Origin of the sequence: Bradyrhizobium sp. CSA112 (genome assembly GCF_029051645.1) — a bacterium.
GTDB lineage: Bacteria > Pseudomonadota > Alphaproteobacteria > Rhizobiales > Xanthobacteraceae > Bradyrhizobium.
The window spans coordinates 737955-795271 of the sequence record NZ_JAACFS010000001.1 but is presented as its reverse complement, the minus strand read 5'-3'; the positions used below and the strand labels follow the sequence as shown (position 1 = coordinate 795271).

At 63.1% G+C, this 57317-nt stretch carries 50 protein-coding genes and 1 pseudogene (2 of these 51 cut by a window edge); 18 read left to right on the top strand and 33 right to left on the bottom strand.

Translation table 11 applies throughout. The annotated features are described in order from the left end of the window. On the bottom strand, positions 1-1264 hold the 5' portion of the coding sequence (gene guaB, locus GWE18_RS03900; RefSeq protein ID WP_275184453.1) for an IMP dehydrogenase. Its footprint begins 227 nt before the window's first position; 1264 of the gene's 1491 nt are visible here — the first part of the coding sequence; it begins with the start codon at positions 1262-1264; the stop codon falls past the left edge of the window. 225 nt (positions 1265-1489) lie between these two features. Continuing rightward, positions 1490-1738: a hypothetical protein gene (locus GWE18_RS03895; RefSeq protein ID WP_057855275.1), complete on the bottom strand. Its 249-nt coding sequence runs from the start codon at positions 1736-1738 to the stop codon at positions 1490-1492. Positions 1739-1876: 138 nt separating this feature from the next. Here GWE18_RS03895 and GWE18_RS03890 point away from each other — a divergent pair, with 138 nt between their 5' ends. Both GWE18_RS03890 and GWE18_RS03885 read left to right on the top strand, forming a co-directional pair. Next, a complete protein-coding gene (locus GWE18_RS03890; protein WP_275184452.1) occupies positions 1877-3352 on the top strand; it encodes a DHA2 family efflux MFS transporter permease subunit in 1476 nt (491 codons plus the stop codon). 329 nt (positions 3353-3681) lie between these two features. Then, positions 3682-4170, top strand: a complete 489-nt coding sequence (locus tag GWE18_RS03885) for a phasin family protein (protein ID WP_275184451.1) — start codon at positions 3682-3684, stop codon at positions 4168-4170. A 376-nt stretch (positions 4171-4546) separates the two neighbouring features. Here GWE18_RS03885 and GWE18_RS03875 read toward each other — a convergent pair whose 3' ends face one another. Both GWE18_RS03875 and GWE18_RS03870 read right to left on the bottom strand, forming a co-directional pair. After that, positions 4547-5386 (bottom strand): Crp/Fnr family transcriptional regulator, encoded by an 840-nt coding sequence (locus GWE18_RS03875; RefSeq protein WP_275184669.1) that lies wholly within the window; start codon positions 5384-5386, stop codon positions 4547-4549. Between the two features lie 191 nt (positions 5387-5577). Further along, positions 5578-6267, bottom strand: coding sequence for an RlmE family RNA methyltransferase (locus GWE18_RS03870; protein ID WP_275184450.1), 690 nt, complete (start codon positions 6265-6267; stop codon positions 5578-5580). A gap of 404 nt (positions 6268-6671) precedes the next feature. Between GWE18_RS03870 and GWE18_RS03865 the strand changes: the two genes are divergently transcribed. After that, positions 6672-7268, top strand: a complete 597-nt coding sequence (locus tag GWE18_RS03865; RefSeq protein ID WP_275184449.1) for a phasin family protein — start codon at positions 6672-6674, stop codon at positions 7266-7268. 143 nt (positions 7269-7411) lie between these two features. Here the strand turns inward: GWE18_RS03865 and GWE18_RS03860 are convergent, their stop codons facing one another. Next, on the bottom strand, positions 7412-8455 hold the full coding sequence (locus GWE18_RS03860) for a Ppx/GppA phosphatase family protein (protein WP_275184448.1): 1044 nt from the start codon (positions 8453-8455) through the stop codon (positions 7412-7414). Positions 8456-8654: 199 nt separating this feature from the next. On the opposite strand from GWE18_RS03860, the gene GWE18_RS03855 reads away from it, so the two are divergent. Next, on the top strand, positions 8655-11030 hold the full coding sequence (locus GWE18_RS03855; RefSeq protein WP_275184447.1) for a xanthine dehydrogenase family protein molybdopterin-binding subunit: 2376 nt from the start codon (positions 8655-8657) through the stop codon (positions 11028-11030). Positions 11031-11217: 187 nt separating this feature from the next. Here GWE18_RS03855 and GWE18_RS03850 read toward each other — a convergent pair whose 3' ends face one another. After that, positions 11218-11598 carry a rhodanese-like domain-containing protein gene (locus tag GWE18_RS03850; RefSeq protein ID WP_057855268.1) on the bottom strand — a complete coding sequence of 127 codons (381 nt, stop codon included), beginning with the start codon at positions 11596-11598 and terminating at the stop codon, positions 11218-11220. Positions 11599-11791: 193 nt separating this feature from the next. On the opposite strand from GWE18_RS03850, the gene GWE18_RS03845 reads away from it, so the two are divergent. Beyond that, positions 11792-12853 carry an AraC family transcriptional regulator gene (locus tag GWE18_RS03845; RefSeq protein WP_275184446.1) on the top strand — a complete coding sequence of 354 codons (1062 nt, stop codon included), beginning with the start codon at positions 11792-11794 and terminating at the stop codon, positions 12851-12853. 9 nt (positions 12854-12862) lie between these two features. On the opposite strand, the gene GWE18_RS03840 is transcribed toward GWE18_RS03845, so the two are convergent. Continuing rightward, complete coding sequence (locus tag GWE18_RS03840; protein WP_275184445.1) at positions 12863-13663, bottom strand: hypothetical protein; 801 nt, start codon at positions 13661-13663, stop codon at positions 12863-12865. Between the two features lie 154 nt (positions 13664-13817). Here GWE18_RS03840 and GWE18_RS03835 point away from each other — a divergent pair, with 154 nt between their 5' ends. The 3 genes from GWE18_RS03835 (at position 13818) to GWE18_RS03825 (ending at position 17325) form a co-directional block, all read left to right on the top strand. Next, the gene (locus tag GWE18_RS03835; protein WP_275184444.1) at positions 13818-14315 is read left to right on the top strand and encodes a YaiI/YqxD family protein; all 498 of its coding nucleotides are present in this window, start codon (positions 13818-13820) and stop codon (positions 14313-14315) included. A gap of 4 nt (positions 14316-14319) precedes the next feature. Then, positions 14320-16134, top strand: coding sequence for an ATP-binding cassette domain-containing protein (locus tag GWE18_RS03830; RefSeq protein WP_275184443.1), 1815 nt, complete (start codon positions 14320-14322; stop codon positions 16132-16134). Between the two features lie 108 nt (positions 16135-16242). After that, positions 16243-17325, top strand: a complete 1083-nt coding sequence (locus tag GWE18_RS03825; protein ID WP_275184442.1) for a D-TA family PLP-dependent enzyme — start codon at positions 16243-16245, stop codon at positions 17323-17325. Positions 17326-17428: 103 nt separating this feature from the next. Here GWE18_RS03825 and GWE18_RS03820 read toward each other — a convergent pair whose 3' ends face one another. From GWE18_RS03820 to GWE18_RS03785, 8 genes are all read right to left on the bottom strand, one after another. Beyond that, positions 17429-18664, bottom strand: a complete 1236-nt coding sequence (locus GWE18_RS03820; protein ID WP_275184441.1) for a TIGR03862 family flavoprotein — start codon at positions 18662-18664, stop codon at positions 17429-17431. A 135-nt stretch (positions 18665-18799) separates the two neighbouring features. Then, the gene (locus GWE18_RS03815; RefSeq protein WP_275184440.1) at positions 18800-19717 is read right to left on the bottom strand and encodes an SDR family NAD(P)-dependent oxidoreductase; all 918 of its coding nucleotides are present in this window, start codon (positions 19715-19717) and stop codon (positions 18800-18802) included. 239 nt (positions 19718-19956) lie between these two features. Continuing rightward, positions 19957-20436 carry a MaoC family dehydratase gene (locus tag GWE18_RS03810; RefSeq protein ID WP_275184439.1) on the bottom strand — a complete coding sequence of 160 codons (480 nt, stop codon included), beginning with the start codon at positions 20434-20436 and terminating at the stop codon, positions 19957-19959. A 3-nt stretch (positions 20437-20439) separates the two neighbouring features. After that, positions 20440-22170 carry an AMP-binding protein gene (locus tag GWE18_RS03805; RefSeq protein WP_275184438.1) on the bottom strand — a complete coding sequence of 577 codons (1731 nt, stop codon included), beginning with the start codon at positions 22168-22170 and terminating at the stop codon, positions 20440-20442. A 10-nt stretch (positions 22171-22180) separates the two neighbouring features. Continuing rightward, the gene (gene mmsB / locus GWE18_RS03800; protein ID WP_275184437.1) at positions 22181-23068 is read right to left on the bottom strand and encodes a 3-hydroxyisobutyrate dehydrogenase; all 888 of its coding nucleotides are present in this window, start codon (positions 23066-23068) and stop codon (positions 22181-22183) included. A gap of 34 nt (positions 23069-23102) precedes the next feature. Then, positions 23103-24176 (bottom strand): enoyl-CoA hydratase/isomerase family protein, encoded by a 1074-nt coding sequence (locus GWE18_RS03795; protein ID WP_275184436.1) that lies wholly within the window; start codon positions 24174-24176, stop codon positions 23103-23105. Next, on the bottom strand, positions 24173-25318 hold the full coding sequence (locus GWE18_RS03790) for an isobutyryl-CoA dehydrogenase (RefSeq protein WP_275184435.1): 1146 nt from the start codon (positions 25316-25318) through the stop codon (positions 24173-24175). The genes GWE18_RS03795 and GWE18_RS03790 overlap by 4 nt, the downstream gene beginning before the upstream one ends. Before the next feature lie 120 nt (positions 25319-25438). After that, positions 25439-26935 carry a CoA-acylating methylmalonate-semialdehyde dehydrogenase gene (locus GWE18_RS03785; protein ID WP_275184434.1) on the bottom strand — a complete coding sequence of 499 codons (1497 nt, stop codon included), beginning with the start codon at positions 26933-26935 and terminating at the stop codon, positions 25439-25441. A 196-nt stretch (positions 26936-27131) separates the two neighbouring features. Between GWE18_RS03785 and GWE18_RS03780 the strand changes: the two genes are divergently transcribed. Beyond that, positions 27132-28046 (top strand): LysR family transcriptional regulator, encoded by a 915-nt coding sequence (locus tag GWE18_RS03780; RefSeq protein WP_275184433.1) that lies wholly within the window; start codon positions 27132-27134, stop codon positions 28044-28046. A gap of 160 nt (positions 28047-28206) precedes the next feature. Here the strand turns inward: GWE18_RS03780 and GWE18_RS03775 are convergent, their stop codons facing one another. Both GWE18_RS03775 and GWE18_RS03770 read right to left on the bottom strand, forming a co-directional pair. Next, a complete protein-coding gene (locus tag GWE18_RS03775; RefSeq protein ID WP_275184432.1) occupies positions 28207-28827 on the bottom strand; it encodes a TetR/AcrR family transcriptional regulator in 621 nt (206 codons plus the stop codon). Positions 28828-28888: 61 nt separating this feature from the next. Then, positions 28889-28978: pseudogene (locus tag GWE18_RS03770) on the bottom strand (PaaI family thioesterase); the annotation flags it as partial. Between the two features lie 86 nt (positions 28979-29064). On the opposite strand from GWE18_RS03770, the gene GWE18_RS03765 reads away from it, so the two are divergent. The 4 genes from GWE18_RS03765 to GWE18_RS03750 all read left to right on the top strand — a co-directional run bounded on the left by GWE18_RS03765 (position 29065) and on the right by GWE18_RS03750 (position 33239). After that, a complete protein-coding gene (locus tag GWE18_RS03765; RefSeq protein WP_275184431.1) occupies positions 29065-29835 on the top strand; it encodes an enoyl-CoA hydratase in 771 nt (256 codons plus the stop codon). A 12-nt stretch (positions 29836-29847) separates the two neighbouring features. Next, positions 29848-31527 (top strand): FAD-dependent monooxygenase, encoded by a 1680-nt coding sequence (locus tag GWE18_RS03760; protein WP_275184430.1) that lies wholly within the window; start codon positions 29848-29850, stop codon positions 31525-31527. Next, positions 31524-31709 (top strand): hypothetical protein, encoded by a 186-nt coding sequence (locus tag GWE18_RS03755; protein ID WP_275184429.1) that lies wholly within the window; start codon positions 31524-31526, stop codon positions 31707-31709. The genes GWE18_RS03760 and GWE18_RS03755 overlap by 4 nt, the downstream gene beginning before the upstream one ends. A gap of 249 nt (positions 31710-31958) precedes the next feature. Beyond that, positions 31959-33239: an MFS transporter gene (locus GWE18_RS03750; protein ID WP_275184428.1), complete on the top strand. Its 1281-nt coding sequence runs from the start codon at positions 31959-31961 to the stop codon at positions 33237-33239. A 116-nt stretch (positions 33240-33355) separates the two neighbouring features. Here GWE18_RS03750 and GWE18_RS03745 read toward each other — a convergent pair whose 3' ends face one another. Next, on the bottom strand, positions 33356-34915 hold the full coding sequence (locus tag GWE18_RS03745; RefSeq protein WP_275184427.1) for a carboxyl transferase domain-containing protein: 1560 nt from the start codon (positions 34913-34915) through the stop codon (positions 33356-33358). Further along, positions 34845-35822, bottom strand: coding sequence for an IclR family transcriptional regulator (locus GWE18_RS03740; protein ID WP_275184426.1), 978 nt, complete (start codon positions 35820-35822; stop codon positions 34845-34847). The genes GWE18_RS03745 and GWE18_RS03740 overlap by 71 nt, the downstream gene beginning before the upstream one ends. A 134-nt stretch (positions 35823-35956) precedes the next feature. Here GWE18_RS03740 and GWE18_RS03735 point away from each other — a divergent pair, with 134 nt between their 5' ends. The 4 genes from GWE18_RS03735 to glsA all read left to right on the top strand — a co-directional run bounded on the left by GWE18_RS03735 (position 35957) and on the right by glsA (position 41501). Further along, positions 35957-36178 carry an acetyl-CoA carboxylase biotin carboxyl carrier protein subunit gene (locus tag GWE18_RS03735; protein WP_057855250.1) on the top strand — a complete coding sequence of 74 codons (222 nt, stop codon included), beginning with the start codon at positions 35957-35959 and terminating at the stop codon, positions 36176-36178. Between the two features lie 152 nt (positions 36179-36330). Beyond that, on the top strand, positions 36331-37494 hold the full coding sequence (locus tag GWE18_RS03730) for a TAXI family TRAP transporter solute-binding subunit (RefSeq protein WP_275184425.1): 1164 nt from the start codon (positions 36331-36333) through the stop codon (positions 37492-37494). 52 nt (positions 37495-37546) lie between these two features. Further along, complete coding sequence (locus GWE18_RS03725; RefSeq protein WP_275184424.1) at positions 37547-39619, top strand: TRAP transporter permease; 2073 nt, start codon at positions 37547-37549, stop codon at positions 39617-39619. A gap of 22 nt (positions 39620-39641) precedes the next feature. Continuing rightward, on the top strand, positions 39642-41501 hold the full coding sequence (glsA, locus tag GWE18_RS03720; protein WP_275184423.1) for a glutaminase A: 1860 nt from the start codon (positions 39642-39644) through the stop codon (positions 41499-41501). A 163-nt stretch (positions 41502-41664) separates the two neighbouring features. Here the strand turns inward: glsA and GWE18_RS03715 are convergent, their stop codons facing one another. Then, entirely contained in the window at positions 41665-43998 is a 2334-nt protein-coding gene (locus tag GWE18_RS03715; RefSeq protein WP_275184422.1) for a Tex family protein, read from the bottom strand. Between the two features lie 228 nt (positions 43999-44226). Here GWE18_RS03715 and GWE18_RS03710 point away from each other — a divergent pair, with 228 nt between their 5' ends. Further along, positions 44227-45483 carry an Hsp70 family protein gene (locus GWE18_RS03710; protein ID WP_275184421.1) on the top strand — a complete coding sequence of 419 codons (1257 nt, stop codon included), beginning with the start codon at positions 44227-44229 and terminating at the stop codon, positions 45481-45483. Positions 45484-45495: 12 nt separating this feature from the next. On the opposite strand, the gene GWE18_RS03705 is transcribed toward GWE18_RS03710, so the two are convergent. The 13 genes from GWE18_RS03705 to GWE18_RS03645 all read right to left on the bottom strand — a co-directional run. After that, positions 45496-46023, bottom strand: coding sequence for a carboxymuconolactone decarboxylase family protein (locus tag GWE18_RS03705; RefSeq protein WP_275184420.1), 528 nt, complete (start codon positions 46021-46023; stop codon positions 45496-45498). A 517-nt stretch (positions 46024-46540) separates the two neighbouring features. Continuing rightward, complete coding sequence (locus tag GWE18_RS03700) at positions 46541-46900, bottom strand: OB-fold domain-containing protein (protein WP_275184419.1); 360 nt, start codon at positions 46898-46900, stop codon at positions 46541-46543. Beyond that, positions 46897-48033 (bottom strand): thiolase family protein, encoded by a 1137-nt coding sequence (locus GWE18_RS03695; RefSeq protein WP_275184418.1) that lies wholly within the window; start codon positions 48031-48033, stop codon positions 46897-46899. The genes GWE18_RS03700 and GWE18_RS03695 overlap by 4 nt, the downstream gene beginning before the upstream one ends. A 148-nt stretch (positions 48034-48181) precedes the next feature. Further along, a complete protein-coding gene (locus GWE18_RS03690; protein ID WP_275184417.1) occupies positions 48182-49348 on the bottom strand; it encodes an acyl-CoA dehydrogenase family protein in 1167 nt (388 codons plus the stop codon). An 11-nt stretch (positions 49349-49359) separates the two neighbouring features. Then, a complete protein-coding gene (locus GWE18_RS03685) occupies positions 49360-50562 on the bottom strand; it encodes a CoA transferase (RefSeq protein WP_275184416.1) in 1203 nt (400 codons plus the stop codon). A 242-nt stretch (positions 50563-50804) separates the two neighbouring features. Then, positions 50805-51020: a hypothetical protein gene (locus tag GWE18_RS03680; protein ID WP_057855240.1), complete on the bottom strand. Its 216-nt coding sequence runs from the start codon at positions 51018-51020 to the stop codon at positions 50805-50807. 173 nt (positions 51021-51193) lie between these two features. After that, on the bottom strand, positions 51194-52363 hold the full coding sequence (locus GWE18_RS03675; protein ID WP_275184415.1) for an acetyl-CoA acetyltransferase: 1170 nt from the start codon (positions 52361-52363) through the stop codon (positions 51194-51196). A gap of 55 nt (positions 52364-52418) precedes the next feature. Beyond that, positions 52419-53069: a bifunctional 4-hydroxy-2-oxoglutarate aldolase/2-dehydro-3-deoxy-phosphogluconate aldolase gene (gene eda / locus GWE18_RS03670; RefSeq protein WP_275184414.1), complete on the bottom strand. Its 651-nt coding sequence runs from the start codon at positions 53067-53069 to the stop codon at positions 52419-52421. Next, positions 53066-54013 (bottom strand): sugar kinase, encoded by a 948-nt coding sequence (locus GWE18_RS03665; protein ID WP_275184413.1) that lies wholly within the window; start codon positions 54011-54013, stop codon positions 53066-53068. Before GWE18_RS03665 ends, eda begins: the two co-directional genes overlap by 4 nt. 33 nt (positions 54014-54046) lie before the next feature. Beyond that, the gene (gene denD, locus GWE18_RS03660; RefSeq protein ID WP_275184412.1) at positions 54047-55033 is read right to left on the bottom strand and encodes a D-erythronate dehydrogenase; all 987 of its coding nucleotides are present in this window, start codon (positions 55031-55033) and stop codon (positions 54047-54049) included. 188 nt (positions 55034-55221) lie between these two features. Further along, the gene (locus GWE18_RS03655; protein WP_275184411.1) at positions 55222-56157 is read right to left on the bottom strand and encodes a carbohydrate ABC transporter permease; all 936 of its coding nucleotides are present in this window, start codon (positions 56155-56157) and stop codon (positions 55222-55224) included. Beyond that, positions 56150-57109, bottom strand: a complete 960-nt coding sequence (locus GWE18_RS03650) for a sugar ABC transporter permease (RefSeq protein ID WP_275184410.1) — start codon at positions 57107-57109, stop codon at positions 56150-56152. The genes GWE18_RS03655 and GWE18_RS03650 overlap by 8 nt, the downstream gene beginning before the upstream one ends. 67 nt (positions 57110-57176) lie before the next feature. Next, positions 57177-57317, bottom strand: partial view of an ABC transporter substrate-binding protein gene (locus GWE18_RS03645; RefSeq protein ID WP_275184409.1) — the final stretch only. The gene runs 1179 nt beyond the window's last position; 141 of the gene's 1320 nt are visible here — the last part of the coding sequence; the start codon falls outside the window, past its right edge — the gene reads right to left on this strand; its stop codon occupies positions 57177-57179.

The window sequence follows — 57317 nt, the reverse complement described above, 5'->3', positions numbered from 1 at the left end:
GCACCAGCTTGAGCGTGTCCTTGATGTCCTGCTGGAAGTAGCGGTCGGCCGAGCCGCGCGCCATCGCGCCGACCGAGCCCATGCCGCGATAGGCCTTGTAGGAACGGCCCTGCCACAAAAACACTTCGCCCGGTGTCTCGTCGGTGCCCGCGAGCAGCGAACCGACCATGGCGATATCGGCGCCAGCCGCGAGCGCCTTGGCGAGATCGCCGGAATATTTGATGCCGCCGTCGGCGATGACGGACACGTCGGCCTTCTTCGCCGCCTCCACCGCATCCATGATCGCGGTGAGTTGCGGCACGCCGACGCCGGCGACGATGCGCGTGGTGCAGATCGAGCCCGGGCCGATGCCGACCTTGATCGCGTCTGCGCCCGCATCGATCAGCGCCTGCGCGCCCTCTTTCGTTGCGATATTGCCGGCGATCACCTGCACGGCGTTGGAGAGCCGCTTGATGCGGTTGACCGCCTCCAGCACGCGGGAGGAATGGCCGTGCGCGGTGTCGACCACAATCAGGTCGACGCCGGCGTCGATCAGCCGTTCGGTACGCTCAAAACCGCCCTCGCCGACCGTGGTCGCGGCTGCCACGCGCAAGCGGCCGTGCTCATCCTTGCAGGCGAGCGGATGCGCGACCGCCTTTTCCATGTCTTTCACGGTGATCAGGCCGACGCAGCGATACTGGTCGTCGACGACCAGGAGCTTCTCGATGCGGTGCTTGTGCAGCATCCGCTTGGCCTCGTCCTGGCTGACGCCCTCGCGCACCGTGACGAGGTTTTCATGCGTCATCAGTTCCGAAACTTTCTGCTTCGGATCGGTCGCAAAGCGGACGTCGCGGTTGGTCAGAATGCCGATCAGCTTGCCGGGCGCGTTCTTGCTGGCGCCGGTGACGACGGGTATGCCGGAAAAGCCGTGATCCTTCATCAGCGCCAGCGCGTCCGACAGCATCGCATCCGGGCCGATGGTCAGCGGATTGACCACCATGCCGGATTCATACTTCTTGACCTGCCGCACCTGCGCGGCCTGCCCGTCGGGATCGAAATTGCGGTGGATGACGCCGACGCCGCCGGCCTGGGCCATCGCAATCGCCATGCGCGCTTCGGTGACCGTGTCCATGGCGGACGCCATGATCGGGATGTTGAGCGGGATCGCGCGGGTCACGCGGGAGCGGATATCGGCCTCCGAGGGCAGAATATCCGAGAGACCGGGTTTCAGAAGCACGTCGTCGAACGTGAAGGCTTCACGGATACCCTGAAGTCCCTGCGCCATTGCCAACTCCTTTCGGCGGCTCACCGCCGCGATCATTAATGTGGATGAACGCCGCCTTCGGCGATGCTATCGGCATCGCCGTCGAATCGAAGCCCATCGATGGGGTTGACGGTGGTCGATAGCATGGCAGGACGCCGAATCAAAGCGTTTGCCAGCTATGCACAGGCTTTTCGGGAAAAGCCGCAATCCCAAGGGCTTACCAAGGGCTTAGGGTTAGGTGCGGCTTTAGCGCGGGTACCCCGGCGGCGGGCCGTGCTGGCGTATCGCCTCGACCACCTCGCGGTGCCGGCGATCCTCCCGCTTCATGTGGACCGCGATCAGCGCATGCGCCGAGGGCACCAGCAGCAGGACGTGGAAAATCAGCCCGAAAATCAGGCAGAACACGATCAGGACCAGGTTGAAGATCGCCGAAAACGGCTGCCCGTTCAGGAGCAATCCGAGCGGCGGCAACAAGGCAGCGAGGACGTAGATCATGCGGACCTCCAGCGGCTGGCGCGGTGCATACCAGCGTCACGCAGGATTTAGGTGGTTTGCCCGGTTCCGCAATGGCTTGTGTGAGAGCGGGATGATACAGGCCCGTCGCCTGCCTTTTTCTTCAGTCCCCCGATCCCGATGGACAAGCAACGCCTGATCCCGCTGATCGTCGCCACCGCCCTGTTCATGGAGAACATGGACTCGACGGTGATTGCGACGTCGCTGCCGGCGATCGCGGCTGATATCGGCACCAGCCCGCTGACGCTGAAGCTGGCCATCACCTCCTATCTGCTGTCGCTCGCGGTATTCATTCCGGCCAGCGGCTGGACTGCCGATCGCTTCGGTGCGCGCATGGTGTTCTCGATCGCCATTGGCGTGTTCATGATCGGGTCGATTGGCTGCGCGCTGTCGCAGAACGTGCATCATTTTGTCATCGCCCGCATCCTGCAGGGCATGGGCGGCGCGATGATGACGCCGGTCGGACGGCTGGTGCTGTTGCGCTCGATCGACAAGAGCGCGCTGGTCAATGCGATGACCTGGGTGACGGTGCCGGCGCTGATCGGGCCGGTGATCGGTCCGCCGCTCGGCGGCTTCATCACCACCTATTTCTCCTGGCACTGGATCTTCCTGATCAACATCCCGATCGGGCTGCTCGGCATCTTCATGGCAATGAAGTACATCGACCCGATCAAGAGTGAGGATCCCGAGCGCTTCGATCTCTACGGGCTGGTGCTGGCCGGCATCGGCCTTGCCGGCATCGCCTTCGGCCTCTCGGTCGCCGGCCTCGGCCTGTTGCCCTGGCCGATCGTCGCCGGCCTCGTCGCGATCGGCACGATCTCGATGACGCTCTACGTGATGCATGCGAGGCGGACCGGGTCGCCTGTGCTGGATTTCTCGCTGCTGCGGCTTTCCACCATGCGCGCCAGCATCATCGGCGGCTTCCTGTTCCGGCTCGGCATCGGCGCGCTGCCGTTCCTGTTGCCGCTCTTGATGCAGGAAGGTTTTGGCCTGACGCCGTTCCAATCCGGGCTGGTCACGTTTGCCTCGGCCGTCGGCGCCATGGGGATGAAGACGCTGGCCGCACGCATCATCCGCGCCTTCGGCTTCCGTTACATGATGACGGTCAACGCCGTCGTTAGCGCGGTCTTCCTCGCCGCCTGCGCCCTGTTCACGGTGACCACGCCGCTGTTGCTGATCTTCATCATCCTTGTCGTCGGCGGCTTCTTCCGCTCGCTGCAATTCACAGCAATCAACACCGTCGCCTATGCCGAGGTCGAGCCGGCACAGATGAGCCGCGCCACCACGCTCGTCAGCGTCAACCAGCAACTGGCGATTTCGGCAGGTGTCGCGGTCGGCGCGTTCTCGGTGGAATCGACCATGCTCTATCAGCACGTCACCGAATTGAGTGCCGGTGTATTCCCGCCGGCATTCATCGTGGTCGCGATCGTCTCGGCGGTGTCGGCATATTTCTTCTGGCAGATGCCCGATGACGCCGGCCACGAAATCTCGGGCCGTAAGGCCGTCGAGATTTCCAGCCGCAAGGGCGCGGAAAAGGCGGCGACCAAGGCCGCCAGCGAAGGCACCGGGGACGCGCGGGATCAGCGGCTGGGCTGATCGGACGCAGCATCGCCCCGCTTGACGGCAGCACCGGCAAGGCTAGGGCCCCGAACCTCTCCGAGAGTTTTTCCGTTGCCGGTATGTAGGACGGCCGACATTCAAAAATTCGCCGTGAGAGTCAGAAAGCGAACGGAAGCCCCGCTGCCAGTCCGTCATATACTTTGGTATAGGCGGGCGCGACGCGGTCATCCGCGGCAGCACCTGCCCTTGTTGGAAGTTGGGGGAATGGTTCTCGGCTTTGCGGCACAGCACGTGCCTCGGAAGGGGCCCGGGAACAAAAATCCGATCGTTGTTGATTTCAGTTTCGCTTGAAAGGATGAAAACCCGTGAGTGATGCCAATATGAACGTTGACGTGAATAACAATCCGCCGAACCCGAAAGCGGCTGGACCACACGAAAAGCGCGGATTTGACACGCCGTTCTTTGCGGCGCCGGGGATCTTTGATGGGCTCGCCGAGCAAAACCTGATCCGTGCGAAGGAAAATATCGAGAAGATGAAGATGGCGTCGGCAGCGATCAACGACGCTCTCCGGGAAGCCTATTCCGCCAACGCAAAGGGTGCTGCGGACTACGCCGCCAAGGTCATCGAGTTCTCCGGCGCCAATACGAGCTCCGCCCTCGATTTTCTCACCGATCTCGTGGGCACGAAGTTGCCCTCGGAAATCCTGCAGCTCGCCGCCGCGCAAGGCTGCAAGAACTTCCAAGCCACGGCGGCACAGAGCCGGGAGCTTTGGGTGCTCACTCGCAAGGTCGCGAGCGAGACCACCGATCCGATCAAGAAAAGCTTTGCCAGCGTGCTGCAGAAGGCGGCCTAGTTCCTAGTCGAACCTTTGCAGCCCGCCGGGATCGGCTGGAACAAGCGCTCCCCCGTGAGAAGGGCGCACTCCAGCCGATGAAGACCAAAATGCCGACGCGAAAAAAATCAGGGACCGAGGAGCAATGATGGGCGTCGTCATGATCAAGTGCCCGGAGACGGGTCGCGCTATCCCGACGGGCATGAAAGCGGATCGGGAACGGTTTAGCTGCAGCCCGGTGTTTTTCGCGCGTACCTTCTGCCTGATCTGCGAAGCCAGTCACGAATGGTTTGCCAGGGAGGCCTGGGTTCACGAGCCGGCAGAGAAACGGCTTAGGCCGAGGGTTACGCTTGCCCTGCAACCAGCGTAGAGCCGCGGAGACCTTGCTGCCATTCCGTCAATGGCCCCTTGCCCGCGGCCCGATCATTCCCTGGCGTCCGGTGCGCCGATGAATTTCGTCTGCCTTGGCGAATAGGGAGGCTTGGCCGCGGGGATTGTCCGCCGGCCGGGCGTGCCCGGGCGGCGTCATCTCGTCCGACAAAACGATCCGACCGATCCTGCGGCGCATGAGTTGGTAGCATTCGCATGCCGCTGCTTCGAGCCGTGGTCTGTCAATCTCGATCGAGCCGCGACCATTGGATCGAACTGCGCCCGAATCGCGAAGCTTGGAAATGACCTGCGTCACTGTCGTCCGCCGCACGCCGAGAAATTCCGCAAGCGTCTCCTGCGTCAGCGGCAGGACGTCCCCGTCAACCCGATCGTGGACGTGTAACAACCACCTCGCCAGACGCGCCTCGACCGAGTGCAGCGCATTGCAGGCCGCGACGTGCTGGAATTGCGCCATCAGTGCCCTGTTGAGAGTTTGAACCGTGCCCCTCAATGCGCTGCTGCGTTCAAGCGCCGCCTGAAATTGTGCCGGCGAAATCTGCAGCGCGGTCCCCGCTACCCGCACCACCGCCGTCATCGGAGAGCGCGAAGGCCCGAGCGTCGTCAGCACGCCCGCAGCTCCGTCATTGCCGACGACGGCGGTCGCAACCGTTTGGCCGCTCGGCATATCCATGATGAAGGCGATCAAGCCGCTAAGAGGGAAAAAAATCCGTTGTATTGGGTCGCCCGACCGCACCAGCACGGTGTCCCGTTGAAGCTCAACCAGTCGGAAATGACGCACAAGCAAATCGAGGTCTGCTGTCGGCAACGCAGCTAACAGTCGATTACCAACCCTGGTCTTCTGCTCCATCACGGGAATACTCCTTCCCCGACGGATGCGCCGCACGCTGCAGAACTACTGCTGGCGTCACGCTGCATGCGAATAAACAGACCGCGCCCAACTAGTACTATACGCCATGCGGGAAAAAGTTCCAATGGCGTCGCTCAGGCCTCGACGCCCCTCTGCCGCTGCAACCGACGCAGAACATCCGCCGGGCACGCCTACGGCCGATTGGATTGTCCGCGAAATCCCATCGCCAGCACGTAGCGCTCCGACGAATCCTGCCGGCTGGACGCGGGCTTCACGTGACGCACACTGGAGAAGTCGCGCTTCAGTTGTGCGAGCAGTTCGCCCTCGGCGCCGCTTTGAAACACTTTCGCCAGAAACGTGCCGCCGGGGTTGAGCACGTCGCACGCAAAGGCCGCCGCCGTCTCGACGAGGCCGATGATGCGGAGCTGATCGGTCTTGCGGTGGCCGGTAGTGTTGGCGGCCATATCAGACATCACGACGTCGGCGCGGCCGCCCATCATGGCAATGAGTTTTTCCGGCGCATCCTCGGCCAGAAAGTCGAGCTGCGCGAATTCGACGCCGGGAATCTCCGGCATCTCCAGAAGGTCGATCGCAACCACCTTGCCCTTGCCGTTGACCGCGCCGACGCGCCTTGCCGCGATCTGGCTCCAGCCGCCGGGGGCGGCGCCGAGATCGACCACGGCCATGCCGTGCTTGAGGAAATGGTACTTGTCGTCGATCTCGATCAGCTTATAGGCCGCGCGCGAGCGATAGCCGTCCCGCTTGGCCTTCGCCACATAGGGATCGTTGAGCTGCCGCTCCAGCCAGAGCTTTGATGACAGCTTGCGCTTGCCGCCGGTCTTGACCGTGACGTGCAGCCGTCCGGTAGTGTCTTTCGCCATATCGGTGCTTGTCTTTGAAATGTCCGCCGAGACCCGGCGCCTGAAATCAATAGCACGGAACCGGATGAGCATTGAAGCGAGTATGATGACGTGCCTGCCCTACCATCCGGGCGCTAGTCCCATCAGCCCCATGACGGGCACACGGAGATCGACAGGATCGACGAATATGCCATCTGCCCCGCCTTCCTTTCTTGAAAAATGGCAACACCAGCGAAGCGACGGCCTGCAATAGTGGCACCGGAGCGACTCACCGCCTTACGCTCTGTCTTGTTCGCACGATTAGTTGGTTTCTGCTCCGTGAGACCGAAAACACATCGGCAGGGCTGGAACGGTCGCACCCTGATCGCGTTGCTCGGGAAGGGGCTGGGGGCAAGTCATCAACCTGCAATCAGCGGAGAACGAAGATGGCAAATCCACGCCAGGAGGAAAAGTCTACGCAAGGCATGGAAGACGCAGCCCGCCGCGCCAGCGAGAGGACTGCCGAACAGACCGGCCGTATCGGACAGGTTGCGGCTGAGACCGGGGAGGAAGTGGCTCGGGTAAGTGCCAATCTGCTCAAGCAAAACGCCGAGACGGTACAGAACGCCTGGCGGCTCGGCCTGGATATGGCGACCACGGTCATGGGCCGGTCTACCGAGCAGTTGGGTCGCACGCTCGGCTTGTCGGGAGAAGGGGTGCAACAGGCAACCGAACGGTCGGCCCGCAGCGCCCAAAGCATACTTTACACCAGCACCGCTGCTGCCAAAGTGATGGGCGGAATGTCTCGAGAATATTTGCAGTTGGTTCGGAATCAGGTCGAGAAGAACATGGACCACATGAATGAATTGTGGACCTGCCGAACGCCTCAGGACTTTGCAGCCGTACAAAGTGATATGCTGCGTGAGACCGTGGAAACTGTTCTGGAGAGCAGCCGTCGGATAGCCGACATGTCGCTCAAAATGGCCGACGATGCCGGAAAGCAGATCAATCAAAATATGGAAGAGATCCGGCGCGCCGCCTAGTTCGGTCCGTTGCGGGACTTTGAAGGTAAGAGCGGCTGCGCCTCAGCCGCTCTCACCTTTCTTGGGCATAGCGCAAGGTTTTTGACCCAAGGTGAGCGCACAGATAGATATGCAATCCGACAGATAACAACGCGGCCAGCGCATCAGCACGCCTTCAGCGCACCGTCTTCGCGCATCATTTCGACCAGCATGCCTTCGCGCAGGCCCCGGTCGGCGACGCGCAGCCGCGGCAGCGGGAATGCGTCGCGGATCGCGTCGAGGATGGCGCAGCCGGCCAGCACCAGATCGGCGCGCTCGACGCTGATGCAATTGTTGTCGGCGCGCTCCTGATAGCTCATGCCGAGCAACCGCTGGATGACGGCGGTGACGTCAGAATCGTTCATCCAGATACCGTCGATGCGGCGACGATCGTAGCGCGCCAGATTGAGGTGGACGCCGGCGAGCGTCGTCACGGTTCCCGAGGTGCCGAGCATATGCATATCGCGCAAATCCGTGCCGTGCTCGGCCGCGAACGGCGCCACATATTGCGCGACTTCGCCCACCATCCGCGTATAGGATTTGGCCGTGACGTCACGCCCGCCGAAATGCTCGGCCAAAGTGACGACGCCGAGCGGGATCGACATCCATGCCTTTATCCGCGGCCGGGCATTCTGCTCGGCGGGATCGCGCTCGATCCGGACCAGTTCGGTCGAACCGCCGCCGATGTCGAACAGGATCGCGCCCCGGCCCTTCGGATCGAGCAGCGGCGAACAGCCGATCACGGCGAGCGTCGCCTCGGTCTCGCGATTGATCACCTCGAGCCGGATGCCGGTCTCGCTCGCGACCCGCGCGCGAAAGCTGTCGGCATTGGCGGCGGCACGGCAGGCTTCGGTTGCGATCAACCGCAGGCGCCGGGCCTTGCGGTAACGGATCTTGTCGCTGCAGATGCTCAGCGCCACGATGGCGCGCTCGATAGCCGCCTCGCTGATGGAACCGGTTGCGGAAATGCCCTCGCCCAGCCGGATGATCCGTGAAAACGAATCCATCACGCGAAAACTGTCGCCGGCCGGACTGGCGATCAAAAGCCGACAATTATTGGTGCCAAGGTCGAGCGCGGCATAGACACCGTTAGCCGTGACCGCCGCAACCGACCCTGACGGGCTTGCGCAGGTCTCAAGACCTTCGCGCAGCCGCGTATCGTCCTTCATCAAACCTGTCTTTCCGCGGCCTCTCCCGGGCCGTCGAAGAAAATCACCGTTCACGGAAACTTTAGCAGCGCCAAGGGGCTGCGCAACAACCCATCACATAGGACTATGCCCAATCAGGCGTTGTCCGGGATCATACGGTACGTTATCTGAGCGGGAACCCGCGGAACCGGGAAAATCCAAGCATTTCAGGTGTTTTTCGATGCAAGATCACACGTCCGCCTCCTCCCTGGACAACGCTATCGCACTGCAAAAATACGGTGTAGGGCAGCCGGTGCGCCGCAAGGAAGACGACACGCTGGTGCGCGGCAAGGGCAAATACACCGACGATTTCGTGGCTCCCGGCCAGGTCTATTGCTGGATGGTGCGCTCCAGCCATGCCCACGGAATCATCAGGGGGATCGAAACGGCCGCCGCCAGGGCGATGCCCGGCGTGCTCGGCGTCTGGACCGGCAAGGACCTCGAAGCGGCCGGCTACAGCCCCTTCACCTGCGGACTGCCGCTGAAGAGCCGCGACGGCTCGCCGCTGTTGCAGACCAACCGTCCGGCGCTGCCGACCGACAAAGTGCGCTTTGTCGGCGATCCCGTGGCCTTCGTGGTCGCCGAAACGCTGGCGCAGGCGCGGGATGCGGCAGAGGCCGTCGAGCTCGACATCGAGCCGCTGCCCGCCGTGACCGATGCCGCGGAGGCCGTAAAGCCCGGCGCGCCGCAACTCTATGATCACATCCCGAACAACGTCGCGCTCGACTATCACTATGGCGACTCCGCCAAGATCGACGCGGCGTTTGCCGCTGCTGCGCATGTGACCAAACTCGATATCGTCAACACCCGCGTTGCCGTGGTGTCGATGGAGCCGCGCGTGGCGCTTGCGGCCTTTGACAAGGCGGCAGAAAGCTTCACCCTGCAGGTGCCGACGCAGGGCGTCTCCGGCAACAAGGTAACGCTGGCGAAAATCCTCAACGTGCCGAACGACAAGGTTCGCATCCTGACCGCCAATGTCGGCGGCTCCTTCGGCATGAAGAACGTCAGCTATCCCGAATACACCTGCATCCTGCACGCGGCGAAGGCGCTCGGCCGCCCGGTGAAATGGACCGATGAGCGCTCGACCAGTTTCCTGTCCGACAGCCATGGCCGCGCGCAACTCATTCATGCCGAACTGGCGCTGGACGCCGAAGGCAAGTTTCTCGCAGTGCGCCTCCAGGGCTACGGCAATCTCGGCGCCTACATCACCGGCGTCGCGCCGGGGCCGTTGTCGCTCAACACCGGAAAGAATCTCGCCAGCGTCTACCGCACGCCGCTGCTCGGCGTCGACATCAAGACGGTTTTGACCAACACCACGCTGATGGGCGCCTATCGCGGCGCCGGCCGGCCCGAGGCCAACTACTACATGGAGCGGCTGATCGACCGCGCCGCCGACGAGATGGGCATCAACCCCCTCACGCTGCGCAAGCGCAACTTCATCAAGCCGTCGCAACTGCCGTTCGCAGCGGCCAGCGGCGTCACCTATGACAGCGGCGATTTCGCCGGCGTCTTCAACAAGGCGCTGGAGATTTCCGATCACGCCAATTTTGCCAAGCGGAAGAAGGAGAGCAAGAAGAACGGCAGGCTGCGCGGCATCGCGGTCGGCTCCTATCTCGAAGTGACCGCGCCGCCGAGCGGCGAGCTCGGCAAGATCACCTTCGAGCCTGACGGTTCGGTGAAACTGACGACCGGCACGCTCGATTACGGCCAGGGCCACGCCACGCCGTTCGCGCAGGTGCTCTCCGCACATCTCGGCGTGCCCTTCGAGAAGATCACCATCGAGCAGAACGACAGCGATCTCGTCCGCTTCGGCAACGGCACCGGCGGCTCGCGCTCGATCACGGCGACCGGCCAGGCGATCGTGGAAGCCTCCGCGCTCGTGATCGCGAAGGGCAAGCAGGCCGCGGCGCATCTGATGGAGGCCTCCGAAGGCGATATCGAATTCGCCAGCGGCCGCTTCACCATCGCCGGCACCGACCGCTCGATCGGCATCATGGAACTGGCGCAGCGCGTGCGCGAAGGCAGAATGCCCGAGGGCGCGCCGCTATCGCTCGACGTCGACCATGCCACCAAGGATACGCCGTCGACCTTCCCCAATGGCTGCCATGTCGCGGAAGTGGAAATCGATCCCGAGACCGGCGTCGTGCAAATCGTGCGCTATTTCGCCGTCAATGATTTCGGCACCGTTGTCAATCCGATGATTGTCGCCGGCCAGTTGCACGGCGGCGTGGCGCAAGGCATCGGCCAGGCGCTGATGGAGCAGGTCAGCTACGATTCCAGCGGCCAGCCGATCACCGGCTCGTTCATGGACTATGCCTTGCCGCGTGCGGAAGACATCCCGCCGATGGAAGTCGGTGACCATCCCTCGCCCGCAAAATCCAATCCGCTGGGCACCAAGGGTTGCGGCGAGGCCGGCTGCGCCGGCAGCCTCGTCTGCGTCGTCAACGCGGTGGTCGACGCGCTATCGGACTATGGCATCACCCACATCGACATGCCGCTGACGCCGGAACGGGTGTGGCGCGCGATCCAGGATGCGAAGGCGAAGCAGGCGGCGTGAGGGGCCCACTACTCGCCACACAGAAAACTGTCATCGCCCGCGAAAGCGGGCGATCCAGTATTCCACAGATGTAAGCGATGGAATCGAGAGGCCGCGGCGTACTGGATGCCCCGCCTTCGCGGGGCATGACGATTGGTGGATTGATGGGCCAAGCCTGGTCATTGCCGAGCCGTCTGCTCGCTATTGGTCAGACCTTCTCGACCGCGCCGCCGCTTTCGGCCCAGCCCTTGAAGCCGCCGAGATTGCGCACGTCCTTGTAGCCCATGTCCTGCAAGGTCTTGCCCGCCAGCGCGGACCGGCCGCCGGAGGCGCAGTAGACGATTACGGTTTTTTCCCGATCGAACGCATTGTCATAATAGGGGCTGTCAGGATCCGCCTTGAATTCGAGCATGCCGCGCGAGACGTGTTTCGCCCCCTGAACCTTGCCGGTGCTCTGTAACTCAAGCCCGTCGCGCACATCGACCACCAGGACCTGGCCGCGCTCGATCAGGGCTTTCGCGTCCTGCGGGCTGATCCCTGGAACGGAGCTGGTAGCCGCTGCAAGTAAATCCTTCACTGAACTCGGCATCGTATTCTCCCGTATGCTGTTTTATCGTGGGCACAGATAATGGCGCAGTATGTGGCGAGGCTTGGCCAATAGTGCAATGACCACGGCTCCAGGAAGCTTTGCCGCGACGCTATAGCGCTTGACTAGTGCGTGCATTCTGAAAGGCTTTCGCCAGCCCGCGGGCGTGCCGACAGCAGGAATTTGGGATCGGATTGTGGACGTATTGTCGGAAGTCCTGCGCGTCGTGCGGTTGTCCGGAACGATTCATTTTCGCGCGGAGTTCACGCATCCGTGGGCCATTCTTTCATCCCCGCCGGCACTGCTTGCGGCGCGCCTGCAATCCTCCGAAGGATCGGTAACCCCCTTTCATGTGGTCACCGAGGGCAGTTGTCTGGTGACATCAGGGGCATTGCCTCCAATCCACATCGAAAGCGGCGATGTGATCGTCTTCCCGCGCGGCGATCAGCATGTGATGACCAGCGACCCTGAGCTGGCGCCTGTCCCGATACAGGACATCTATTCGAAGCCCTCCGCAGAGCAGATCACGGTCGTGAATCACGGCGGCGGCGGGCCGCCGGCGCGCTTCATCTGCGGCTTTCTGCACGCCGATCAGCGCTTCGATCCGCTGCTGAAATCGCTGCCGGCGATTCTTTGCGTCCGCTCGCGCGAAGACGCCCTTACGCTTGAGACGCTGGATGGCACCGGAAGGCGTGTGCAGACGATCACGCATCCGCAGGAGAAGGAGTGGTGGCGGGCGTCAGTGCGCTACCTGATGAGCGAAACCGCAACGCCGGGACCCGGTAATCGTGCCGTGCTGGCACGATTAGCCGAGTCGCTCTTTCTCGAACTGCTGCGGTGGCAGTTGCAGTTTGCGACACAGGGCCATGGCGGCGGTTGGCTGGCGGGCCTGTACGATCCCCAGGTGGGTCCCGCGCTCACCCGGCTTCATGCGCAGCCGGAGCGCCCGTGGACCGTCGAAGCGCTTGCAAGGGAAGTCGGAGTCTCGCGGGCGGCGCTCGCCAAACGCTTCGTCGAACTGGTCGGCGAATCGCCGATCCAGTATCTCGCGGGGTGGCGGATGCATTTGGCGCAGCACCTGTTGCAGGACAGCACGCTTGGCGTCGCTGAGATCGCCGGACGCGTCGGATATGATTCCGATGCGGCGTTCAACCGCGCGTTCCGACGAGTGGTCGGCTCGCCGCCCGCGACATGGCGGCAGGCCAGGGAGGAACAGCCTCTCGCAGCGGATGGATTGCCGGGTCAAGCCCAGCAATGACGCGTCGCGCTACGCCGCCGCCTGTTCGCGCGGCTGGTAGATCGCGATGTGGTGGCAATGCGCCAGCGGCGTGTCGCCGTTGGCGACCACCAGCGCATCGAGTTCGACGAAGCGGTGGCCCTTCTTGTCGTAATTGCCGATCACCTTCGCGCGGGCCGTGATCACGTCGCCGGCCTTTGCGGCCGACAAAAGCTGCATGCGGCTGCCGACATGAATCCACGGGCCCAGGATGGCGTTGTCGACCAGCGCCCGGTTCATCACCCGCTGCAGCAGGCCGGGATGACTCAGGCCCTCCCTCGCGTAGATCGGATCGGCTTCCCTGATATCATCAAGATATTGGCGGGCGGCATCGCCCGCCCAGTCCCGCGGTGTGGTGCCGAGCCATTGGCCGACTTCATATGAAGCCGCGTTGACCGGCTTGCGCTCCGCTGCGGCCGCGACCTCCCTGTAGTCGCCGAGCGAGAACGGTGGCGCGGACGCCGGCAATGACGCGGTGCCGGTGGCGCAAAGCTCGCCGCGGCTCTGCACCTCAATCGAAAGCACGCTATTGCTTTCTTCCGCCGTGAGTTCGGCCATCTCGCCGTCATAGACCGGCTTGACGAAACGGGCGTCGATCAGGCCGCGCTCAAGGAAGGGCCGGCCCCATTTTGCGACCGGCAGGTGCATCATATAGGCCATCACGTCGACGCCCGGCACCAGCCCGCCTGAGAATCCGAACCGCTTTGCCACGGTGTCGTCGTGCATCTTGTTTTCGGATTGCTTGGCGGTGTTGAAGGCCTGGACGCGATAGGGTTCGAGCCGGCGGATCATGCTCTCCGGTTTCCTCTGATTTTGTTGTTATTTCTTCGGGTTATCGTACGCGAAGAATGTGCCGTGGCAAGCGTGTTCCAGGCGCTGTTCCCCTCGCATTTTGGCATCTGATGGAGTACCACCCGCGGGCAAGAATACGGAACGAATCCAACTTATGCTGCCTGACGCAAACCTGACCCGCATCTATGTCGATGCCGACGCCTGCCCGGTGAAGGACGAGATCTATCGCGTCGCGACCCGGCACCGCCTGCCGGTCAGCGTGGTCGCGGGAAATTTCATCCGCGTGCCTCAGGATCCGCTGATTGAGCGCATCGCCGCAGGTTCCGGAATGGACGCAGCCGACGACTGGATCGCCGAGCGCGCGGGAAAAGGCGACATCGTCATCACATCGGATATCCCGCTCGCCAGCCGCTGCGTGAAAACGGGAGCCGAGGTGATCGCGCCGAACGGCAAGCCGTTCACGGAAGCGTCGATCGGCATGACACTGGCGGTGCGCAACCTGATGACCGATCTGCGCTCGTCGGGCGAAGTAACCGGCGGCCCAAGGTCGTTTGCCCCGCGCGATCGCTCGGCCTTCCTGTCCGCGCTCGACCAGGCCATCCGCCGCATCCAGCGCCAGCGGGCGCAGCAGCCTGTGCCGAACCAGGGCTAAAACGATGGCGCCACCGCTGATCCAGTTGAAGGATATAAGGCTGACGTTTGGCGGCACGCCGCTGCTGTCGGGCGTCGAACTGTCGGTGTCATCGGGCGAGCGCGTCTGCCTGATCGGGCGCAACGGCTCCGGCAAATCGACGCTGCTCAAGATTGCCGCCGGCCTCGTCGAGCCCGATGGCGGCAGCCGCTTCGTGCAGCCGGGCGCCACCATCCGCTATCTGCCGCAGGAGCCTGATTTCGGCGACCACAAGACGACGCTGGCCTACGTCGAGGCAGGCCTCGGCCCGGGCGACGATCATTACCAGGCGCGCTATCTCGTCGAGCAGCTCGGGCTTTCCGGCGATGAAGACCCCGCGCACGTCTCGGGCGGCGAGGCCCGCCGCGCGGCGCTGGCACGCGTGCTGGCGCCCTCGCCCGACATCCTGCTCTTGGACGAGCCGACCAACCATCTCGACCTTCCGACCATTGAATGGCTGGAAAGCGAACTGGCGAGCCGCCGTTGCGCGCTTGTCCTCATCAGCCACGATCGCCGCTTCCTCTCCAATCTGTCGCGTTCGACCGCCTGGCTCGATCGCGGCCAGATCAGGCAGATCGACCGCGGCTTCTCCGCGTTCGAAGCCTGGCGCGACGAGGTGCTGGCGGAAGAAGAGCGCGACCAGCACAAGCTCGACCGCAAGATCGTCAATGAAGAGCACTGGCTGCGCTACGGCGTCTCCGGCCGTCGCAAGCGCAACGTCAAGCGGCTCGGCAATCTGCACGCGCTGCGCGACCAGCGGCGCAATTATCGCGGCGCGACCGGGAATGCCAATCTCGCCGCGGCGGAAGCCGACAAATCGGGCAAGCTCGTCATCGAGGCCAAGAACATCAGCAAGGCCTATGGCGACCGCAAGATCGTCGAAGGTTTTTCGATCCGCGTCCAGCGCGGCGACCGGATCGGCATCGTCGGGCCCAACGGCGCCGGCAAGACCACGCTGGTCCATCTGCTGGTCGGCAACGATCCGCCGGACAGCGGCTCGCTGCGGCTCGGCGCCAATATCGAAATGGCGACGCTCGACCAGCACCGCGAAAGCCTCGATCCAAAATCGACGCTGGCCGAGGCCATGACCGGCGGCCGCGGCGACCACGTCATGGTCGGCGACAAGCCCAGGCATGTCATCGGCTACATGAAGGATTTCCTGTTCGCGCAGGAACAGCGCGGCACGCCGCTGGAAGCGCTCTCCGGCGGCGAGCGCGGCCGCTTGATGTTGGCGCGCGCGCTGGCAAAGCCGTCGAACCTGCTGGTGCTGGACGAGCCGACCAACGATCTCGATCTCGAGACGCTTGACGTGCTGGAGGAAATGCTCGGCGACTACGAGGGCACCGTAATCCTGATCAGCCACGACCGCGATTTCCTCGATCGGGTGGTGACGTCCGTGATCGTGCCCGAGGGGAACGGCCGCTGGATCGAATATGCCGGCGGCTACACCGACATGCTGGCCCAGCGCGGCGAGGATTTGACGCGGGAGGCGCCAAAGGCACCAGCGACGGTTGAAGAAAAGAAAGAGGCCAAGGCTGCCACCCCTTCCGCGGCGCAAAAACGCCGGTTGAATTTCAACGAAAAACACGCGCTGGAAACCCTTCCGAAGACGATCGCAAAGCTGCACGCCGAGATCGCGAAACAGCAGAAGCTGCTTGACGATCCCGACCTCTACGCCAAGGATCGCAAGAAGTTCGACGCGGCCTCCGCCGCGATGGCGAAGGCGCAGGAAGAGCTTTCCGCTGCCGAAGACCGGTGGCTGGAGCTTGAAGTTTTGCGCGAAGAGATAGAGCAGGCGTAGGATGGGTGGAGCGCAGCGATACCCATCGCCACACGCACTGGCATTGATGGGTATCGCTTCGCTCCACCCTTCCTACGGGTTCATACGATTTTCAACAGAGAGCAGAGCATGACCACCCCCCTCGCCGCAAAAATCGCCCGTGAATACGGCACGCCCTGCGCAGTGATCGACATGGACCGCGTCGAGCGCAACATCGCGCGCATCCAGGTGGCCTGCGACACGGCCGGCGTTGCCAACCGGCCGCACATCAAGACCCACAAGAGCCCGCTATTGGCGCAGATGCAGGTCGCGGCCGGCGCCAAGGGCATCACCTGCCAGAAGCTCGGCGAGGCCGAAGTGATGGCGGAGGCCGGGATCGACGACATTTTGATCAGCTACAATCTGATCGGTGAGGAAAAGATGGCCCGCCTCGCGGCGCTGCAGGGCAAGGCCAACATGACGGTCGCGGCCGACAATTCGACCGTGATTGCCGGCCTGCCGCAGGCCGCCGCCGCGTCGGGACGTCCACTCTCGGTCGTGGTCGAATGCGATACGGGCCGCAAGCGCGCCGGTGTCGAAACCCCGACTGAGGCCATTGCGCTGGCGCGCGAGATCGCGGGCTCCAAGGGACTACAGTTTGCGGGCTTCATGCTGTACCCGACCGAAACCGGCTGGGGCGAAGCACAGAAATTCTTCGACGAGGCGCTGGCCGGTGTCCGTGCGCACGGGCTCGATGCGACGATGGTTTCGACCGGCGGCTCGCCGAACCTGAAGAACCTCGGCAAACTCAAGGGCGCGACCGAGCATCGTCCCGGCACCTATATCTACAACGACCGCATGCAGGTCGCCGCCGGCGTCGCCGAATGGGACGATTGCGCTCTCAATATCTATTCCACCGTGGTCAGCCGCGCCGGCCCGGACCGCGGCATCCTCGACGCCGGCTCGAAGACGCTGACCTCAGATCCCGGCGGCGGGCTCGACGGTTACGGGTTGATCCTGGAGCACCCAGAAGCGAAGATTGCACGCTTCGCCGAAGAGCACGGCTTTCTCGATCTGGCCCGCAGCAACACCAGGCCTGCCGTCGGCGACGTCGTGCGGATTGTGCCCAACCATGTCTGCGTCGTCGTCAACATGATGGACGAGGTGGTGATGGTGCGCGGCGATGAGATCATCGGGACGCTGCCGGTCGCGGCACGGGGGAAGCTGCGGTAATGCATCCGCCCACTACCGTCATTGCGAGGAGCGAAGCGACGAAGCAATCCATTCCTCCGCTTGTGCTGATATGGATTGCTTCGCTTCGCTCGCAATGACGTGGTTAGATTTTACGCTCCAGCCACTTCAGCGCACCCCGCCCCGCTGCTGCGCCCGTCGCGAACGACGCCTGCAGGAGATAGCCGCCGGTTGGCGCTTCCCAGTCGAGTATCTCACCCGCCGCGAACACGCCGGGCAAGCGGCGGAGCATGAAAGCGTCATCGAGTTCGTCGAACGATATTCCGCCCGCGGTGGAAATCGCGCGCGCGATCGGCGACATACTGTTGAGCTGCACGGGCACCGCCTGGATCAAACGGGCAAGATCCGCTGGGGAAAGCGAAGCTAGCGACATCCCGGATGCTTTGGCGGCCTCCTGCAACAGCCCGATGGCGACGGGAGAGAGATTTGCTGCCTTGCGGAGGAAGTTCGAGAAGGACTGTTTGCGCTTCGCAGCCGACAATTTCGCGGTCAGTTCTCCGATCGCCGCGTCGGGACGCAAGGCGATGTTCAGCGTGGCCTGTCCATCGCGCAGGATCGCCTCGCGCAACTCGGCCGAGAGTCCATAGATCGCGCCACCTTCGATGCCGCTGCGGGTGATGATGGCTTCACCGCGTACCGTATGCTGGTCGAATGTCAGTGCCACGGCCTTGAGCGGCTGGCCTTCAAATCGATCGCGAAAGATGTCGGACCAGGAGACGGTGAAGCCGGAATTCGCTGGCCGCAGCGGCGATATATGCACGCCTCTAGCCGCAAGAATCTCCACCCATGCGCCATCGGAGCCCAGCCGCGGCCAGCTTGCGCCGCCGAGCGCCAGCACGGTCGCGCGCGGCTCGACAACGCGCGGTCCATCCGGCGTTTGAAAGCGCAGATGCCCCTGCTCGTCCCAGCCGGTCCAGCGGTGACGCAGCACCAAACGCACGCCCATCGAGTCCAGCCGCCGCAGCCACGCGCGCAGCAAGGGCGAGGCCTTGAACGCTTTCGGAAACACCCGGCCGCTGGAGCCGACAAATGTCTCCTGCCCCTGCGCTTCGCTCCAGTCGCGCAACGCTTGCGGCGGAAACGCCTCGATGGCGGCTTTCAAATGCGGCGTTGCCTCGCGGTAGCGGGCGAGGAACTGCGACAATGGCTCGCTATGCGTGAGGTTCAGCCCGCCTCGCCCGGCCATCAGGAACTTGCGGCCGGCGGAAGGCATCGCGTCGTAGACGGTGACGTATGCACCGCCTTGCGCGAGCACTTCGGCGGCCATCAGGCCGGCAGGGCCGGCGCCGATGACGGTGATTTTTTTGGAAGGCGATGACATGGGGCGAATGTAGGCCGAATTGACCGTGCGTAGGGTGGGCAAAGCGAAGCGTGCCCACCATTATCACCAGCATCGCGGATGCATGGTGGGCACGGCGCAAGTGCGCCTTTGCCCACCCTACGCACCGGCTTTGCGCTACAGCTTGATCCCGGCCCGTGCGGCCGCTTGTGCCACATACTTCTGCGTCTGCTCGAACGCGCCCTGCAGCGCCTTGGCTTTCGAGACATCGTCGATCTCGGCGAAATGTGCCGCGATCGCGTCCGGCGTCCAGTCGGACTGGGCTAAGTTGATGCCCTCGGTCTCGATGATCTTGATCACCGCGAACGAGCCCGCGCCGGCGCCCATGATGGTGCGGGTCGGAGCGTCCTCGCTGAGCAGGTACTCCACCGCCGGCGTAATTGCCTCGGGGCGCATCAAGGCCAGCGCCTGCGGCGGCAGCAGCTCTTCCGTCATCCGGGTCGCCGCGGTCGGCGAGATCGTGTTGACGCGGATGTTGTTCTTGCGGCCTTCCTCGGCCAGCACGTTCATCAGGCCGACCATTCCGGCTTTGGCTGCGCCGTAATTGGCCTGGCCGAAATTACCGAACAGGCCCGACGACGAGGTGGTCAGGACGATGCGGCCGTAGTTGCGCTCACGCATGCCATCCCACACCGCCTTGCAGCAGTAAAACGTACCGACGAGATGGACGTCGAGCACCTTGGCAAAGTCGGCGACGTCCATTTTTGCGAACGACTTGTCGCGGAGAATGCCGGCGTTGGCGCACAGGAGATCAACGCTGCCCCATTCCTTCGTAGCCCGCTCGACCATCGCCGTGACTTGTCCGAACTTCGAAACGTCCGCACCGTCGGCCATCGCCGTGCCGCCGGCTTTGCGGATTTCTTCGACCACGGCTTCGGCCGGCGTCGGCGAGCCGCCGGTGCCGTCGCGCGCGCCGCCGAAATCGTTGACCACCACCTTGGCGCCGCGGCTCGCGAGCCCCAATGCATGCGCCCGTCCCAAACCATTGCCCGCGCCCGTGACGATAGCGACGCGTCCGTCAAACCTGATTGCCATCCGAAATTCCTAGTTCTTCTTCCCTTCTCCCCTTGTGGGAGAAGGTGGCGCGGACGAAGTCCGTGCCGGATGAGGGGTCTGTCGCCGCGGAGAGAGACCCCTCACCCGGCTTCATCTCGCTCCGCTCGATTGCGCCACCCTCTCCCACAAGGGGAGAGGGTAAGGCCGCAGCGCGCGATTGACAGTTTTTGAGCAGCGATGGATGGCCGGGTCAAGCCCGGCAATGACGGGCTGAAAGATCACGCGAAATAGATCAGCCCGATCCAGTCGGCTACCAGCGCGGGCTTATCCTCGCCCTCGATTTCGACGGTCACGTTGGTGCGCGACTGCAGCTCTTTCGGCTTGCGCAGCTTGGCCTCCATGAGCGTAAAGCGGCCGCGGACGCGCGAGCCGGCGCGGACCGGCGAGAGGAAGCGCAGCTTGTCGAAACCGTAATTGACGCCCATCGCCGTGCTTTCGATGACGGGCATGACCTCATAGGACATGATGCTCATCAGGGACATCGTCAGGAAGCCATGCGCGATGGTGTTGCCGAACGAGGTTTCCTTCTTCGCCCTTTCAGGGTCGACATGGATGAACTGATGGTCCTCGATCACATCGGCATAAACGTTGATGCGGTTCTGGTCGATCAGGTGCCAGGACGACACACCGATCTCCTTGCCGACCATGGCCTGATAGGCCTCAAAGGAGACCGGCGGCTTCTTCCAGACTTCATTCATTGATTAACTCTCCAGCCCCGCGGTCCGCACCTTCTGCAGTTCCGGGAATTCTTCTTCGCGGAACTCGGCCCCGCGCAACGCATCGCTCCGATTATTCTCATGTTCGAGCCGGCGCAACTGCACGCGGCGGATTTTGCCGGAGATCGTCTTCGGCAGTTCCGTCACCAGCTCGATTTTGCGAATGCGCTTGAACGGCGCAAGGCGTGTGTGCAGGTGCTTGAAGATCGACAGCGCGGTTTCCGGTGAACGCTCCACGCCCGATACCAACAGCACATAGGCCTTCGGGATCGCGAGCCGGATCGGATCGGGACTTGGGACGACCGCAGCTTCGGCTACCGATTCATGTTCGAGCAAAACGCTTTCCAGCTCGAACGGACTGATGCGGTAGTCGGAGGATTTGAAGACGTCGTCGGAGCGGCCGACGAAAGTGAGATAGCCCTCGTCGTCGGCAAACACCACGTCGCCGCTGCGGTAGAGATCGCCGTCCGCCCCGTTCAGTTTGCCGTCTTCGCCCTGATATCCCTGCATCAGGCCCGCGGGACGGTCGGCGCCGAGCACCAGCGTGACCTCGCCCTCTTTGGTGACGTGGCCGTCGCCGTCGGTGATCTGCACGCGGTAACCCGGCAGCGGGCGGCCCATCGAGCCGACCTTGACTTTCTGACCCGGCGAGTTGCCGGCGAGCGCGGTAGTCTCGGTCTGGCCGTAACCGTCGCGGATGGTGAGGCCCCACGCCGCCTTCACCTGGTCGATCACTTCGGGATTGAGCGGCTCGCCCGCGCCGCAGACCTCGCGCAGGCTTACCTTGAAATCCGCGAGCCTCTCCTGGATGAACAGCCGCCACACCGTCGGCGGCGCGCACAGCGTGGTGACGCCGCAGCGACCGATGGTCGCGAGCAAGGCTTTGGCATCGAAGCGCGGCTGGTTGACCACGAACACGGTGGCGCCAGCATTCCATGGCGCGAAGAAGCAGCTCCAGGCATGCTTGGCCCAGCCCGGCGAGGAAATGTTCAGATGCACGTCGCCTGGCTGCAGGCCGAGCCAGAACATCGTCGACAGCGCGCCGACTGAATAGCTGCGCTGGCTGTGCCGCACAAGTTTCGGTTTTGCCGTGGTGCCCGAGGTGAAATAGAGCAGCATCGGATCGTCGGCGTTGGTCGGACCGTCAGGCACGTACTCCTCCGACGCACTCGCGGCCTGCTCGAACGGCAGCCAGCCGTCGTGCTTCGACGCCGCGCCGACCACGATCCGCACCAGATTGTCGCTGCCGAGGCCGGCAAACTTCGCAACCTGATCCTGCGAGGCCACCACAACCCTCGCCTTGCCGCGATCGAGCCGGTCGCGCAATTCATCCGGGGTCAGCAGCGTGGTCGCGGGGATCACGACCACGCCGAGCTTCATCGCTGCCAGCATCGTCTCCCACAGCGGCACGACATTGCCGAGCAATAGCAGCAGATGGTCGCCGCGCTTCAGGCCCTGCGCGCGCAAAAAATTCGCGACCTGGTTGGAACGACGCGACAGTGTCGCGAAGGAAAGTTTCGTCTCCCTGTTGCCGGGATCGACGATCCAGAGCGCGGTACGGTCCCGGCTGTCGGCATTCTCAGCAAGTTCCGCATCGAACCAGTCCAGCGCCCAGTTGAAGGGACCAGGGTCCGGCCAGCGAAACCCCTTCACAGCCGCATCATAGTCGGTGCGGTGCTTGAGCAGAAAGGCGCGCGCTTCCTGGAATGTCGTCATCAGGTCCCCGTTATTTCCCGGCGAGGCTCCTAACGTGCTGGATAATTCCGGAAAAATCCACCCCGCCATGGCCGGCGGCGTCGAAGGCCTTGTAGATCTCCTGCGCGTGCTTGCCGAGCGGTGTCACGGCGCCGGCGGCGTTGGCCGCGTCCTGCGCCAGCGTCAGGTCCTTCACCATCAGCGCCGAGGCAAAGCCCGGCTTGTAGCCGTTGTTTGCGGGCGAGGCCGGCACCGGGCCCGGCACCGGGCAATAGGAAGTGAGCGCCCAGCATTGGCCCGAAGAGGTCGAGGCGACATCGAACAGCGCCTGATGCGACAGGCCCAGCTTTTCTGCGAGCGCAAAGGCCTCGCCGACACCGATCATGGAAATGCCGAGGATCATGTTGTTGCAGATCTTGGCCGCCTGTCCCGCGCCGGCGCCGCCGCAATGGACGATCTTCTTGCCCATGTTCTCCAGCGCGGGCTTCGCCGCCGCAAAGGCCTTCTCCTCGCCGCCGCACATGAAGGTCAGCGTCGCACCCTTGGCGCCGCCCGTGCCGCCCGACACCGGCGCGTCGACCGAGAGCGCGCCGTGCTTCGCAGCGAGCGCATGCGCCTGCTTGGCGCTCTCGACGTCGATGGTCGAGCAATCGATGATCAGCGTGCCCTTGGTCATGACAGGGACGACTTCGTTCCAGACCGAAAGCACATGCTTGCCCGCGGGCAGCATGGTGATGACGACGTCCGCGCCCTTGACGGAAGCGACCGAACTCTCGGCGATCGTGGCGCCGTCGGCCTTGGCCTGATCGCGCGACGCCGCCACCAGATCGAACGCGGTGACCTTGTGGCCGGCCTTGACCAGATTGGCCGCCATCGGCCCGCCCATGTTGCCGAGGCCAATGAATGCGATATTTGCCATCTCGAATCCTCCGCTTTGAACTTTTCTGCTTTGATCAGGGAAATTTCAGTTCGTCCGCGCCGATCTCGGCGAAATAAGGCGCGACCATTTCCGGCGTCACATCTTCGATCCGCGGCGGCGACCATTTTGGATTGCGGTCCTTGTCGATCACTGCGGCGCGCACGCCCTCGCGAAAATCGTCGCTGGCAAACACTTCCAGCGCGGCGCGATATTCCCGCACCAGGCATTCCTCCAGCGAGCGGGCCGTACGCGCCAGCCGCAGCAGTCTCAGCGTCACCACCATGCCGCGCGGCGACTTTTCGTTCAGCGTCTTCAGCGTCGCCTGTGCGAGATCCGAACCGTCGCGTTGTAGAGCCGCGATGATGGCTTCCATCCGGTCGTGCGCGAACCAACGATCGATCTCGTCCTGCGTCGCCGCGACGGGACCTGCGGTCTCGCCGGTGGCAAATCCCGCGATCAGGGCTTTAACCTCCGCCGAGGTAATCCCGTCGCGAACCTTGGTGAGAGCCTCGCGCAAGGCAGGCAGTTTGGCCGATGGCACGACGGCATCGGCAAAGCCGGCATGGATCGCGTCCGGGCCATTCATGATCTGCCCGGTCAATCCGAAATAGGTGCCAATCTCTCCGGGCGAATGCGACAGCAGCCAGGTGCCGCCGACATCGGGGAAGAAGCCGAGGCCGACCTCGGGCATGGCCAATTTCGTCTTGTCGGTGACGACGCGATGGCTGGAATGCGCTGATAGCCCGACGCCGCCGCCCATCACGATGCCGTCCATGAAGGCGACGTACGGTTTCGGGAATTTCTTGATGCGGGCGTTGAGGATGTATTCGTCGCGCCACAGGACCTTGCCGAGATCGCCCTTCACTTTCGAGCTTTCCCAGAGCGCGCGGATATCACCGCCGGCGCACAGGCCGCGCTCGCCCGCGCCTTCCAGCAGGATCACGGCGACGGCAGGATCGGCCTCGAACGCATCGAGCGCCTTGTCGATGTCGTGGAACATCTCCAGCGTCACGGCATTGATGGCCTTCGGCCGGTTCAGGCGGAGGATGCCGGCCGAACCTTCCTTGCGCGCGATCAGGTCGCCTTCTGCAACAATCGCATCCGTCATCGCGCGCCCTCGATCATCTTGCGCGACACGATCAGCCGCATGATTTCGTTGGTCCCTTCCAGGATCTGGTGCACGCGCAGGTCGCGCACGATCTTCTCAATACCGTATTCGCTGAGGTAACCGTAGCCGCCATGCAGTTGCAGCGCTTGGTTGGCGACCTCGAAACCGACGTCGGTGCCGAAGCGTTTTGCCATCGCGCACAGCATGGTGGCGTCGGTATCCTTGCGGTCGAGGGCGGCGGCGGCACGCCAGACAAAAGTCCGCGCCGCCTCCAGTTCGGTCGCCATGTCGGCGAGACGGAACTGCAGCGCCTGGAATTCATCAAGGCGCTTGCCGAAGGCTTTTCGCTCCTTCATGTAGGCGAGCGATTTTTCGAGCGCGCTTTGCGCGCCGCCGAGCGAACATGCGGCGATGTTGATACGGCCACCGTCGAGCCCGGCCATTGCGATCTTGAAGCCGATGCCCTCTTCGCCCAGCCGGTTTTCGACCGGCACGCGCGCGTTCTCGAATATCACCGCGCGGGTCGGCTGCGCATTCCAGCCCATCTTGCGTTCGTTGGCGCCGAGTGAGAGCCCGGGCGTGTCGCCGTCGATCACCAGCGTCGAGATGCCGCCGGGCCCGTCGCCGCCGGTCCGCACCATCACGACATAGAGGTCGCCGCCGCCGGCGCCGGAGATAAACTGCTTCTGGCCGTTGAGCACATAGTGATCGCCGTCGCGCACCGCGCGGGTGCGGAGCGCCGCGGCGTCTGAGCCGGAGCCCGGCTCGGTCAGGCAATAGCTCGCCAACAGTTCCATGGTGCAGAGCTTCGGCAGCCATTTCTGCCGCTGGATGTCGTTGCCGTAGGCGTCGATCATCCACGAGGCCATGTTGTGGATCGAGATGTAGGCCGACACGGTCGGACAACCGGTCGCCAGCGCCTCGAAGATCAGCGCGGCGTCGAAGCGGGTCATGCCGGAGCCGCCGACATCATCGCGGATATAGATCCCGCCCATGCCGAGCGTGGCCGCTTCCCGCATCACGTCGACAGGGAAATGCTTCTCCTCATCCCAGCGCAGCGCATGCGGTGCGATTTTCTCCGCGGCGAATTCGCGCGCCATGTCGCGAACCGCCGTCTGGTCCTCATTGAGAGCGAACTGCATTCTGGGCTGCTCATTCTTCTCGTCTTTGCGAGGAGCGAAGCGACGAAGCAATCCATTCTTCCTTTTCGCGGCAATATGGATTGCTTCGCTGCGCTCGCAATGACGGCCTGGGCTACACCATCAATTCATCGTCGGGATCGAGAACTCAGCGCCTTCCTTGACGCCGGACGGCCAGCGCGAGGTGATCGTCTTGGTCTTGGTGTAGAAGCGGATCGAATCCGGACCATGCTGGTTGAGATCGCCGAAGCCGGACTTCTTCCAGCCGCCGAAGGTGTAGTACGCAATCGGCACCGGGATCGGCACGTTGATGCCGACCATGCCGACGTTCACCTTGGCTGCGAAGTCCCGTGCGGCATCACCGTCGCGGGTGAAGATCGCGACACCGTTGCCGTAATCATGGTCCGATGGCAGCGCCAGCGCTTCCTTGTAGTCGTGGGCGCGCACCACCGAGAGCACCGGACCAAAGATCTCTTCCTTGTATATCCGCATGTCCTTGGTGACGTTGTCGAACAGGCAGCCGCCCATGTAGAAGCCGTTTTCATAGCCCTGCATCTTGAAGCCGCGGCCGTCGACAGCGAGCGTGGCGCCTTCCTTGATGCCGATATCGACATAGTTCCTGACGCGGTCGAGCGCTTCTTTCGTCACCAGCGGACCGTAATCGGCGGAGGGATCGATCGAGGTGCCGATCTTCAGGGATTCGACGCGCGGGATCAGCTTTTCCATCAGCCGGTCGGCGGTGGGCTTGCCGACGGGCACCGCCACCGAAATCGCCATGCAGCGCTCGCCGGCCGAGCCGTAGCCCGCGCCGATCAGCGCATCGACGGTCTGGTCCATGTCGGCATCGGGCATGACGATGGCGTGGTTCTTGGCGCCGCCAAAACACTGCGCACGCTTGCCGGTGGCCGCCGCGCGCTCATAAATATATTGCGCGATCGGCGACGAGCCGACGAAACCGACTGCCTTGATGTCGGGATCGTCGAGAATGGCGTCGACCGCTTCCTTGTCGCCGTTGACGACATTGAGGACGCCGGCCGGCAAACCCGCCTCGATCATCAATGCAGCCAGCATCATCGGCACGCCGGGATCGCGCTCCGACGGCTTCAGGATGAAAGCGTTGCCGCAAGCGATCGCTGGCGCGAATTTCCACATCGGGATCATCGCCGGGAAATTGAATGGCGTAATGCCGGCGACCACACCCAGCGGCTGCCGCATCGAATAGATGTCGATGCCGGGGCCGGCGCCCTCGGTGTATTCGCCCTTCATCAGATGCGGAATGCCGCAGGCGAATTCGACGACCTCAAGCCCCCGCTGGATATCGCCCTTGGCGTCGGGAACAGTCTTGCCGTGCTCTCGCGCCAGCAGGTCGGCGAGCTTGTCGTAATCGCGCTGTGCAAGTTCGAGGAACTTCATCATCACGCGCGCGCGGCGCTGCGGATTGGTGTTGGCCCACTCGACCTGTGCAGCCTTCGCGTTTTCGACGGCGGCGCGAACCTCGGCTTTGGACGCCAGCGCTACCTTGGCCTGGACGTCGCCGGTCATCGGCTCGAAAACGTCGGCCGTCCGCCCGGAAGTGCCCTTGACCTCTTTGCCGCCGATGAAGTGTCCGATTGAGCGCATGAATAATCTCCCTGAGAGCCGAGCCTTGGTCGAACCGAGGCTCTAAACTATGTTCTGACGCGTTTTCTTCACGCGAACCGGCACCCACCCCGGATCAAGTCTGGGGCAGGCTTTCGCGCGAAAACGCTATGGAGCCCTTTTTGACCCGCATTTCTTAGGATACAAGTCCGATATATTGCACCATAGATGTGCGGAAATGCTGGATCAAGGCACCAAGACGATCGACTGGGATGACTTCCGTTTTGTGCTGGCGATCGTGCGGGGCGGATCGGTTTCGGCTGCCGCCAAGCAGCTATCGGTCGATCATGCCACCGTGATCCGCCGGGTCGATCGGCTGGAACGGCATCTTTCCGCAAAACTGTTCGATCGCCGCAAGACCGGATACCTCCTGACCGAGGCCGGCCAGAGGGTTGCCGACAGCGCGGAGGCGATGGAATCTACCATCGTCGCCAACCAGGAGGCGGTCGGCGGCTCGCGCGCGCATCTGACCGGCACCGTGCGGATCGGCGCGCCTGACGGCTTTGGGAGCCACTTCCTGGCTGCACGGCTGGTGAAATTCACCGAGCGGTATCCCGATCTCGACCTGCAGCTCGTCGCCACCGCGCGCCTGTTCAGTCTGTCGAAGCGCGAGGCCGATATTGCGATCAGCCTTTCGATGCCCAAGGAGGGCCGGATCGTTGGCCGCAAGCTGCTCGACTACAGCCTCGGCCTCTATGCCGCGCCGGCTTATCTCGACGGCGCGCCCGCGATCAGGAGCCGCGGCGACCTGCCGGAGCATCGCTTCGTCGGCTATATCGAGGAACTGCTGTTCACGCCGGAACTGGACTACCTCCCGCAGGTTTCGCCAAAGATCTCGGCCAAATTCCGCAGCGCCAATCTGATCGCGCAGCTCAATGCCACCATCGCAGGCTTCGGCATCGCCGTGCTGCCCCACTTCATGGCGACGGCGCATCCCGAATTGCGCCCTGTGCTACCCGATGAGGTCAGGATCTCGCGCACGTTCTGGGTGCTGATGCACGCCGACAGCAAGGATCTGGCCCGGATCAGGGCTGTCGCCGATTACATCCACGAGACGGTAGAGAGCGAACGCGCGCTGTTCGGCGGAAGGTGAGGATCGGGGCACAAATCCATCGTCGTCCCTGCGAAAGCAGGGACCCATAACCACAGGCGTTTGTTGTTGCGCGAAAGCCGTCGACCAGCCGTTATAAATCGAGAAGCCGCGGCGTATGGGTCCCGGCGTTCGCCGGGACGACGTGGAGAGGTCGTCGACTCTAATTCACCTTCACCCGCGCCTTCTTCGCGGTCGGCTTCGTCGCCTCGGCGCGACCCAGCGCCGCCTCGCGGCCGGAAGCTAGAATTTCGTCGGACAGTTCACCGCTGCCCGCCACGCGTGACATCACGAGCGTGCCCATCATCGTCGCCAGCGTGCCCATCGCCTGCCTGCGCGCTGTCTTCCGTGGCACATCCGGAATCTGGTCGGCCATCACGTCGATCAACTGCTCCAGCTTGGCGGCAAAGGCCTTGTGGGTCTTGGCGCTTTCCCGGGCAATTTCGGCGCCGAGTGCAGTAACCGCGCAGCCGCGGCCGGGATCGTCGCGATGCACCGTTGAGACGTAGGAATCGACGATCGTCGACAGCCGCTTCTCCGGTGGCGTTTCATCGGCGAGTTTGCGCCAGTGCTCGATCGAGCGGTCCATCGCGTAGGCAAAGGCCTCGATCACCAGCGCCTCACGGGAATCGAAATGCGCGTAGAAGCCGCCATGGGTCAGGCCCGCCTCTTTCATCAGGTCGGCGACGCCGATGCCATGCGCGCCCTTTTCGCGAAGCCGCACCGAGGCCTTCTTGATGATCCGCGCGTGGGTCTCCTGCTTGTGCTCTTTCGAATAACGCATGAGGCATCCCATTAAATGTCTGCAGTCATATAATAGCAATTGTATGCAGAAAAAGCTGCATCTATTTCGCTTTTTCAGCGCCGATCATCGTGAACGTTGGGGTCGCGTGCACTGCAAGATTGCCCGTGCCATCGCGAACGAAGCCTTCGGTCTGGCGGCCGCCGCCTCCCCTTGACAACCCGGCGCAATGTCCTGGAAGTGACGCCAACCGCCAGAACAAGTTCCGGGAAAAAAAGAATGGAAATGCTCAATCCTCATTGCGGCATCGAGCGTGACGACCGAGGCGTGGTCCGCCTCTCGATCTGCAACGCAGGCTCGCTCAACATCCTCTCTTCCGCCGTCACCAACGGGGTTCGCGAAGGGTTCGAGAAGCTCGCCGGCGACAAGGACATTCGCGCGGTGATCCTGGCCGGACAGAGCGAAAAGAGCATGATCGGCGGCGCCGACATCAAGGAGATGGCGAAGCTCGACCAGAAGTCCGCAGAAGCCTTCATCACGCGGCTGCGCGACCTCTGCGAGGCCGTGCGCAACTTTCCCGCGCCGGTGATCGCGCGGCTACCCGGCTGGTGCCTCGGCGGTGGCCTTGAAGTCGCCGCCGCCTGCGATTTCCGGATTGCGGCCCATGATGCCAAATTCGGCATGCCGGAGGTACGCGTCGGCATCCCCTCGGTAATCCACGCCGCATTGCTGCCGCGGCTGATCGGCTGGGGCCGCGCCCGCTGGCTTGTCATGACAGCGGAAAACATCGACGCGCCGACCGCGCTCGCCTGGGGCCTGGTCGACGTGGTTGCGAAGCAAGGCGGACTCGATGCTGCAGTCGAGCATACGGTGAAGGCGCTGCTCGAATGCAGCCCCGAAGCGCTGCGCGCACAGAAGGCGCTGCTGCGGCAGTGGGAGGAACTGCCGCTAACCGAATCCGTCAACTTAAGCGTCGGCGTATTCGGGCAGTCTTTCCTGACCGGCGAGCCGCAGCGGATGATGCAGGGATTTCTCGACCGCAAGAAATAGACGGAGGGACGCATGAGACCTGCCGGCAAGGGGCCGCTGGAGTCGCTCTACTTTGACTATCCCCGCTTTGCGGCACGGCGCGTCCCCGAGCTTGACGGCCTCGTGACACGGCATCCCGTCCTGATTGTGGGCGCCGGCCCGATCGGCATGACCGCAGCACTTGTGCTGGCGCGCTACGGTATCCGCAGCGTGCTGATCGATCGCAAGGACACGTTTAATGACGGCAGCCGCGCGATCTGCATCGCGCGGCCGAGCATGCATATTCTGGAGCGGATCGGCGCGGTCGCGCCGTTTGTCGAAAGGGCGCTCGGCTGGCGTTTCGGCCGCAGCTACTACCGCGGCGAGCAGATTTTCCGGCTGGAGATGCCGCAGCCGCCGGGCGAAAAATATCTACCGATGTACAATCTGCAGCAGCAATACATCGAAAAATTTCTGCACGACGCGGTCGCGGTCAGCGACCTCATCGACATGCGCTGGCAGAGCGAGCTATCGAGCCTCGAGCGTCACAACAATGGCGTATCGGTTCGGATTTCATCGCCGGAGGGCGATTATCGGCTCGATGCCGACTATGTGCTGGCAGCCGACGGAGCGCGCTCACCGGTCAGATCGATGCTCGGCTTGCGGCTGAAGGGGGATAATTACGAAGGCCGCTACGTGATCGCGGATATCCGGATGGATCACGACTTTCCGACCGAGCGCCGCGCTTTTTTCGAACCAAGCGGCAATCCGGGCGGGACGGTGCTGATCCACAAGCAGCCGGACAGTATCTGGCGCGTGGATTATCAGCTCCGCGAAGGCGAGAGCGAGCAAGAGGCTCTGCGGGAGGAAAACATCCGTGCCCGTGTCAGCGCGATCCTTACCGATATCGGACATGCAAAGCCGTGGGAGCTGGAATGGTGGAGCATCTATTCCGCCAACACCTTGTGCCTCGATGACTACCGGCATGGCCGCGTCTTCTTTATCGGCGACGCCGCACACATCGTGCCGATCTTCGGCGTGCGCGGGCTGAATAATGGCCTCGCGGATGCCGAAAATATCGGCTGGAAGCTGGCGCTTGTGCTCCACGGCGAGGCGGACGCGCGGCTGCTCGACAGCTATTCGCCGGAGCGGCGCGGCGCCACGCTGGATGTCTTCGCCAACGCCACCAAGAGCACGCGCTTCATGACACCGCCCACCCGCGGCTGGCGATTGGCGCGCGAGGCGGCGCTGTCGCTCAGCCTCCGGCACGAATTTCCGCGTGGGCTCGCCAATCCGCGTCAGATGCAGCCTTATACCTATTCGGAAAGCCGGCTTACTCCCTATGCCGACCGCGACGCCGAATTTGCCGGCGGCCCGATTTGCGGTAGCGCCGCGCCGAACGCCAAGCTCGCCGACGGAAGCCACCTGCTGGACCACGCCGGCAACGGCATGACGGCCATCCTGTTCTGCGAAGAACAGCCTACCGCCGAACAGGCGGCGCTGCTTGCGCAGCTCGGCCGGATCGACAAGCGTTTCGTTTCGCTTGTCGTGGGGTCATTGGTTTCAGCTCCCATTGCCGATCATGACGGCGAAATCGCCCGCCTGTTCGTGGCAAGACCCGGCTCGCTCTATCTGCTGCGGCCCGACCTGCACATCGCCGGGCGATGGAAGGCCGTCATTCCCGACGAGATACTGGAAACCACGAAGATTTGCCTGGGAAGCGAAACGCCATGAGCGCCATGCCGTTCGAGGATTTTGAGACCGCCTATGAGACGCTGGCGATGGCGATCGACCAGGCGGGACCTGCGCGCGAAGCGCTGTTCCTGACTCGGCTCGCGCTCGTGCTCGGCCATGAGCTCGGCGATATCGCCGCCTTCAAAAAGGCCATCGAGACCGCCCTCGACGGACTGGAATAGTCGGCTGGTTCGCGGCCTGCGATCGATCAATTTCTCTCATGCGAATGGTGAGATTTTTGATTGGATTGCGTGGTTGCGATTTCTGCCGTGTATAATATTATATCCATAATGCAATCTCCGACTTGCGTGCCCTGGCGTCACTATGTCCTGAAACGAGGGAAGTACGACATTCAAGTCTGACGGTCGTAACATCAGAATGCGCAAAGCCAACCTAAAAGAACCTTCCCCACCGGAATTCGCCGAGGCCCAATGATCTCGAACTGGCTGTCAGCCGCCCTCGCCCGCCGCAACATTCATTACGGCTGGGCGATGGTCGCCGTGACCTTTCTCACCGCCCTGATCTCCGCCGGCACGGTCGGCGCGCCCGGCGTTTTCATCGTGCCCTTGCAGAAGGAATTCGGCTGGACCACCGCAGAGATTTCCTCGGCGCTGTCGATCCGCTTCATTCTGTTCGGGCTGATGGCGCCGTTCGCCGCCGCGTTGATGAACCGCTACGGCCTGCGCAACGTGACGCTATTGGCGCTGCTGATCGTCGTATCCGGCCTCGTCGCGTCGCTGGCGATGACAGAGGTCTGGCAGCTCATGCTGCTGTGGGGCGTGGTGATCGGGATCGGCACCGGCATGACGGCGCTGGTGTTGGGCGCAACGATCGCCGCGCGCTGGTTCGTGGCACGGCGCGGCCTCGTGGTCGGCATACTCACCGCGAGCGTCGCCACCGGGCAACTCGTCTTTCTGCCGCTGTTGGCAAGCCTGACCGATACCTATGGCTGGCGGCTCGCGCTGGCGCTGGTGTGCGTCATGCTGGGTGTCGCAGCCTTTGCCGTGCTGATGGTCATGCGTGACCGGCCGAGCGACCTCCGCCTGCGGCCGTTTGGCGACGAAGGCACCGAGCCGCTGCCCGCGCCTCCCCCCAACAACACGCCGATCATGGCGGCCGCGCTCGGCACCCTGCGCGATGCTTCGAAGTCGGGCGTGTTCTGGATCCTGTTCGCCACCTTCTTCATCTGCGGCGCCAGCACCAATGGCCTGGTGCAGGTCCACCTGATTCCGATGTGCCTCGATTTCGGGATTCCGCAGGTGCAGGCGGCAAGCCTGCTTGCGGCGATGGGGATTTTCGATTTCGTCGGCACCATCGCCTCCGGCTGGCTGTCCGACCGCTATGACAACCGCTGGCTCCTGTTCTGGTACTACGGGCTGCGCGGACTATCGCTTCTGTTTCTGCCTTTCTCCAACTTCACGCTCTACGGCCTTTCGCTGTTTGCGATGTTCTACGGTCTCGACTGGATCGCGACCGTGCCGCCAACCGTGCGGCTCACCGCGCAACGGTTCGGTCCCGAACGCGCCAACCTCGTGTTCGGCTGGATTTTTGCCGGCCATCAATTGGGTGCAGGCGTCGCAGCCTTCGGCGCCGGCCTGTCGCGGACGGTGCTGCAGACCTATCTGCCGGCGTTCTTCGTCGCCGGCGCACTCTGCGTGGTGGCGGCGCTGATCGTGCTGGCGATCTCGCGGCCGAAGCCGGTGGCGGCGTGAGAGAACACGTCATTCCGGGATGGTGCGTTAGCACCAGACCCGGAATCTCGAGATTCTCAGGTGCGCAATTGCGCACCATAGTTCGATGCTGCGCATCGCCCCGGAATGACATCCCATCACGGCCGCGTCGACATATTCGTCGGCGGACCTACGTTCCGAATCGGCTCCGCCAATCGCGCGAATTCGCACAGTAGCGAACGCGTCTTGCGGGGATCGATCACCTCCTCGACCCAGAATTTCTCCGCGGAGCGGAACGGCGAGCGCAGCTTGTTGAGGCGCTCCTCGATTTCTTTCAGCTTCGCGGCCGGATCATCTGAAGCGTCGATGTCGGCGCGGTAGGCAGCCTCGATGCCGCCTTCGAGCGGCAGCGAGCCCCAATAGGCCGACGGCCAGGCATAGCGCATCGAATAACGGTTGGCCGGCTGGTGCACGACTCCGGCCACGCCGAACGCGTTGCGCACGATGATGGTGCACCAGGGGACCGTGGACTGGTTGACTGCCGCCATTGCGCGTACGCCGTGGCGGATGGTCGCTGATTTTTCGGCCTCGAGCCCGATCATAAAGCCGGGGCAATCCATCAGATACACGACAGGCAAATGGAAGGTTTCGGCGAAATCGACCCAGCGCACCACCTTCTGGCACGCTTCAGCCGTCCACGACCCGCCATAGTGGAAGGGATCGCTCGCCAATAGCAGCACCGCGCGGCCTTCGAGCCGGGCAAGCCCGGTAATGATCGGGCGGCCGAAATTGGCGTTGACCTCGAAGAACGAGCCTTTATCGACGACGGCGTCGATGATCGGGCGCATCTTGTAGACTTGCCGGCGATTGCGCGGCACCGCCTTCAACAGCGATTCTTCTGCGCGCTCCGGATCGTCGCTGCAGGGCGTGGTCGGCGGCAGGTCATATACCGATGACGGCAGATAGGACAGAAAACGCCTGGCGCGCTCGAACGCCTCCTCCTCGGTACCGACGGCGTCATCGACACCGCCGGCGCGGGTCTGGATCTCCGCGCCGCCAAGCTCCGTTTTCGTCAGGTCCTGGCCAAGGCGCTTCACGACCGGCGGGCCCGCGACGAACATCGCGGAATTCCTGGTCATGACCGAATAATGGCTGGCGGCCAGCCGCGCGGCGCCAAGGCCCGCGACCGAACCGAGCCCGAGCGCGACCACGGGCACGCGCGCCATGTTCGCGGTCGTAAACCAGTACCAGCGCGTGCCGCCGACGCCGCCGGGCAGATTGGCCGCGCCACGGGTTTCGATCGTCTTAACCGAACCGCCGCCGCCCGAACCTTCGATCACGCGAATGATCGGCAGGCGAAAATCGTGCGCCATCTCCTCGGCCATCAGCGGCTTGGCGGAAATCGAGGCGTCGGCCGAACCGCCGCGCACGGTGAAATCGTCGCCGACCACCACCACGGTGCGGCCATCGATCCTGCCGCGGCCGAACACGCAGTTGGCAGGCGTCAGGTGCTTGAGCTCGCTGTTTTCGTCGTATTCGGCGATGCCGGAAATCGCGCCGATCTCGTGGAAGGAATTCTTGTCGATCAGTCTGTCGATGCGCTCACGAACCGTGAGCCGGCCCTGGTCATGCTGGCGCTTGACCTTGTCAACGCCTCCCATCTCGCGCACGAACGCTTCGCGCCGAGCGAGCTCGTCGAGCTCCGGCTTCCAGTTCATTCGTATCCTCCGTCTTGATGATCTTGTTGTTATTATGGGTCGGCACCGGAAGCGGCTTTCGTTCGATGCGGCTCGCGAAGATGTCACCCTCGGCGCCTTCAAGCAGGCCGCCGAGCGCTACGCCGAGTTCGAGCATCTGCGGCGCTACTTCCTCGTGCAGCCGCTTCTCATCAAACATCGCGGAGAGCAGGCCGATCGTCGCAACCACGAAGGTTTGGTATTGCGGCGACCAGATCGGCACCGCGCAACCGTTGATATGCGGGCTCCAGGTGCCGCAGCCGACGACGTAGCCGTGTTCGCGCAGGTGGCGGCGGTTGTCCTCGATGCGCGACTTCAACAGCGCCGCATCTCCCGGGATCTCACGCTCCATTTCGGCGATCAGGGCGTCACCGACGTCGGTGTCGAGCGCTGCGGTGTAGGCAAAGCCGGCCGCGGTGCTGGTCATCGAGATGCGGCTGCCGGTGCCTTCATGCAGGCCGAGCGCGTTCGCCGCACGCGCGAATTCGAGATAAACTAGATGATAGCGGTCGGGAATCACGAAGCCGACGGTGCCCGGTAATTGGTCGGCGACATCCTGCAGCCGCAGCCGGATCAGGTTGCGAAGCTGCAACCCCTTCATCATCGAGGTGCTCATCGCCACCGCGCTCGGGCCGATGCGGTATTTCTGATCGCGCGGCAGATAGACGAGCTGGCCCATCCGCGTCAGCGTGTGGGTGAGCCGCGATACCGTCGACCGCGGCAGGCCGCAGCGACTGGAAATTTCCAGATTGCCTAGCCTGGCTTCATGACCCTCGAAGCAGCGCAAGACGTCGAACGCCCGCGACACCACCTGGATCACATCACCCTCGCCGGCCAGATCGCTGGCGAGCATTCCCTGTTTGCTTAGCCGTTCCGAGCGTCTTCCCATGTTTATGGCTCCATTCCGCCCTGCGGAATAAAATTCCACTTGCAGAACAAACTACCTCAGGCAATCTGCGGCCACAACAAAAAGCCGTTCACCAGGACAACCAGTCCGTCAGACGGTCCTTGGGGAGAACGGAAATGCCAGAGATCAAGATTGTCACCGACGTCGCCGGCCGCGTGTGCGCGCTTCCCGTCACAACTGGCGGAGATGTCGACGATGGCGACGAGATCGCCTTCGTCGAAGCCATGAAGATGGAAATTCCGGTCATGTCGACGACGGCGGGAAAAATCAAAGCCATCCTGGTCAAACTCGACGATGTCATCGCCGAAGGACAGGTCGTCGCGATCATCGAAGCTTAACCGGATCACGGCATAGATTAGCTCGCGGCGAAATTCCGCGACAATCTGTCCAGCTCTGGTGTTGGTGTATACCCAACGTTGCCATCGCAAGCAGCCGATGACATGATCAACGAGAAAATTTCGCATAGCGAAACAATCTGAGGGGAAAAATAATGATTCATCGGATGAAGGCGTTCGCGTCAATCGCCTTGGCAGGCGTCGCATTGCTGACCTCGCCGGCTGCATACGCCGAGGACGTCAAGCTGCCGCCGACCATGACGTTCACCGCCTACGACACCGGCACCGCCGGATTCAACATCGCGGTCGCCGTCGGCAAAGTGATGAAAGACAAATACGGCACCGACGTTCGCGTGCTGCCCGCCGGCAACGACGTGGCGCGGCTGGCGCCGCTGCGCGCCAAGCGCGCGTCCATGTCGGCGATGGGCTCCGGCACCTATTTCGCCCAGGAAGGCGTGTTCGAATTCGGTTCCAAGGAGTGGGGTCCTCAACCCCTGCAACTCGTTCTGTCGACGGTCGACTGCAACGCCGCCACGCTCGGTGTCGCCAAGGATACCGGCGTAACCGAAATCAAGCAGCTCAAAGGCAAGCGCGTCGGCTTCGTCGTCGGTTCGCCGGCGCTGAACCAGAACGCACTCGCCATCCTGGCTTTCGGCGATCTCAAGCAGAGCGACGTCAAGGCCGTCGAGTTCTCAAGCTATGGCGCGATGTGGAAGGGCATGATTAACAACGACGTCGATGCGGCCTTCGCCACCACCATCACTGGCCCGGCGAAGGAACTCGAGACCTCGCCGCGCGGCATCATCTGGCCGCCGCTACCCCACAACGACAAGGCCGGCTGGGAGCGCGTGAAGAAGGTCGGCTCGTTCTTCTTCCCCCATATGGCGACCTGCGGCGCCGGCATCTCCAAGGACAAGCCGATCGAGCTTGGCAACTACCCCTACCCGATCTTCATGGTCTATGGATCGCTGCCCGTCGACGAGGTCTATTCCATCACCAAGGCGATGATCACGGGCTATGACGCCTACAAGGATGCCGCTCCGGGAGCCGCTGGCCTCGGGGCCGACCGGCAGACCAAGAACTGGGTGGTTCCGGTGCATCCGGGCGCCGCGAAGGCATTGAAGGAAGCCGGCCAGTGGACCGACGCGCAGGAAGCCCATAACAAGGAATTGCTGAAGCGCCAGCAAGTGCTGGCGGCAGCATGGGCCGGTTATAGCAAGGCCAACCCGCCTTCGGATGACAAGGCGTTTCTCGACGGCTGGATGAAGGCACGCGCAGCAGCGCTGGCAAAGGCCAACATGCCGAACGGCTTCGAGTGACACTGCCTCTTCCGACCTCGGTAGAAGGCGAATACCATCTTTGGGGGAAGTGATGTCACCTTCTGCGAGTGATAGCGTAGTCGCGCCGGCAAAGCGGATCGAGTTCGACGATCCGCATGCTGGCGCGGGCAATATGCAGGAGGCCGAGGTCACGCGCGTACGGACCTTGCGCGGCGCGTGGCGCTGGGCGCTCGTGGTTGCCACCGCGGCAACCATCCTCCTGTGCATCAACCAGCAATTCTCGTTGCGCTTCTTCCTCGGCTATACCCAGCTCAACACCGAATATTTCTATCTGCTCATCGCGCTGATGCTGCCGTTCACGTTCCTGATCTTTCCAGGGACCGAGACCTCGCCGCTCGATCGCATTCCCTGGTATGACATAGTTCTTTTCATCGCCACCTTCGGCTGCGCCGTCATGCTGATGCTCAGCGTCCGCAAGGCCGCTGAAGCCGGCTGGGAATTCGGTGGCGCGCCAACCAACGTCATCGTGGCCGGCGTCGTCATGTGGGCGGTGCTGATGGAAGCGCTGCGGCGCACCGGCGGCTGGAGCCTGCTGCTCAGCGTGCTACCGTTTACGCTCTACCCCCTGTTCGCCGACGCGAAGTGGTTGGGGCCGTTTCGCGGCACCGAATCGACGCTTGAGCAGGCGACGGCTTATCACGTCCTGTCGGGCGAAAGCCTGCTCGGCATTCCGATCCAGGCCTTCGCCGATACCGTGATCGGCTTTCTCGTCTTCGGCACCGCGCTGATGATGACGGGCGCAGGAAAATTCTTCATCAACATCGCCTTTGCGCTGTGCGGTACCTTCCGCGGTGGCGCCGCAAAGGTCTGCATCTTTGCCTCCGGCCTGCTCGGCATGATGTCGGGGTCGATCATCTCCAACGTGCTGACCGCCGGCACCATGACCATTCCCGTCATGAAGAAGAGCGGTTTTCGTGCTTCCTATGCCGCCGCGATCGAGGCCTGCGCATCGACCGGCGCGGTGCTGGCGCCGCCGGTGATGGGCGCGACCGCGTTCGTGATCGCGCAGTTCCTCAACGTCAGTTACGCGGAAGTCGCCGTTGCCGCGGTTATTCCGGCCACGCTCTATTACATTGGCCTGTTCATGCAGGTCGATTCTTACGCCGCCCGCCACGGGCTGAAAGGCATTCCACGCGCCGAGCTGCCGAAAGTCTGGGATACGGTCAAAGCCGGCTGGTACTACATCTTCGTGATCGCGCTACTGATCGTGATGCTGCTGCATTTCAAGCGCGAGAGCCACGCGCCGTTCTACGCGACCGCGCTGCTGCTGGTGCTCAACCAGCTCTTCTCCAAGGACACGCGCTGGACGCTCGGGACCATCAACAAGTTCCTCGAGGTCAACGGCCGCACCTTCGTCGAACTGGTCGGCATCCTCGCCGGCTGCGGCCTCCTGATCGGCGCGTTCTCGATGACTGGCGTGGTTTCCAGTCTCGCCAACGACCTGCTGCGGCTCGCCGGCGACAATGCGTTGCTGCTGCTTGTGATGTGTGCTTTTACCAGCCTCATTCTCGGGCTCGGACTGACGACGACGGCCTGCTACATCTTCCTCGCCATCCTGGTGGCGCCCGCGCTGGAGAAGCTCGGCCTCAACCGTATGGCCGTGCACATGTTCATCTTCTACTGGGGCATGCTGTCGTCGATCACGCCGCCGGTCGCCATCGCCTCCTTTGCCGCAGCCGGCATCGCCGGCTCACCGGCGATGAAGACCGGCTGGGAATCGATGTGGGTCGGCAGCATCATTTACTTCATTCCGTTCTTCTTCGTGCTGAACCCGGCGCTGGTGCTGCAGGGACCAAGCCCGTATCTGGAAGGAATCGGACTAATGGCGCTGGCGGGCTTCGGCACGCTGTTCATCTGCGGTGGTATTCAGGGCTACCAGGTCTTTGTCGGCGACCTCCGGGGCACCGGCACGCTGGAATGGCCGTTGCGCGTATTACTCGTCATCGGCGGGTTCGTGGTGGCCACGCCCGGCGGAGGGATCATGCCGCTGTCGCAGATGCAGGTGACAATGCTCGGTCTCGCCATTCTCGTACCCACCACACTGCTCGCGCTGGTGCTGATCCGGCGTCAGGCCCCGGCAGCGAACCAGTTGCACGCACCCTGATTGCGTTGCACAAGAGGAGGCGATGAAACAATCGCCTCCTCCGTTCACTACCGGTCCCGCAGCCTGGATCGGTTCGAAGCCGCCCTTGCTGCGGTTCCTGAACACCTGTCACGCAGAATTCGCGCCCGAGACCAGCGGCGCGGTCGCCGATTACATCCCCGAGCTCGGCAAGGCCGACCCTGACCATTTCGGCATCAGCCTCGCCACGCTCGACGGCCATGTCTACGAGGTCGGCGACACCCAGATCCCCTTCACCATCCAATCGATGTCAAAACCCTTCGTCTTCGCGCTGGCGCTCGATACGTTGGGTGCAGAACGGGTCGAGAGTGTCATCGGCGTCGAGCCGTCAGGCGATCCCTTCAACTCGATCCGCCTCAACGCCGAGAACCATCCCTTCAACCCCATGGTCAATGCCGGCGCGATCGCCTGCTCCGGCCTGATCCATGAGGCGAAGGGCGACGCCGCGTTCGAATATATCCGGCAGGCGCTGGGCCGGTTTGCCGGACGCGACCTCGACGTCGACGATGCCGTCTACGCCTCCGAAAGCACCACCGGCGACCGCAACCGGGCAATCGGTTATCTCCTGCGCACCAATGCCGTGATCAGGGATAACGTGGCTGCCGTGCTGGAGGTGTATTTCCGGCAATGCGCCATCCTGGTGACGGCGCGCGACATCGCGGTAATGGCGGCCACCCTCGCCAATCGCGGCATCAATCCAGTGACCGGCGAACAGGTGATGAGCGCCTACGCCATCTCGCGCACGCTTTCAGTGATGACGAGTTCCGGCATGTACGACTACGCTGGCGAATGGATCTACCGGATCGGGATCCCCGCCAAAAGCGGCGTCGGCGGCGGCATCCTCGCCGCGCTCCCGGCCCGGCTCGGGCTCGGCAGCTATTCGCCAAGACTCGACAAGCACGGCAACAGCGTGCGCGGCATCAAGGTCTGCGAGGCGCTGTCGGCGCATTACGACCTGCATATGCTCAACCGCAGCGACGACGCCCGCAACAGCATCATCGCCGACTACAATATCGGCAACAGCCCGTCGCGGCGGGTGAGGCGCGCGCAGGAACAGAGCATCCTCGCCGCCCACCACCAGGACGTCCGCGTGATCGAGCTGGTGGGGACGCTGTCGTTTTCCAACGTCGATTACGTCTCGCGCCAGCTCGCAGCCAAGCCGCGTCCGCAACTCGTAATTTTCGACCTGCGCCGCGTCACCGCCATGACCCGGGCCGGCGCCCGTCTCCTCGCCGAGGAATTCCGCGAGTTGGCCGCGCACCACGTCACCGTGATTCTGTCCGGTATCAGGCGGTCGTCGCCGGACTGGAAGATGATCGCGGATTGGACGGAAGGCCTCACCAACATCCGCAACTACTATTTGCTCGACGCCGCGATCGAATGGGCGGAAGACCAGGTGGTGTACCGCTACGGCGGCGCGATCGACTTCTTCGAGGCGACCGACCTCTCCGAGCAGTCGCTGCTGGCGGGACTAACGGACGAGGAATTGACCGATCTGGCCTCACTCGCCGCCATCAAGAGCTACCAAGCGAGCGAAAAGATCATCGCCACCGGCGAACCAGCCACTTCGCTGTTCTTTCTCAGGAGCGGCGTAGTGCACGTCACCCTGCCCGATGGGATCAGGCTGGCGACGCTGACCGCGGGAATGCCGTTCGGCGAGATGGCGCTGCTGGAGCCGCGCCGCTCCGCCGACGTCTTCGCCGACATGGCCGCGACCGCCTACGAAATCCCGCTCCGCGATTTCGAGCGTTTTCGAAAGCAGCATCCGCGTGCCGGCGAGCGGATCATGCGCAACCTCGCGCAATTGCTGGCCGATCGCCTGATCCTCGCCAACGCCAAGCTGAATCTGTTGACGTCAGGCTAGATTGAATTTGGGCGAGGTCACGGGCCGCATGGTTCGAGACGCACGGCGCTGCCGTGCTCCTCACCATGAGGGTCTTAGATCTCATCCTGCGACCACTCTCAGACCTCATCCTGAGGAGCATCGCGAAGCGATGCGTCTCGAAGGATGAAGCCACCGACGGCGGCTACCCCGCCTTGCCCCGCCCGTTCTTCTCAGCGGCACGCCGCAGGGCTTCGGCGAGCGCGCCGCCTTGCTCCTGCGCCTTGCGCGGCGCGGATGACGTCATCGATGCCTTGGAATACTCGGGCATCTTGCTTTCCGACAACTTCGGGCCCTTGGCGCCGACTTCGTCGTCGAGCCGCAGCGTCAGTGCGATGCGCTTGCGGGCGACTTCGACCTCCAGCACCTTGACCTTGACGATGTCGCCTGGCTTCACCACCTCGCGCGGGTCCTTGATGAAGGTCTTTGACATCGCCGAGATGTGCACCAGGCCGTCCTGATGCACGCCGATATCGACGAAGGCGCCGAACGCCGCGACATTGGTGACCGTGCCTTCCAGGATCATGCCGCGCTTGAGGTCCTTGATCTCCTCGACGCCTTCCTTGAACACCGCGGCCTTGAACGCCGGGCGCGGGTCGCGGCCGGGCTTTTCCAGCTCGCGCAGGATGTCGGTCACCGTCGGCAGCCCAAACGTTTCGTCGACAAAGGCCTGTGGCTTCAACTGGCGCACGACATCGGCGTTGCCGATCAGCGCCTTGATGTCGCTCTTGGTCGCGGCGAGAATTCGCCGCACCACCGGATAGGCTTCGGGGTGCACGCCGGACGAATCGAGCGGGTCTTCACCGCCGTTGATGCGCAGGAATCCGGCGCACTGCTCGAATGCCTTTGGCCCCAGCCGCGGCACTTCCTTTAGCGCCTTGCGCGACTTGAACGGCCCGTTGGCGTCGCGATGCTGCACGATGCTCTGCGCAAGTCCCGCGCCGATGCCTGACACCCGCGCCAGCAGCGGCGCGGACGCTGTGTTGGCATCGACGCCGACGGCGTTGACGCAGTCTTCGACCACGGCATCGAGCGAGCGCGCCAGCTTGGTTTCGCCGAGATCGTGCTGATACTGCCCGACACCGATCGCCTTCGGATCGATCTTGACGAGTTCGGCAAGCGGGTCCTGCAGGCGCCGCGCAATCGAGACCGCGCCGCGCAAGGTGACGTCGAGCTCCGGCAATTCCTCGGACGCAAAGGCCGAGGCGGAGTAGACCGATGCGCCGGCCTCCGACACCACGATCTTGGACATTTTCAGATCCGGCAGCAGCTTGACGAGCTCCGTTGCGAGCTTGTCGGTCTCGCGCGAGGCAGTGCCGTTGCCGATTGCAATGAGATCGACGCGGTGCGCGACCGCGAGCTTGCCCAGCGTCGCCAGCGCCGCATCCCATTGCCTTTGTGGCTCGTGCGGATAGACCGCGGTGGTCGCCACCACTTTGCCGGTGGCGTCGACGACGGCGACCTTGACGCCGGAGCGATAGCCGGGGTCGAGCCCCATGGTCACGCGCGCGCCGGCCGGCGCCGCAAGCAGCAGGTCGCGCAAATTCGAGGCGAACACCCGCACGCCCTCGGTCTCCGCCGCCGTCCACAGCCGCATCCGCAGGTCGATATTGAGATGCACCTGGATCTTGGTGCGCCACGCCCAGCGCGCGGTTTCGATCAGCCAGCGGTCGCCCGGGCGGCCCTGATCGGAAATGAGAAAGCGCTGCATGATCTTCAATTCATATGCGCTCGGCACATTGGCGACCGGGACTTGCGCATCGGGCAATATCTGCAGCTCGAGGATTTCTTCCTTCTCGCCCCGAAACAACGCGAGAATGCGGTGCGACGGCAGCTTGTGGAGGGCGCCGTTGTAGTCGAAATAATCCTTGAACTTCTCGCCTTCGATCTTCTTGCCCTTGCGCACGGTCGAAACCATCACCCCGTTCGACCACATTTCCTCGCGCAGCTTCCCGATCAGGTCGGCGTCTTCGGCGAATCGCTCCACCAGAATCGCCCGCGCGCCCTCGAGCGCGGCGGCGACGTCTGCCACCTGCTTCTCGGCATCGACGAAGCCGGCGGCGACGACCTGCGGATCGTTCTGCGGCTGCGTCAGCAACAGCTCTGACAGCGGTTCGAGGCCGGCTTCCCTGGCAATCTCGGCCTTGGTGCGGCGCTTCGGCTTGAACGGCAAATAGATGTCTTCCAGGCGCCCCTTGCTGTCGGCCGCCATGATCGCCGCTTCCAGCGCGGCGTCGAGCTTGCCCTGCTCGCGGACCGAATTGAGGATCGCCGTCCGGCGCTCTTCGAGCTCGCGCAGATAGGTCAGGCGCTCTTCCAGGTTGCGCAGTTGGGTGTCGTCGAGCCCGCCGGTGATTTCCTTGCGGTAGCGCGCCACGAACGGGACGGTAGCGCCGCCGTCCAGCAGTTCGACCGTCGCTGCGATCTGCTCTTCGCGAACGCCAAGTTCTTGCGCAATCTGTCGATTGATATTTGCCACGCGACCTCTTTCCAAAGCCGTTTGCGGCGGGCGGATCCACCGCGGGGACGCAGCTTATGGACCATCTCGGATTGATTTGCCAACCCGCCATACGAAACAAATTGATCTGTGGATGGCCCCACCCGGCAACTTAATTCGGACCAAAGACCGGCCGGATCAGACGTCGAGATAAGGGTGGATCGATGGCGTTGCAGTGTGTAAACGGACGCTCCTTCCCCCGGAGCAGCCATGTCGATCTGCGGCCTTGATTTTGGAACGTCGAACACGACGCTCGGCACCATCGAGCGTGCAGCGCCCGTTCTGGCGACGCTGGAGGCGGCGCAGACCGCGATTCCGAGCGCAATCTTCTATGAGGCGGATAGCGGCGTCCGGATCGGCCGCAGGGCCGTGGAAGCCTATGTCGAGGGCGTTCCGGGCCGCCTGCTGCGCAGCCTCAAATCGGTGCTCGGAACCTCCCTGATCGACGAAACCACGCGGCTCGGACGCGCGCGGGTCAGCTTTCGCGATGTGATCGCCTATTACCTCGGCGCGGTCAAACGCCGCGCAGAACAGGCAACCGGCCGCCAACTGCGCAACGTCGTCCATGGCCGTCCCGTACACTTCGTCGACAACGCACCGGACGCCGACCGCAAGGCGGAAGAGACCCTGCGAACGATTGCACAAGGCATCGGATTCGAGGACGTTACGTTCCAGTTCGAGCCGATCGCGGCGGCGCTCGACTATGAGCGACAGATCGCATCCGAGGAAGTAGCACTAATCGCCGATATCGGCGGCGGCACGTCCGACTTTTCGATCGTGCGTCTGGGGCCCCAGCGCCACGGCAAGCCCGATCGCGCAGCGGATATTCTTGCCAATGACGGCGTGCGCGTCGGCGGCACCGATTTCGACCGTCAGCTCAGCCTCGGCGTGGTCATGCCGCTGTTCGGCTTCGGCAGCGCCATGAAGCGGCCGGGGCTTGACGTGCCGTCGAGCTACTTCCACGACCTCGCGACCTGGTCCAACATCAACCGCATGTATGAACCGCGGGTGCTTGCCGATATCCGCCAGGTGCGGCAGGAGGCTGCCGAGCCGGAACTTCTCGACCGGCTGATGCGCGTGGTTCACGAACAGCGCGGCCACACGCTGGCCATGGAAGTCGAAGATGCCAAGATCGCGTTGTCCGAGCAGCGCCGGTCGGAAATCCCGCTGGAATGGGTTGCCCCGGGACTCAGCGCGGCCATCGGCCGGCCCGATCTCGTCAGTCACACAAAGCAGTTGGCGGATCGCATATCGGCGCGCATCAAGAACTGTCTCGTTCAGGCGGGATTAACTGCTGACGATATCGACTCGGTCTTCCTGACCGGCGGCTCGGTGAAACTCGCGCACGTGCACACGGCGATCACCAAAGCCGTGCCGTCGGCCCGCATCGTCGAAGGTGACATCTTCGGCGCCGTCGGCAAAGGATTGACGCTGGAGGCGCTGCGACGGTACGGGCCTTCGAGCTGAGAACGAACACGGTCAGCCGACCACTTCCGTCACCGGCTGCAAGTCGATGGCAAAGGTTTCCAGAAACTTCGACGTCATGATGTAGAATCCGACCGAGAGCTGCAGCTCGACGAGCGCGGCCGGAGTCAGTTTGGCGGCAATGGCGTTGAAGGTCGCGTCCGTTGGTTTGTGACGCTTGACGATTTCATCGGTGAAGGCGAGCGCGGCGCGCTGCACTTCGTCAAAGCATGTCGCAGATTCCCAATTCTCCAGCGCCTCGTTCTGCTCGTCGGTGACGCCGACGTTCTTGCCGATCCGCTTGTGGGCGATGATTTCGTAGGGCGCCTCGCACAGGATGCCGGTGCGGGTGATGGCGAGCTCCCGCACGATCGGGTCCAGCTCGCCCTTGTGCCTGATGGCCCCGCCGAGCCGGCAGTATTGTTCGAGATAGCTCGGCGAATGCGCCATCATGCGGAAGATGTTCGCATTGCGGTTTTTGCCCAGCAATTCGCGGGTGCGCTCATTGTGCTTGGCGGGATCGCTATAGTCGACGCGGGCCATTCATCACCCTGGGGGTTTGGGATTTTCTGATTTGTTGACAGAGAGATCATGCACTGCAGCAGGGAGCCGATCAACCGCCGAAACGAGGCTCAAGCCTGCGCCCAGGCCGTTCGACCCGCTCCAAAAAACTCCCTCTCTCGTGCACAAACCGGCTGCGAGCGAGCCAAATTGCCGCCTCAATGCTGGTCGATTCTCAGGACTGTCGATATTCGCTGAGTGGGGACTCAAAAGAGCGAATACTCGTCGCGGGGTGTTCCGAGTAAAACCAAACTGAGCTCATCAGGCCTTCACGGGCAAGGATGACTCATGCCCAAGTCTAGGGAGTTAGGCATGAAGGAAGCCACCAGGAAGGCGGCCTCGGAAGCGCTTGCGCAGATGCTGGCGGTAACAGCGATGCTCGTCATCGCCAGCGTTGTGTTCTACTGGCACTGAATGTTGACGCGTCGAAGCACTCAGATATTTCACCTGTTCCGCGTAATTCTGGGTTGCTTCGCTGCGTGAGCATTGTGCCTGAAGCTCACTTCGTTTTCTCGAAATACGGCACCAACCTTCCCGCAAACGGCCGATAGCTCGCGGTGACCTTATCGCCAATGGCGAGATCGTCAGTACCATGAGCCATCATGCGAAAGCCCTCGGCCGCATCGACCAGCACAATGTTGTAGGGAACGTGCGTGCGGGTTTCCGGCGTCGCGGCGCGGCACACCAGCGAGGTCGCGTAGACCGTCGCTGCTCCGCTGGCACGCTTCTCGACCGGATCCGGCGCACCACAGGCAGCGCAGAAGCTGCGGTGGAAATACTGCACGTTCTCGCAATGACCGCAGCTTTGATAGACGATGGCCTCGGCGCCCTTGGTCCAGTCGGTGATCTTGTCGGTCATCGCACCCGCTCCAGGAACATGCTGACATGCGACGACAGCACGCCGCCGTCGCCGTGCAACAGCGCGATCGAGGCATCGCGGACCTGCCGGGGGCCGGCACGCTCCGTCATCTGCAAATGCGTCTCGACCAGATGGGCCATCGCGCCGCCGACGCCGCAATGGCCGTAGCTCAAGAGCCCGCCATGGGTATTGAGCGGCATGGCGCCGTCGCGGCCAAAATGCCCTGCCCGCACTCGGGCCGCCGCTTCGCCGCGCCCGGCAAGACCGAGATCTTCCAGCAGCATCGCGAGCGTAATGGTGAAACTGTCGTAGACAGCGGCGTAACGCACATCCGATATCGCGACGCCGGATGCTGCCTTTGCCTTGGCGATCGCGATCTCGGCGCCGAGTTCGCTTAAACGCGGGGCGGCCGTGACGTGCTGATGGGTATGCGCCTGCGCACAACCACGCACGCGAACACGGATCGCACTGGTCGGCTCGCGGCTGACCACGAACGCCGCGCCACCATCGGACACCGGGCAGCAGTCCAGCAATTTGAGCGGCATCGCCACCGGCTTTGAGGCCATCACGTCGGCGACCGTGATCGGCTCGTGGAACTGAGCACCCGGATGGGTCGAGGCGTGGGCGCGCATCAGCACAGCGAATTCGGCGAGGTCTTCCTGGGTGACGCCATACTCGTGCATGTAGCGCGACGCGACGAGACCGTAATAAGCGGGGATCGTCGGTCCCAACGTCACCTCGTAATCGGGATGGCCGACCTGCGCCAGCGCCTGGATCGAGGCGTCGCGGCTCTGCCCGGTGAGACGGTTTTCGCCGCCGACCACCAGCACATGTTTTGCCACGCCGGCGTCGACCAGATGATGCGCGAGCATGGTCATCGCGAGTCCGGTGGCGCCGCCGACCTGCACGGCGTGTGCGTAGGATGGCTGAATGCCAAAATGCTCGGCGAACACGGTTGCCAGCATGATGTGCGGCGAGACGGTCGAATAGCCGCAGAGAATCCCGTCGATCTCCGATCGCCTCAAGCCGGCATCGGCAATGGCGAGCTCAGCCGCCTTGCTCATGAGATCGAGCGAGGACGAGCCTTCATGCTTGCCGTAGGACGTCAGCCCGACACCGGTGATGAAGCTCATGGTTGTTCCGTTTCCCTCGCCGTCATTCCGGGGCGCGTCGAAGACGCGAACCCGGAATCTCGAGATTCTCCGGTGCGCAATTGCGCACCATAGTTCGTCGCTTCGCGCCGCCCCGGAATGACGTTGTGGAGAGGCCGATTTCTCATCCTCAATACGACTTCGGCAGACCCAGTACCTTCTCCGCAATAAAACTGAGAATGAGTTGCGGGCTGATCGGGGCGATGCGGGGGATCAGGGATTCCCGCAAATAGCGCTCGACGTGATACTCCTTGGCATATCCGAATCCGCCATGCGTCATTACTGCCTGTTCGCAGGCGTGGAAGCCGGCTTCGGCGGCGAGATATTTTGCGGCGTTGGCGGCCGGCCCGCATTGCATGCCCTCGTCGTATTGCCAGCCGGCCGAGAGCACCATCAGCCATGCCGCTTCCAGCTCCATCCAGTTCTTCGCCAGCGGATGCTGGATGCCCTGGTTCATGCCGATCGGACGATTGAACACGATGCGGTTCTTCGCGTAGGCCGAAGCCCGCGACAGCGCGACCTGGCCGAGACCCACCGCTTCTGCCGCGATCAGGATGCGCTCGGGATTCATGCCGTGCAGGATATATTCGAAGCCGCGGCCTTCTTCGCCCAAGCGATCCTCGACCGGGATCTCGAAATTCTCGAAGAACAATTCGTTGGAATCGACAGGCTTGCGGCCCATCTTTTCGATCTCGTGCACGGTGACACGCTGCTTGTCGAAATCCGTGTAGAACAGGCTGAGCCCGTGGGTCGGATTCTTCACTTCCTCGAGCGGCGTGGTGCGTGCCAGCAGCAGAATCTTGTTGGCGACCTGGGCGGTGGAAATCCAGACCTTTTGGCCATTGACGACATATTTGTCGCCCTTGCGCACCGCGCGGGTTTTCAGTTGCGTCGTGTTCAGCCCGGTATTGGGTTCGGTCACCGCGAAACATGACTTGTCGCGACCGTCAATGATCGGCGGCAGCATGCGCGTGCATTGCTCCCTGGTGCCGAACACGACGACGGGATTGAGCCCGAACACGTTCATATGCACGGCGGATGCGCCGGACATGCCGGCGCCCGATTCCGCAATCGTCCGCATCATGATCGCGGCGTCGGTGATGCCTAGCCCCGACCCGCCATATTCCTCGGGGATGCAGATGCCGAGCCAACCGGCATCCGCCAGCGCGCGGTGGAAGTCGGCGGGGTAGCCGCCTTCCTTGTCCTTCTTCAGCCAATAGGCATCGTCGAAGCGCGAGCAGATTTTGCCGACCGCGTCGCGGATCGATTCCTGGTTGGCTGACAGCGCAAAATCCATCTATCCCATCCTTACGTGTTAAACGCGGCCTTGGTGACGCCATCGCGCACCAGCGCTGCGATCTCATCCGATGAAAAACCGGCTTCCTGGAGGATTTCCGCGCCGTGCTCGCTCAGGCGCGGGGCCAGCCGCTTCGTTTCAACCGGCGTTTCCGAAAATCGCGCCGATGGCTTCATGTTGCGGATGCGGCCCTCGGTCGGATGATCGACGACCGGGAAGAAATCGGTCGCTACGATGTGGGGATCCCCGAGCAGGCTTTCGAGGTCGTGCATCGGCATAACAGGCACATCGGCCTTCTCCAGGATGTCGCTCCATTCGGCCGTTGTTTTGGTCTCAAGAATGCGCGCCAGTTCGGCATAGACCGTGTCGATGTTGGCGGCGCGGCCGGCGAAGGTTGAAAATTTCGGATGGACGCGGAGATCGTCTCGCCCCGTTGCATCGAAGAAATTCTGCCACTGCTTGTCGTTGTAGACGATCACGCAGATGTAGCCGTCGGAGGTCCTGTAGGGGCGCCGATCCGGCGACAGATGCCGGGCGTAGCCGCCCTTGTCGAGCGGCGGCTCATAGGTGAGACCGCCCATGTGATCGCCCATCACAAACCCAGCCATGGTTTCGAACATCGGGATATCGACGCGCTGGCCGCGTCCAGTACGGTTGCGATCGACGAGGCTGGCGCAGATCGCGCCCACCGCCGTCAGTCCGACGATACGGTCGACCAGCGCATTCGGCACATAGCGCGGCACGCCATCGGCGGTCTGCGCCATCAGCGCCGGCAGTGCCGTCGCGCCCTGGATCAGATCGTCGTAAGCAGGCTTTGCCGCATAGGGCCCGTCCTGGCCGAAGCCGAACACGCCGGCATAGATCAGCCGCGGGTTGATTTTCGACACCACGTCGTAGCCGAGATTCAGCCGTGCCATCGCCTGCGGGCGCACGTTGTAGACCAGCACGTCGGCGGATCCGATCAGCCGCAACACGGCATTCCGCCCGGCGGGCTTCTTCAAATCGAGACAAATCGAGCGCTTGCTGCGGTTGGTGTTGAGGAATACCGGTCCCATGCCGGGATGGCGGGTCGGCCCGATTTGTCGCGTCACGTCGCCATCGAGCGATTCCACCTTGATGACGTCAGCGCCGTAATCGCCGAGCATCTGGGTGGCATAGGGCCCCATCAGCACGGTCGTCATGTCGATGACCTTGATGCCCTCCAATGGTCCCATGGCTCAATTCGCTCCCGGATTGTCGTTCCGGCCAAGTAACGGCAGCGGGTTAGGAAGATCAAGCGCGCCGGACGTATGGACGTATGCGCTGGAGACCAACAACCGATGTCGTCCCTGCGAACGCAAGGGACCCATACGCCGCGGCCCTTCCGTTGAGCGATGAGTCACCTACCAAGACAATTAATGCCTGTGGTTATGGGCCCTGCGTTCGCAGGGACGACGATGGTCGATGCCTGTGGCGGCTATTTCTTCGGCGGCTCGTTCTGGGATCTCGCGTCGCGCTCCCGGGTCAGGCGTTCCAGCTCTTCATTCTGCTGGCTAAGGCGGTCAGCGATGCGCGCTTCGTTCCGTTCGCCGGAGGCGGCGGCAGCCTGTTCGATCAACTGCCGGATATTGTCTTCCAGAATCCTGATCCGGCTGTTGAGCTCTGCCAGCGACAGCGAACTTTCGTTACCCATGATGCAGGCTCCGGAAAATTGTAGGGTGGGCAAAGCCACCGGGTCACGCGAAATGCGCGTCCGATGACAGGCTCCGCGTGCCCACCAGTCTCATCGCGCGGCACTCAGGGGTGGGCACCGGCGCTAGCGCGCCTTTGCCCACCCTATAATAGCTACGATAGCACGTTTCGCGGCTACTTCGCAGGTTCCAGCACGGAGACGTAGTTCGCCACCGCCGCACCGCCCATGTTGAAGATGCCGGCGAGCTTGGCATTCTTGAGCTGCATGCCCTCGGGCGCCTGGCCGACGAGCTGCATCGCGCTCATCACGTGCATGGAGACGCCGGTGGCGCCGATCGGGTGGCCTTTGGCCTTCAACCCGCCGGATGGATTGATCGGCAGCTTGCCGTCTTTCTGGGTCCAGCCTTCCTTGATAGCGCGGGCACCCTGCCCGCGCGGCGTCAGGCCCATTGCCTCATATTCGATCAGTTCGGCGACGGTGAAGCAGTCATGGGTTTCGACAAAGGAGAGATCGGAGAGCTGCACGCCGGCCTGCGCCAGCGCGCGCTGCCAGGCCACGGTGCAGCCTTCGAACTGCAGGATGTCGCGCTTGGACATCGGCAGGAAATCCTGCGCATGGGCGGTGGCGCGGAAGTTCACCGCCTTGCCCATGGTCTTCGCGGTTTCCAAATCCGTCAGCACCAGGGCTGCCGCGCCATCCGACACCAGCGAGCAATCGGTGCGCTTCAGCGGGCCGGCCACGAACGGGTTCTTCTCGCTCTCGGCGCGGCAGAACTCATAGCCGAAATCCTTGCGCAACTGCGCATAGGGGTTGGCAACGCCGTTCTTGTGGTTCTTGGCAGCGATCATCGCCAGCGCGTCCGACTGGTCGCCATATTTCTGGAAATAGCTTTGCGCGATCTTGCCGAACACCCCGGCAAAGCCGCCGACGGTGTCGCCGTCCTCGGGCAAATAGGATGCTTTCAGGAGGTAACGCCCGATATCGGCCGAGGGCGTCCGCGTCATCTGCTCGACGCCGACTACCAGCACGATCTTCGCCGCGCCCGAGGCGATCGCCCTGATACCCTGATGCACCGCCGCCGAACCGGTGGCGCAGGCGTTCTCGACCCGGGTGGCCGGCTTGAAGCGCAGTTTGGGGTCGGCCTGAAGCACCAGCGAGGCCGTGAAATCCTGCGGCGAAAAACCAGCGTTGAAATGGCCGAGCACGATCTCGTCGACGTCTTCGGCAGAAATGCCGGCGTCGGCCAGCGCGTCGGTCGCCACCTTGACCACGAGGCTTTCGACGGTTTCCGCGTCGAACTTGCCGAATGGCGTGTGCGCCCACCCCACAATGCTGGCTGTCATGGTCGTTCTCCTTGTTCCGGTTCCGGCCAATTTGTAGCCTATCGGGGAAAAGACTTCACGCCGGTTTCAGCGATTTCAGGGTCCGCGCGCACATGGCGGTTATGCCGGCCCAGTTGCCGGACCGGATATCCGCCGCCGGGCAGAGCCAGGAACCGCCCACCGCCACCACATTAGGCTCGGCCAGCCAGGTCGCCGCATTGGCTTCGCCGATGCCGCCGGTGGGGCATATCAGGATATTCGGAAACGGCCCCGCCAGCGCCCGAAGTGCCTTGATACCGCCGGCCTGCTCGGCGGGGAAGAATTTCACCAGGTCGAAGCCGGCCGCCAGCGCCTGCATCAGCTCGGAAGCGGTCGCGATCCCAGGCGCAAACGGCAGCTCGCTTGCGGCGGCGGCCTTCAACAGCTCCGGCGTCGCGCCGGGGCTAATGCCGAATTTGGCCCCGAGCGCCCTCGCCCTTGCCAGATCATCGGCATCTAAAATTGTACCGATGCCGACAATGGCTTCCGGCACCTCTGTGATCATGGCCTTGGCGGCGTCTGCGGCGACCGGCGTTCGCAGGGTGACTTCCAGCACGCGCACCCCGCCTGCAACCAGCGCGCGGGCCAGCGGCACCGCGTCCTCCAGCCGATCGATGGTGAGCACGGGGATCACCGTCGCGGACTTGAAGATGGCGGCGAGTTGTTCCTGCCTTGTGGTTGCAGTCATGGAGATGCCTTGCCAGAGGTAGCGGGAATGAGTCCGGGCGGCATCGCCGCACGCGGGATGATAGCCCCGGGATGACATACCACAACGCCGGCCAGACGATGCCCCGCGCGGGCGGCTTCCTTCGGGTCCGCGCCCGCAAGCCGCGCGGCGACATAGGCCGCGGCAAAACTGTCGCCGGCCGCGGTGGTGTCGACGACGGGCGCCTTTAGCTGCTCAGCCCTGATCTGGTGCGAAACGCCCGCCAGCCGCAGAATGCTCGCGGGTTCGGACAATTTTAGAACTACTTCGTTGCCCGGAATCCGCGCCAGCAAGGCTTCATTGCTTTCGCCGGGATGGAGCGGCAGCAGGTCCTCCGTCGAAGCCAGTACGATATCGGCGAGTTCGAAGGCATCGTGATAAACGGCGCGCGCGACGTCGAGATCGGGCCAACCACGGGCGCGGAAATTGGTGTCGAAGGCAAACCGCGCCCCGGCCTCACGCGCGCGCTTGACGGCCGCGAACAGCCGCGCCCGTCCCTCCTCGCCATAAAGCGATAACGTGATCGCCGAGAGATAGATCATCTCATAGGTAGCCAGCGAACCCAGGATCTCCGGCGTCTGCGGCAAATCCATCAGGCTGCGCGCGGCAGCGCTGTCGCGCCAGTGAAAGAACCGGCGCTCGCCCTTGTCGTCGGTCTGGATCATGTAGAGACCCGGCAGCTTGCCCGGCAGCCGCGCCACCCGTGTTGTCCCGACCCCTTCCGCAGCCCAACCGGCAATCATCTCATCGCTGAGGCTGTCATCACCGAGTGCGGTGATGTAGTCGGCGCCGGCGCCGAGGCGGGCGAGATAGACGGCAGTGTTGAGGGTGTCGCCGCCATAGCCGCGCGAAAACAGGCCGGCCTGGGTCCCTTGGGCCTGCTTAAGCTCGATCATGCACTCGCCGATGCAGGCAACTTTGGTCATGGCCGCATCCGCGCAAACTAGCGTAAAGTCACATTAGGCCGCAAACTTGCCGCCGAGCTCATCCTCGATATGGATCCGGATGATATCGTCAAACGTCTTCTCGGCGGTGGTGAAGCCGAGCTTGAGCGCGCGGGCGGTGTCGAAATCCCGCGGCCAGCCGCTGACAATGCCGATGATGGTCGGATCGGGCACGCGCTTGATGCGGGCGGTGACGTTCTTGCCTGCGACGCGATCGAGTGCTGCGATCTGCTCGCCGACGGTTACCGACATGCCGGGCATGCTGAGATTGCGACGCGGCCCCATCGTATTGAGGTCCATGGTGCCGGCGTGCATCAGGAACCCCACCGCCGATTTCGGCGAGGCATGCCAGTGCCGTACGTCCTCGGACACCGGCAGCACCGCCTCCTCGCCGGCCAACGGCTCGCGGATGATGTTAGAGAAGAAGCCGGACGCAGCCTTGTTCGGCTTGCCCGGCCGCACGCAGATCGTCGGCAGGCGGATCGAGATGCCGTCCAAAAGGCCCTTGCGCGTGTAATCGTTGATCAGGAGTTCGCAGATCGACTTCTGCGTGCCGTAGCTCGTCAGCGGCGTATGGAAGAATTCGTCGCCGATCTTTTCCGGGAACGGCGCGCCGAACACCGCGATCGAGGACGTGAACACCAGCCGCGGCTTGTAGCCGCCGCCGGCGTGGCGGATGGCATCGATCAGATATCGTGTGCCGTCGAGATTGATCCGGTAGCCCTTGTCGAATTCGGCCTCGGCCTCGCCGGAGACGATTGCGGCGAGATGAAAGATCACCTCCGGCCGATCGGCGATCAGCGGCTCTGCCGCGCCGGGATCGGCAAAATCGGAAGCCACGACTTGAATCGGGATCGACGCATTGGCGGGCTTGGCCGGCGCCACCACGTCCTGCAGCGTCATGCGGGTGATTTCGTGCTTGCCGAGGCGGCCGTCGCGCAACAACCGTTCGGTCAGCTTGCGGCCCACCATGCCGGCGGCACCGAGAATCAGAATGTGCAAGACCCCTACTCCCTCTTCATACTTGGTCGTCCCGGCCTTGAGCCGGGACCTATACGCCGCGGCCGATGCGATCAAGATGGGATGGTTGACGGCTTCGTCTCAACAATTGCCGCCGGTGGTTATGGGTCCCTGCTTTCGCAGGGACGACAGCGATAGCTTTGCTATTTCTTGATGCGGGCCCTAGGCGCTCACTCTTTCACAGCTCCCGTCATGGCCGACACATAATGCTCGACGAAGAAGGCGTAAAGAATGACCAGCGGCAACGAGCCCGCCAGCGCGCCCGCCATCAGCGAACCCCAGCGATAGATATCGCCATCGACGAATTCGTTGACGATCGCGACCGGCACCGTCTTGTTGGATGTCGATTGCAGGAAGGTCAGCGCGTAGATGAACTCGTTCCAGCACAGCGTGAAGCAGAAGATGAACGCCGAGATCAGGCCGGGAATGGCCAACGGCAGCACTATCTTGATCAGGATCTGCCAGCGGCTGGCGCCGTCGATCAGCGCGCATTCTTCCAGCTCGAACGGGATGGTCTTGAAGTAACCCATCAACAGCCAGGTCGAGAACGGGATCAGGATGGTCGGATAGGTCAGGATCAGTGCCATCGGCGAGTCGAACAGGCCGTACTGGAACACGACGGTCGCGAGCGGAATGAACAGGATCGAGGGCGGCACAAGATAGGCCAGGAAGATCAGGCCGCCGACCAGGTTGGCACCCTTGTAGCGGAGACGAACGATGGCATAGGCGGCGAGCACGCTCGCAATGATCGACAGGATGGTGGCGCAGACCGCCACATACATCGTGTTCCAGAGCCACATCGGATAGTGGCTTTCGAACAGGAGCTTGTAAAAGTGCTTGAAGGTCGGATTCCAGGTCCAGAACGGGTTGTACTTGTCGAGATCGAGCAGTTGCTCGTCCGGTTTGATCGCCGTCAGCCCCATCCAGTAGAACGGGAATATCAAGATGACGACGATGATCGACAACGGCAGATAGAGCGTCACCATCCGGCGCGGCACCGAATGCAGATAGCTCATGCCCTCGCTGTGATCGTCCTTCGCAACCGTCGGTGCCGAGCTATGCAGTACGGCCTTGAGATCGATCCGAGAGGTGGGCAGGTCAGTCATTGCTCTCTCCCTGCTGCCACTTGCGGCGTTGCAGCCCGAACCAGGACACCATGATCGCGGCGAGCAGGAACGGAATCATCGCGCTTGCGATCGCCGCGCCCTCTCCCAATTGGCCAGCGATGATCGCCCGCTGGTAAGACAAGGTCGCCATCAGGTGGGTGGCGTTGACCGGACCACCCCGCGTCATCGCCCAGATCAACTGGAAGTCGGTGAAGGTGAACAACACCGAGAATGTCATCACGACAGCGATGATCGGTGTGAGCAGTGGATAGGTGATGTGGCGGAACATCTGCCAGCGGGTGGCGCCATCCAGCGTCGCGGCCTCATAGAGCGACGGAGACACCGTCTGCAGGCCGGCAAGCAGCGTGATCGCGACGAACGGCACGCCACGCCAGATATTGGCGAAGATCACGCAGATGCGCGCCCATGTCGTGTCGCCGAGGAAATTGATGTTCTCGGTGATCAGCCCCATCTGCTTCAGCGACCACGAGATGATCGAGAACTGCGAGTCGAAGATCCACCAGAATGCCAGCGCCGACAGTACGGTCGGCACGATGAAGGGGATCAGCACCAGCGCGCGTAGCATCGCCTTGAACGGCATGTTCTCGTTCAGGAGCAGCGCCAGATAGAGCCCGATACCGAATTTGATCGCGCTGGCGACGAACGTGTACAAAAGCGTATTGAATACCGAGAGCCAGAAGATGGCATCGTCCCACAGCCACTCGTAATTCTCGGTCCCGACAAATGCCCCGACGCGGCCGATGCGGGTGTCGGTGAACGAAAGCCAGATACCGAGGCCAAGCGGATAGGCCAAGAAGAAAATCAGGAACACCAGCGCCGGCACCATGAACCAGAAGCCCAGCCAGTTACGGTTGTGCTTGAGCTGGTCCCATGCGCTGGCCTCGCGAATCTCCGTCTTGGCGCGTCGTGGCGCGATTGCGATGTCAGCCATGGGGCGATGTCCCGATTGAAAATGAATGGAGCGGATGGCGGTCACCCGCCATCCGCTCCGGTTCTTGTTAGCGATAGATACGCTTCAACTGCCGCTCGGTTTCCGCGATTGCGGTCTTGGCATCCTTGGCGCCGGTGCAGTAGTTGGCGAACATGTCGACCACCAGGAAGTCGGCGATCGCGGTTGCCGCCTTCTCGCCCGGCGTACC

Excerpts from the sequence above, each read along its gene's own strand:
- GWE18_RS03895 (WP_057855275.1), bottom strand. The coding sequence starts at position 1,738 with ATGATCTACGTCCTCGCTGCCTTGTTGCCGCCGCTCGGATTGCTCCTG.
- GWE18_RS03890 (WP_275184452.1), top strand. The coding sequence starts at position 1,877 with ATGGACAAGCAACGCCTGATCCCGCTGATCGTCGCCACCGCCCTGTTC.
- GWE18_RS03875 (WP_275184669.1), bottom strand. The coding sequence starts at position 5,386 with ATGGAGCAGAAGACCAGGGTTGGTAATCGACTGTTAGCTGCGTTGCCG.
- GWE18_RS03870 (WP_275184450.1), bottom strand. The coding sequence starts at position 6,267 with ATGGCGAAAGACACTACCGGACGGCTGCACGTCACGGTCAAGACCGGC.
- GWE18_RS03865 (WP_275184449.1), top strand. The coding sequence starts at position 6,672 with ATGGCAAATCCACGCCAGGAGGAAAAGTCTACGCAAGGCATGGAAGAC.
- GWE18_RS03860 (WP_275184448.1), bottom strand. The coding sequence starts at position 8,455 with ATGAAGGACGATACGCGGCTGCGCGAAGGTCTTGAGACCTGCGCAAGC.
- GWE18_RS03855 (WP_275184447.1), top strand. The coding sequence starts at position 8,655 with ATGCAAGATCACACGTCCGCCTCCTCCCTGGACAACGCTATCGCACTG.
- GWE18_RS03850 (WP_057855268.1), bottom strand. The coding sequence starts at position 11,598 with ATGCCGAGTTCAGTGAAGGATTTACTTGCAGCGGCTACCAGCTCCGTT.
- GWE18_RS03840 (WP_275184445.1), bottom strand. The coding sequence starts at position 13,663 with ATGATCCGCCGGCTCGAACCCTATCGCGTCCAGGCCTTCAACACCGCC.
- GWE18_RS03835 (WP_275184444.1), top strand. The coding sequence starts at position 13,818 with ATGCTGCCTGACGCAAACCTGACCCGCATCTATGTCGATGCCGACGCC.
- GWE18_RS03830 (WP_275184443.1), top strand. The coding sequence starts at position 14,320 with ATGGCGCCACCGCTGATCCAGTTGAAGGATATAAGGCTGACGTTTGGC.
- GWE18_RS03825 (WP_275184442.1), top strand. The coding sequence starts at position 16,243 with ATGACCACCCCCCTCGCCGCAAAAATCGCCCGTGAATACGGCACGCCC.
- GWE18_RS03820 (WP_275184441.1), bottom strand. The coding sequence starts at position 18,664 with ATGTCATCGCCTTCCAAAAAAATCACCGTCATCGGCGCCGGCCCTGCC.
- GWE18_RS03815 (WP_275184440.1), bottom strand. The coding sequence starts at position 19,717 with ATGGCAATCAGGTTTGACGGACGCGTCGCTATCGTCACGGGCGCGGGC.
- GWE18_RS03810 (WP_275184439.1), bottom strand. The coding sequence starts at position 20,436 with ATGAATGAAGTCTGGAAGAAGCCGCCGGTCTCCTTTGAGGCCTATCAG.
- GWE18_RS03805 (WP_275184438.1), bottom strand. The coding sequence starts at position 22,170 with ATGACGACATTCCAGGAAGCGCGCGCCTTTCTGCTCAAGCACCGCACC.
- mmsB (WP_275184437.1), bottom strand. The coding sequence starts at position 23,068 with ATGGCAAATATCGCATTCATTGGCCTCGGCAACATGGGCGGGCCGATG.
- GWE18_RS03795 (WP_275184436.1), bottom strand. The coding sequence starts at position 24,176 with ATGACGGATGCGATTGTTGCAGAAGGCGACCTGATCGCGCGCAAGGAA.
- GWE18_RS03790 (WP_275184435.1), bottom strand. The coding sequence starts at position 25,318 with ATGCAGTTCGCTCTCAATGAGGACCAGACGGCGGTTCGCGACATGGCG.
- GWE18_RS03785 (WP_275184434.1), bottom strand. The coding sequence starts at position 26,935 with ATGCGCTCAATCGGACACTTCATCGGCGGCAAAGAGGTCAAGGGCACT.
- GWE18_RS03780 (WP_275184433.1), top strand. The coding sequence starts at position 27,132 with ATGCTGGATCAAGGCACCAAGACGATCGACTGGGATGACTTCCGTTTT.
- GWE18_RS03775 (WP_275184432.1), bottom strand. The coding sequence starts at position 28,827 with ATGCGTTATTCGAAAGAGCACAAGCAGGAGACCCACGCGCGGATCATC.
- GWE18_RS03765 (WP_275184431.1), top strand. The coding sequence starts at position 29,065 with ATGGAAATGCTCAATCCTCATTGCGGCATCGAGCGTGACGACCGAGGC.
- GWE18_RS03760 (WP_275184430.1), top strand. The coding sequence starts at position 29,848 with ATGAGACCTGCCGGCAAGGGGCCGCTGGAGTCGCTCTACTTTGACTAT.
- GWE18_RS03755 (WP_275184429.1), top strand. The coding sequence starts at position 31,524 with ATGAGCGCCATGCCGTTCGAGGATTTTGAGACCGCCTATGAGACGCTG.
- GWE18_RS03750 (WP_275184428.1), top strand. The coding sequence starts at position 31,959 with ATGATCTCGAACTGGCTGTCAGCCGCCCTCGCCCGCCGCAACATTCAT.
- GWE18_RS03745 (WP_275184427.1), bottom strand. The coding sequence starts at position 34,915 with ATGAACTGGAAGCCGGAGCTCGACGAGCTCGCTCGGCGCGAAGCGTTC.
- GWE18_RS03740 (WP_275184426.1), bottom strand. The coding sequence starts at position 35,822 with ATGGGAAGACGCTCGGAACGGCTAAGCAAACAGGGAATGCTCGCCAGC.
- GWE18_RS03735 (WP_057855250.1), top strand. The coding sequence starts at position 35,957 with ATGCCAGAGATCAAGATTGTCACCGACGTCGCCGGCCGCGTGTGCGCG.
- GWE18_RS03730 (WP_275184425.1), top strand. The coding sequence starts at position 36,331 with ATGATTCATCGGATGAAGGCGTTCGCGTCAATCGCCTTGGCAGGCGTC.
- GWE18_RS03725 (WP_275184424.1), top strand. The coding sequence starts at position 37,547 with ATGTCACCTTCTGCGAGTGATAGCGTAGTCGCGCCGGCAAAGCGGATC.
- glsA (WP_275184423.1), top strand. The coding sequence starts at position 39,642 with ATGAAACAATCGCCTCCTCCGTTCACTACCGGTCCCGCAGCCTGGATC.
- GWE18_RS03710 (WP_275184421.1), top strand. The coding sequence starts at position 44,227 with ATGTCGATCTGCGGCCTTGATTTTGGAACGTCGAACACGACGCTCGGC.
- GWE18_RS03705 (WP_275184420.1), bottom strand. The coding sequence starts at position 46,023 with ATGGCCCGCGTCGACTATAGCGATCCCGCCAAGCACAATGAGCGCACC.
- GWE18_RS03700 (WP_275184419.1), bottom strand. The coding sequence starts at position 46,900 with ATGACCGACAAGATCACCGACTGGACCAAGGGCGCCGAGGCCATCGTC.
- GWE18_RS03695 (WP_275184418.1), bottom strand. The coding sequence starts at position 48,033 with ATGAGCTTCATCACCGGTGTCGGGCTGACGTCCTACGGCAAGCATGAA.
- GWE18_RS03690 (WP_275184417.1), bottom strand. The coding sequence starts at position 49,348 with ATGGATTTTGCGCTGTCAGCCAACCAGGAATCGATCCGCGACGCGGTC.
- GWE18_RS03685 (WP_275184416.1), bottom strand. The coding sequence starts at position 50,562 with ATGGGACCATTGGAGGGCATCAAGGTCATCGACATGACGACCGTGCTG.
- GWE18_RS03680 (WP_057855240.1), bottom strand. The coding sequence starts at position 51,020 with ATGGGTAACGAAAGTTCGCTGTCGCTGGCAGAGCTCAACAGCCGGATC.
- GWE18_RS03675 (WP_275184415.1), bottom strand. The coding sequence starts at position 52,363 with ATGACAGCCAGCATTGTGGGGTGGGCGCACACGCCATTCGGCAAGTTC.
- eda (WP_275184414.1), bottom strand. The coding sequence starts at position 53,069 with ATGACTGCAACCACAAGGCAGGAACAACTCGCCGCCATCTTCAAGTCC.
- GWE18_RS03665 (WP_275184413.1), bottom strand. The coding sequence starts at position 54,013 with ATGACCAAAGTTGCCTGCATCGGCGAGTGCATGATCGAGCTTAAGCAG.
- GWE18_RS03655 (WP_275184411.1), bottom strand. The coding sequence starts at position 56,157 with ATGACTGACCTGCCCACCTCTCGGATCGATCTCAAGGCCGTACTGCAT.
- GWE18_RS03650 (WP_275184410.1), bottom strand. The coding sequence starts at position 57,109 with ATGGCTGACATCGCAATCGCGCCACGACGCGCCAAGACGGAGATTCGC.